This is a genomic window from Paenibacillus sp. Y301, assembly GCF_059445505.1.
This window is the reverse complement of sequence record NZ_JCAIUL010000002.1, coordinates 288,357-346,027: the sequence shown is the minus strand read 5'-3', so window position 1 is coordinate 346,027 and position 57,671 is coordinate 288,357. Positions and strand designations below refer to the sequence as shown.

52 protein-coding genes, 2 tRNA genes and 1 pseudogene (2 of these 55 cut by a window edge) are annotated in these 57,671 nt (G+C 40.3%); 14 read left to right on the top strand and 41 right to left on the bottom strand.

Annotation, left to right across the window (positions count from 1 at the left end; all coding sequences use genetic code 11):
• From pheT to leuB, 17 genes and pseudogenes are all read right to left on the bottom strand, one after another.
• Nucleotides 1–1,556 carry the 5' portion of a phenylalanine--tRNA ligase subunit beta gene (gene pheT, locus AC1D69_RS05105; RefSeq protein WP_495455061.1) on the bottom strand. Its footprint begins 895 nt before the window's first position, so only the first 1,556 of its 2,451 coding nucleotides appear in the window; it begins with the start codon at nucleotides 1,554–1,556; its stop codon lies off the left edge, out of view.
• A 26-nt stretch (nucleotides 1,557–1,582) separates the two neighbouring features.
• Entirely contained in the window at nucleotides 1,583–2,617 is a 1,035-nt protein-coding gene (gene pheS / locus AC1D69_RS05100; protein WP_495455060.1) for a phenylalanine--tRNA ligase subunit alpha, read from the bottom strand.
• Nucleotides 2,618–3,088: 471 nt separating this feature from the next.
• Nucleotides 3,089–4,945 (bottom strand): ribosomal protection-like ABC-F family protein, encoded by a 1,857-nt coding sequence (abc-f, locus tag AC1D69_RS05095; protein WP_495455059.1) that lies wholly within the window; start codon nucleotides 4,943–4,945, stop codon nucleotides 3,089–3,091.
• Between the two features lie 494 nt (nucleotides 4,946–5,439).
• Nucleotides 5,440–5,700 (bottom strand): annotated as a pseudogene (locus AC1D69_RS05090) (holin); the annotation flags it as partial.
• 186 nt (nucleotides 5,701–5,886) lie between these two features.
• Nucleotides 5,887–5,960, bottom strand: a tRNA-Gly gene (locus AC1D69_RS05085).
• Nucleotides 5,961–5,970: 10 nt separating this feature from the next.
• A tRNA-Pro gene (locus AC1D69_RS05080) sits at nucleotides 5,971–6,044 on the bottom strand.
• Nucleotides 6,045–6,196: 152 nt separating this feature from the next.
• Entirely contained in the window at nucleotides 6,197–7,159 is a 963-nt protein-coding gene (locus tag AC1D69_RS05075) for an aldolase catalytic domain-containing protein (protein WP_495455058.1), read from the bottom strand.
• 121 nt (nucleotides 7,160–7,280) lie between these two features.
• Nucleotides 7,281–7,433: a FeoB-associated Cys-rich membrane protein gene (locus AC1D69_RS05070; RefSeq protein ID WP_495455057.1), complete on the bottom strand. Its 153-nt coding sequence runs from the start codon at nucleotides 7,431–7,433 to the stop codon at nucleotides 7,281–7,283.
• A 48-nt stretch (nucleotides 7,434–7,481) separates the two neighbouring features.
• Nucleotides 7,482–9,524: a ferrous iron transport protein B gene (gene feoB, locus AC1D69_RS05065; RefSeq protein ID WP_495455056.1), complete on the bottom strand. Its 2,043-nt coding sequence runs from the start codon at nucleotides 9,522–9,524 to the stop codon at nucleotides 7,482–7,484.
• An 80-nt stretch (nucleotides 9,525–9,604) separates the two neighbouring features.
• The gene (locus tag AC1D69_RS05060) at nucleotides 9,605–9,841 is read right to left on the bottom strand and encodes a FeoA family protein (protein ID WP_495455055.1); all 237 of its coding nucleotides are present in this window, start codon (nucleotides 9,839–9,841) and stop codon (nucleotides 9,605–9,607) included.
• A 20-nt stretch (nucleotides 9,842–9,861) separates the two neighbouring features.
• The gene (locus AC1D69_RS05055; protein ID WP_495455054.1) at nucleotides 9,862–10,077 is read right to left on the bottom strand and encodes a FeoA family protein; all 216 of its coding nucleotides are present in this window, start codon (nucleotides 10,075–10,077) and stop codon (nucleotides 9,862–9,864) included.
• Nucleotides 10,078–10,333: 256 nt separating this feature from the next.
• Nucleotides 10,334–11,641: a DUF4129 domain-containing protein gene (locus AC1D69_RS05050; RefSeq protein ID WP_495455053.1), complete on the bottom strand. Its 1,308-nt coding sequence runs from the start codon at nucleotides 11,639–11,641 to the stop codon at nucleotides 10,334–10,336.
• A complete protein-coding gene (locus AC1D69_RS05045; RefSeq protein WP_495455052.1) occupies nucleotides 11,638–12,171 on the bottom strand; it encodes a hypothetical protein in 534 nt (177 codons plus the stop codon). The genes AC1D69_RS05050 and AC1D69_RS05045 overlap by 4 nt, the downstream gene beginning before the upstream one ends.
• 808 nt (nucleotides 12,172–12,979) lie before the next feature.
• On the bottom strand, nucleotides 12,980–13,948 hold the full coding sequence (locus AC1D69_RS05040) for an AAA family ATPase (RefSeq protein ID WP_495455051.1): 969 nt from the start codon (nucleotides 13,946–13,948) through the stop codon (nucleotides 12,980–12,982).
• Between the two features lie 189 nt (nucleotides 13,949–14,137).
• Nucleotides 14,138–15,238 (bottom strand): ATP-binding protein, encoded by a 1,101-nt coding sequence (locus AC1D69_RS05035; protein ID WP_495455050.1) that lies wholly within the window; start codon nucleotides 15,236–15,238, stop codon nucleotides 14,138–14,140.
• Between the two features lie 239 nt (nucleotides 15,239–15,477).
• Nucleotides 15,478–15,885: a hypothetical protein gene (locus tag AC1D69_RS05030; RefSeq protein WP_495455049.1), complete on the bottom strand. Its 408-nt coding sequence runs from the start codon at nucleotides 15,883–15,885 to the stop codon at nucleotides 15,478–15,480.
• Nucleotides 15,886–16,221: 336 nt separating this feature from the next.
• Nucleotides 16,222–17,301, bottom strand: a complete 1,080-nt coding sequence (gene leuB, locus AC1D69_RS05025) for a 3-isopropylmalate dehydrogenase (protein WP_495455048.1) — start codon at nucleotides 17,299–17,301, stop codon at nucleotides 16,222–16,224.
• 217 nt (nucleotides 17,302–17,518) lie between these two features.
• On the opposite strand from leuB, the gene AC1D69_RS05020 reads away from it, so the two are divergent.
• Entirely contained in the window at nucleotides 17,519–18,499 is a 981-nt protein-coding gene (locus tag AC1D69_RS05020) for an aldo/keto reductase (RefSeq protein WP_495455047.1), read from the top strand.
• Between the two features lie 111 nt (nucleotides 18,500–18,610).
• Here the strand turns inward: AC1D69_RS05020 and AC1D69_RS05015 are convergent, their stop codons facing one another.
• The 4 genes from AC1D69_RS05015 to ilvB all read right to left on the bottom strand — a co-directional run bounded on the left by AC1D69_RS05015 (nucleotide 18,611) and on the right by ilvB (nucleotide 23,751).
• Complete coding sequence (locus AC1D69_RS05015) at nucleotides 18,611–20,149, bottom strand: 2-isopropylmalate synthase (RefSeq protein WP_495455046.1); 1,539 nt, start codon at nucleotides 20,147–20,149, stop codon at nucleotides 18,611–18,613.
• Between the two features lie 178 nt (nucleotides 20,150–20,327).
• Nucleotides 20,328–21,320, bottom strand: coding sequence for a ketol-acid reductoisomerase (gene ilvC / locus AC1D69_RS05010; protein ID WP_495455045.1), 993 nt, complete (start codon nucleotides 21,318–21,320; stop codon nucleotides 20,328–20,330).
• Nucleotides 21,321–21,515: 195 nt separating this feature from the next.
• Nucleotides 21,516–22,007 (bottom strand): acetolactate synthase small subunit, encoded by a 492-nt coding sequence (gene ilvN / locus AC1D69_RS05005; RefSeq protein ID WP_495455044.1) that lies wholly within the window; start codon nucleotides 22,005–22,007, stop codon nucleotides 21,516–21,518.
• Nucleotide 22,008: 1 nt separating this feature from the next.
• The gene (ilvB, locus tag AC1D69_RS05000) at nucleotides 22,009–23,751 is read right to left on the bottom strand and encodes a biosynthetic-type acetolactate synthase large subunit (protein ID WP_495455043.1); all 1,743 of its coding nucleotides are present in this window, start codon (nucleotides 23,749–23,751) and stop codon (nucleotides 22,009–22,011) included.
• Nucleotides 23,752–24,302: 551 nt separating this feature from the next.
• Between ilvB and AC1D69_RS04995 the strand changes: the two genes are divergently transcribed.
• A complete protein-coding gene (locus AC1D69_RS04995; RefSeq protein ID WP_495455042.1) occupies nucleotides 24,303–24,755 on the top strand; it encodes a GNAT family N-acetyltransferase in 453 nt (150 codons plus the stop codon).
• Here the strand turns inward: AC1D69_RS04995 and AC1D69_RS04990 are convergent, their stop codons facing one another.
• From AC1D69_RS04990 to AC1D69_RS04950, 9 genes are all read right to left on the bottom strand, one after another.
• Entirely contained in the window at nucleotides 24,756–25,106 is a 351-nt protein-coding gene (locus AC1D69_RS04990; protein WP_495455296.1) for a hypothetical protein, read from the bottom strand.
• Nucleotides 25,107–25,247: 141 nt separating this feature from the next.
• Nucleotides 25,248–26,210 (bottom strand): ABC transporter permease, encoded by a 963-nt coding sequence (locus AC1D69_RS04985; RefSeq protein WP_495455041.1) that lies wholly within the window; start codon nucleotides 26,208–26,210, stop codon nucleotides 25,248–25,250.
• Nucleotides 26,211–27,290 (bottom strand): ABC transporter permease, encoded by a 1,080-nt coding sequence (locus AC1D69_RS04980; protein ID WP_495455040.1) that lies wholly within the window; start codon nucleotides 27,288–27,290, stop codon nucleotides 26,211–26,213.
• A complete protein-coding gene (locus AC1D69_RS04975) occupies nucleotides 27,283–28,821 on the bottom strand; it encodes an ABC transporter ATP-binding protein (protein ID WP_495455039.1) in 1,539 nt (512 codons plus the stop codon). The genes AC1D69_RS04980 and AC1D69_RS04975 overlap by 8 nt, the downstream gene beginning before the upstream one ends.
• A 135-nt stretch (nucleotides 28,822–28,956) precedes the next feature.
• Complete coding sequence (locus AC1D69_RS04970) at nucleotides 28,957–29,982, bottom strand: BMP family lipoprotein (protein ID WP_495455038.1); 1,026 nt, start codon at nucleotides 29,980–29,982, stop codon at nucleotides 28,957–28,959.
• A 359-nt stretch (nucleotides 29,983–30,341) separates the two neighbouring features.
• Nucleotides 30,342–30,701 (bottom strand): 50S ribosomal protein L20, encoded by a 360-nt coding sequence (gene rplT, locus AC1D69_RS04965; RefSeq protein ID WP_495455037.1) that lies wholly within the window; start codon nucleotides 30,699–30,701, stop codon nucleotides 30,342–30,344.
• Between the two features lie 30 nt (nucleotides 30,702–30,731).
• Nucleotides 30,732–30,932, bottom strand: coding sequence for a 50S ribosomal protein L35 (gene rpmI / locus AC1D69_RS04960; protein ID WP_068527635.1), 201 nt, complete (start codon nucleotides 30,930–30,932; stop codon nucleotides 30,732–30,734).
• Nucleotides 30,933–30,950: 18 nt separating this feature from the next.
• The gene (gene infC, locus AC1D69_RS04955; protein WP_068582645.1) at nucleotides 30,951–31,448 is read right to left on the bottom strand and encodes a translation initiation factor IF-3; all 498 of its coding nucleotides are present in this window, start codon (nucleotides 31,446–31,448) and stop codon (nucleotides 30,951–30,953) included.
• A 263-nt stretch (nucleotides 31,449–31,711) separates the two neighbouring features.
• Nucleotides 31,712–32,953 carry a glycosyltransferase family 2 protein gene (locus AC1D69_RS04950; RefSeq protein ID WP_495455036.1) on the bottom strand — a complete coding sequence of 414 codons (1,242 nt, stop codon included), beginning with the start codon at nucleotides 32,951–32,953 and terminating at the stop codon, nucleotides 31,712–31,714.
• 598 nt (nucleotides 32,954–33,551) lie between these two features.
• Here AC1D69_RS04950 and AC1D69_RS04945 point away from each other — a divergent pair.
• Nucleotides 33,552–34,079 (top strand): phosphatase PAP2 family protein, encoded by a 528-nt coding sequence (locus tag AC1D69_RS04945; RefSeq protein WP_495455295.1) that lies wholly within the window; start codon nucleotides 33,552–33,554, stop codon nucleotides 34,077–34,079.
• Nucleotides 34,080–34,131: 52 nt separating this feature from the next.
• Complete coding sequence (locus AC1D69_RS04940) at nucleotides 34,132–35,265, top strand: MGDG synthase family glycosyltransferase (RefSeq protein WP_495455294.1); 1,134 nt, start codon at nucleotides 34,132–34,134, stop codon at nucleotides 35,263–35,265.
• 24 nt (nucleotides 35,266–35,289) lie between these two features.
• On the opposite strand, the gene trmB is transcribed toward AC1D69_RS04940, so the two are convergent.
• Complete coding sequence (gene trmB / locus AC1D69_RS04935; protein WP_495455035.1) at nucleotides 35,290–36,039, bottom strand: tRNA (guanosine(46)-N7)-methyltransferase TrmB; 750 nt, start codon at nucleotides 36,037–36,039, stop codon at nucleotides 35,290–35,292.
• 229 nt (nucleotides 36,040–36,268) lie between these two features.
• Nucleotides 36,269–36,457 (bottom strand): hypothetical protein, encoded by a 189-nt coding sequence (locus tag AC1D69_RS04930; protein WP_495455034.1) that lies wholly within the window; start codon nucleotides 36,455–36,457, stop codon nucleotides 36,269–36,271.
• A 241-nt stretch (nucleotides 36,458–36,698) separates the two neighbouring features.
• On the opposite strand from AC1D69_RS04930, the gene mnmL reads away from it, so the two are divergent.
• The 4 genes from mnmL (at nucleotide 36,699) to AC1D69_RS04910 (ending at nucleotide 40,296) form a co-directional block, all read left to right on the top strand.
• A complete protein-coding gene (mnmL, locus tag AC1D69_RS04925) occupies nucleotides 36,699–37,652 on the top strand; it encodes a tRNA modification radical SAM protein MnmL/YtqA (protein ID WP_495455033.1) in 954 nt (317 codons plus the stop codon).
• A 1-nt stretch (nucleotide 37,653) separates the two neighbouring features.
• Entirely contained in the window at nucleotides 37,654–38,235 is a 582-nt protein-coding gene (mnmM, locus tag AC1D69_RS04920) for a tRNA 5-(aminomethyl)-2-thiouridylate-methyltransferase MnmM (RefSeq protein WP_495455032.1), read from the top strand.
• Nucleotides 38,236–38,353: 118 nt separating this feature from the next.
• Nucleotides 38,354–39,322, top strand: coding sequence for a type I phosphomannose isomerase catalytic subunit (locus tag AC1D69_RS04915; RefSeq protein ID WP_495455031.1), 969 nt, complete (start codon nucleotides 38,354–38,356; stop codon nucleotides 39,320–39,322).
• A gap of 50 nt (nucleotides 39,323–39,372) precedes the next feature.
• Nucleotides 39,373–40,296 (top strand): alpha/beta fold hydrolase, encoded by a 924-nt coding sequence (locus tag AC1D69_RS04910; protein WP_495455030.1) that lies wholly within the window; start codon nucleotides 39,373–39,375, stop codon nucleotides 40,294–40,296.
• Nucleotides 40,297–40,380: 84 nt separating this feature from the next.
• On the opposite strand, the gene AC1D69_RS04905 is transcribed toward AC1D69_RS04910, so the two are convergent.
• Both AC1D69_RS04905 and recQ read right to left on the bottom strand, forming a co-directional pair.
• On the bottom strand, nucleotides 40,381–42,159 hold the full coding sequence (locus tag AC1D69_RS04905) for a B12-binding domain-containing radical SAM protein (protein ID WP_495455293.1): 1,779 nt from the start codon (nucleotides 42,157–42,159) through the stop codon (nucleotides 40,381–40,383).
• A gap of 18 nt (nucleotides 42,160–42,177) precedes the next feature.
• Nucleotides 42,178–44,043 carry a DNA helicase RecQ gene (recQ, locus tag AC1D69_RS04900; RefSeq protein WP_495455292.1) on the bottom strand — a complete coding sequence of 622 codons (1,866 nt, stop codon included), beginning with the start codon at nucleotides 44,041–44,043 and terminating at the stop codon, nucleotides 42,178–42,180.
• Between the two features lie 192 nt (nucleotides 44,044–44,235).
• Here recQ and AC1D69_RS04895 point away from each other — a divergent pair, with 192 nt between their 5' ends.
• The 3 genes from AC1D69_RS04895 (at nucleotide 44,236) to AC1D69_RS04885 (ending at nucleotide 45,996) form a co-directional block, all read left to right on the top strand.
• Nucleotides 44,236–45,210, top strand: coding sequence for an RluA family pseudouridine synthase (locus AC1D69_RS04895; RefSeq protein WP_495455029.1), 975 nt, complete (start codon nucleotides 44,236–44,238; stop codon nucleotides 45,208–45,210).
• A gap of 178 nt (nucleotides 45,211–45,388) precedes the next feature.
• Nucleotides 45,389–45,733, top strand: a complete 345-nt coding sequence (locus AC1D69_RS04890; RefSeq protein ID WP_495455028.1) for a hypothetical protein — start codon at nucleotides 45,389–45,391, stop codon at nucleotides 45,731–45,733.
• A 95-nt stretch (nucleotides 45,734–45,828) separates the two neighbouring features.
• Complete coding sequence (locus AC1D69_RS04885) at nucleotides 45,829–45,996, top strand: hypothetical protein (RefSeq protein WP_495455027.1); 168 nt, start codon at nucleotides 45,829–45,831, stop codon at nucleotides 45,994–45,996.
• A 140-nt stretch (nucleotides 45,997–46,136) separates the two neighbouring features.
• On the opposite strand, the gene AC1D69_RS04880 is transcribed toward AC1D69_RS04885, so the two are convergent.
• The 3 genes from AC1D69_RS04880 to AC1D69_RS04870 all read right to left on the bottom strand — a co-directional run bounded on the left by AC1D69_RS04880 (nucleotide 46,137) and on the right by AC1D69_RS04870 (nucleotide 50,791).
• Entirely contained in the window at nucleotides 46,137–46,454 is a 318-nt protein-coding gene (locus AC1D69_RS04880; RefSeq protein WP_495455026.1) for a rhodanese-like domain-containing protein, read from the bottom strand.
• 126 nt (nucleotides 46,455–46,580) lie between these two features.
• Complete coding sequence (gene odhB / locus AC1D69_RS04875) at nucleotides 46,581–47,900, bottom strand: 2-oxoglutarate dehydrogenase complex dihydrolipoyllysine-residue succinyltransferase (RefSeq protein ID WP_495455025.1); 1,320 nt, start codon at nucleotides 47,898–47,900, stop codon at nucleotides 46,581–46,583.
• 38 nt (nucleotides 47,901–47,938) lie between these two features.
• Nucleotides 47,939–50,791: a 2-oxoglutarate dehydrogenase E1 component gene (locus AC1D69_RS04870; RefSeq protein WP_495455024.1), complete on the bottom strand. Its 2,853-nt coding sequence runs from the start codon at nucleotides 50,789–50,791 to the stop codon at nucleotides 47,939–47,941.
• Between the two features lie 344 nt (nucleotides 50,792–51,135).
• Between AC1D69_RS04870 and AC1D69_RS04865 the strand changes: the two genes are divergently transcribed.
• Nucleotides 51,136–51,906, top strand: a complete 771-nt coding sequence (locus AC1D69_RS04865; RefSeq protein ID WP_495455023.1) for a YwaF family protein — start codon at nucleotides 51,136–51,138, stop codon at nucleotides 51,904–51,906.
• 112 nt (nucleotides 51,907–52,018) lie between these two features.
• Entirely contained in the window at nucleotides 52,019–52,954 is a 936-nt protein-coding gene (locus tag AC1D69_RS04860; RefSeq protein WP_495455022.1) for an ArsR/SmtB family transcription factor, read from the top strand.
• 81 nt (nucleotides 52,955–53,035) lie between these two features.
• Here AC1D69_RS04860 and AC1D69_RS04855 read toward each other — a convergent pair whose 3' ends face one another.
• The 3 genes from AC1D69_RS04855 to AC1D69_RS04845 form a co-directional block, all read right to left on the bottom strand.
• Complete coding sequence (locus tag AC1D69_RS04855; RefSeq protein ID WP_495455021.1) at nucleotides 53,036–54,616, bottom strand: copper amine oxidase N-terminal domain-containing protein; 1,581 nt, start codon at nucleotides 54,614–54,616, stop codon at nucleotides 53,036–53,038.
• 86 nt (nucleotides 54,617–54,702) lie between these two features.
• A complete protein-coding gene (locus AC1D69_RS04850; RefSeq protein WP_495455020.1) occupies nucleotides 54,703–55,206 on the bottom strand; it encodes a GNAT family N-acetyltransferase in 504 nt (167 codons plus the stop codon).
• A 28-nt stretch (nucleotides 55,207–55,234) separates the two neighbouring features.
• A complete protein-coding gene (locus AC1D69_RS04845) occupies nucleotides 55,235–56,074 on the bottom strand; it encodes an SDR family oxidoreductase (RefSeq protein ID WP_495455019.1) in 840 nt (279 codons plus the stop codon).
• Between the two features lie 160 nt (nucleotides 56,075–56,234).
• Between AC1D69_RS04845 and AC1D69_RS04840 the strand changes: the two genes are divergently transcribed.
• Nucleotides 56,235–57,323 carry a M24 family metallopeptidase gene (locus AC1D69_RS04840; protein ID WP_495455018.1) on the top strand — a complete coding sequence of 363 codons (1,089 nt, stop codon included), beginning with the start codon at nucleotides 56,235–56,237 and terminating at the stop codon, nucleotides 57,321–57,323.
• A gap of 215 nt (nucleotides 57,324–57,538) precedes the next feature.
• Here AC1D69_RS04840 and AC1D69_RS04835 read toward each other — a convergent pair whose 3' ends face one another.
• Nucleotides 57,539–57,671, bottom strand: partial view of a queuosine precursor transporter gene (locus tag AC1D69_RS04835; RefSeq protein ID WP_495455017.1) — the 3' portion only. Its footprint extends 554 nt past the window's final position; 133 of the gene's 687 nt are visible here — the last part of the coding sequence; its start codon lies beyond the right edge, outside the window; the stop codon is at nucleotides 57,539–57,541.

Below are 57,671 nucleotides of genomic sequence, written 5' to 3'. Positions count from 1 at the left end.
TGCCATCCTCCGTGAGTAAGCAATCTCCGTAATTCACGACGTAACGCTTGTGGCTTCGTATAAGCCCCTGGGGTCGTCGGTCCTTCAATAGGAGTCGTTGGAATGTTGTCATATCCGTATAACCGAGCGATTTCCTCCATAAGATCTACGTCACTTGTAATATCTCCTCGACGAGTAGGAACTCTTACATCAATCATACCTGAAGCCGTATCCGCACATGCGAAGTGAAGACGGTTAAATATCGTTTTTACTTCAAGCATGGATAGTTCAGTACCTAAGACGCGATTAAGTTTCTCAAGGCGTAACGCAATCGTTACTTCTTGTGCCGGTTCAATGACAGATTCAACGATACCTTGATGGATGGTACCCGTTGCATGACTAGCCATAAGAGATGCTGCTCTGTTCAATGCAGTAACAACGATACCCCGATCGACTTCCTTCTCAAATCTTAGACTTGCTTCGGAACGAAGGCCCAATTGGCGAGAGGTTTTACGTACAATAGCTCCATCAAAATGAGCTGATTCCAACAAAATATTCACCGTCTGCTCAGTCACCTCAGAATTGGCTCCACCCATAACACCAGCAAGCGCTATAGGCTTCACTCCGTCTGTAACAAGTAACATATGAGGTTCTAACTTACGTTCTTGACCATCCAATGTAATTAACGTTTCTCCTGCTTGAGCAAGGCGAACATCTATAGCGCAATTGTTCAACTTATCCGCATCAAAAGCATGAAGTGGTTGACCGTATTCTAACATCACATAGTTTGTGATATCTACGATATTGTTAATGGGGCGTATACCCGCAGCCATTAAGCGATTCTGCATCCATTGTGGTGATGATGTGATCGTAATACCAGAAATATAACGAGCAGCATAGTGACTACAATATTCAGGTGTACTAATATGAACTGAAATATGATCTGCTGCAGCATCACTTACTTCAATAAGGTGGTCTAGTGGATCGGGAATATTTACTTCACGACCTAAGATAGCACCCACTTCATATGCAGCACCACGCATACTGAGACAATCAGAGCGATTCGGCGTCAGGTCGAAATCAAGCACTTCATCATTCAATCCAAGCACATGACTAATCGGAGTCCCAATCTCTACGGATTCTGGTAGAACAAGTATTCCTTCCGTTTGAGCTTTAGGAAGTAATTTCTCATTCAATCCCAATTCTTTCGCTGAACAGATCATTCCTTGAGATACGACGCCACGAAGCTTCGCCTTCTTGATCTGCATACCGTCAGGCATGGTAGCACCGATAAGAGCGACAGGGACTTTCTGTCCTGCATCTACATTCTTCGCACCACAAACGATTTGTAATTCCTCTTCCTGTCCAGCATTTACGATACAGACATTCAATTTGTCAGCATCCGGATGTTTCTCCTTACTTACCACATACCCAACAACGATCTTATCTACACCTTTATTGCGATTCTCAACCTCATCTATTTCTATACCTGCACGTGTAATTTGTTCAGCTAAATCTTCAGCTGTTACGTCCTCTATAGTAACGTAATCCTTCAGCCATTCTGTTGATATCTTCATGACAATCCCCTTCCTTTTTTTGCGAATTAAATCCGTGAGAACTGCTTCAAGAAAGCCATATCACTATTATAAAAATGACGAATATCGTCAATACCATATTTCAAAATGGCAATACGTTCTACACCCATACCAAATGCGAAGCCACTGTATTTCTCTGGGTCATATCCACCCATTTCCAATACCTTCGGATGTACCATTCCGCATCCTAGAATCTCTAACCAGCCTGTTTGTTTACACATACGGCATCCATTTCCGCCACACTTCACACACGTTACATCAACTTCCGCACTAGGCTCAGTGAACGGGAAGAAACTTGGACGAAGACGAATCTGAGTGTTTGGACCGAACATTTCTTGAACGAACTGTTGTAAAGTCCCTTTAAGATCGCTCATACGGATATTCTCACCGATCACAAGCCCCTCGATCTGATTAAACTGGAAGGAGTGTGTCGCATCATCATCATCCCGACGGTACACTTTACCTGGGCAAATGATTTTGACAGGAGATTCACCATTCATGCTCTGCATCGTACGCATTTGCACCGGAGAAGTCTGCGTACGCATCAACAATTCTTCTGTAATATAGAAGGTATCCTGCATATCGCGAGCGGGATGATCCTTAGGTAGGTTAAGTGCTTCAAAGTTAAAATAATCCGTTTCAACTTCAGGACCTTCCGCAATACTGTAGCCCATTCCGATAAATATTTCTTCAATATCTTGAATGACCTTGTTCAAAGGATGAATAGCCCCTTGTGGCATAGCACGCCCAGGTAACGTAACATCAACTTTCTCAGCTTGAAGTCGTTTCTCTGTCTCTTCTTTTTGAAAAGCATGCTGTTTAGCTTCGATCACGTTCTCGATTGCTCCGCGCACGTCATTTCCGACTTGCCCGATTAATGGTCTTTCTTCTGCACTTAAAGAGCCCATTCCACGCAATATCTCAGTTAGTGCACCCTTTTTTCCCAGGTACTTCACACGTAGATCATTTAGCTTCTCAGGGCTATCTACCACTTGCAACTGAGCTAGTGCCTCATTCTTCAATGCTTCTAATCTTTCCTTCATAGCCATTCAAGCCCCCTTAATCCATCCATATATATTAGATTTTAAACAAAAAAGGCCCTTCCTCCCGATAAAGGGACGAAAAGACCGTGGTACCACCCTTGTTAGAAATCATGTCACTTACTCTCCAGCAACTTATCATCACTGCTGAGCAAGACATACAATTCTCACTTTAAACGATGTAACGGATCGTGAACCGGTATCCCCTACTTATCATCGCTGTAGATCCTAATTACACAGGACACGACAAGTTCAAGGAACTGCTCCGGAGGGAACTTCAGCAGCCTATTTCTGTAGAAACGCTCTCAATCAAACGACGTTTCCTCCCTGTAAAGAGGCACTGCTTACTTTACTCCATCATGGCATTTCATTCATAACACTCTATTCACTAATTATAGCATATTTGTGTCCACTGGCAAGAAAAATGGGTACACCGTCCCATAAGGAAGGGTATCTGTGTCTTCTCATCCCTTATTAGAGACTTTTCAGTTGTTGCTGAAGCATCCGAATGGCAAGAAGACGTTCCATTTCCTCTAAGTCTGTTCCACCCTCGTCACTAAGCAATTTTGCAAGTGCCCATTCTAACTCAATTCTTGCATTATCTTGAGATGAATCGCCACTTATTCCTACTCCACGCCTCATGATCTGCAATTCTTCTTCCTCTACAGATCCTTCAAATAACTGAGGTTTCTGGGTCTCAGATAAGGTTAATATGCGATTCGCCAACTTACGTACTAACATGCGATCATGGGACACAACGACAAAGGCACCTGAATAAGACTGAAGTGCATCTTCAATGACTTCCCGTGTAGCGATATCCAGATAATTGGTGGGTTCATCCAGCACAAGTAGATTAGCCCCACTAAAATAGAGCTGTACAAAGGCTGCTCTACATCTTTCCCCCATGCTGAGATCCCCTATTCTTTTGAAGACATTGTCGCGAGAAAATAGAAAACATCCCAGAATGGTTCGTGCATTTGTCTCCGTCATCTCAGGCAAATAAAGGAGGCTATCTAACAGTGTTTGATCCATGTTCAGTCCTTCTAACTCCTGTGAGAAATACCCTACCTTCAATTTGGGATGCTGTCGCACCTCACCGGCTAGAGGAGTAAGCTTACTCATCATCAATTGTAACAACGTTGATTTCCCCGTACCATTAGGTCCACGAACCACAAGGCGATCTCCCCGTGATAGAACAAGATCAAACTGATCTAATAAAGGCTTATGCTCATTGAATCCAAATGTGACTTGGTTCAATTGGAGCATATGACGCGCAGCAAACCCTTCTGCTTCTAACTGCATTTTGACACTTGGAGCATTACGTGGCTTCTGTACACTTTCCGCATCTAGCCTTTCCATTTCCTTTTGCTTCGCATGATAACGAGAAATATTCTTCTTTGCCTTCGATTTATAGAAACTGGTGGCACTTGGCATCTCTTGCTTCGAAGCCGATTGATCCGCTTTATTGAACCATTCCTGGTATCTACGAATCGATTCCTCCAGCGCTTTCCTAGCTAACTGTTGTTGTCGATACAACGATTCTTGTTCACGGATTTCCCGATCTTTCTCACGGGAATAATCACTGTATCCACCTTTGTATTTCTTCAAGCCCTGACTCGTCAGCTCACATACACCCGTAGCTACACGATCCAGAAAAGTTCGATCATGAGAAACGAATAATACAGTCCCCTCATAGTGCACCAACCAATTCTCCAACCATAATATACTCGACTCATCCAAATGGTTCGTTGGCTCATCTAGGATAAGAAATCGAGGACAATGCACAAGTAATGAAGCAAGACGAACTCTCGTTTTTTGTCCACCACTTAATTGACAGAATGGCATACCCCATAATTCATCACCAATGTGAAGCACATTCAGCATTTTCTCCACATCTACTTCCCATTTGAATCCATCCTGTTGCTCATAGCGTTCCAACCAGCCTCCATATTCATCTAACAAAGACTCATGTGAAATAGGATTGGCATCGGGATCCTGACCAAGTTCTTCTTCTATTCGCTTCATATTCGACTTCAGCTGATATAATTCGGTACTATCATACTGAGCCGCTTCTAGTGTAGTCATGGCCAGCAAAGCCTCAGAATTTTGTTTCATAAAGCCCCACTGAGACAACGGAAGTCCTCGTTCAATGGTACCTTCAGTAGGATCTTCCTCCCCAGCTAATAATTCAAGTAATGATGTTTTACCAACACCGTTGCTTCCGAATAGTGCTAGTCGTTCTCCTTCATATATGTCAATGTCCACCTGTTCAAAGCAGACCCTTCCCTGCCATTCCTTAACCAAATTTCTACCACGTACGATATTCATCATGACATCATCACCCTTTCTAAGTGTACAAAAAAACCGCAGGCATAAGCCTACGGTGAAAGGTTATAGATAAGATGACTTAAACAGAGAGAAACCGTCAAAGAGGCCATTTAAGCCCATTCGTAACGATACGCCCGAATTTAGACACACCTATCCTCACCTCTACCTACCGTAGAGACTGCCTGTTTCAGTTACATGCAGTTTATTGAGAAATAGATGATTTACTTCATGGGCGTCGTGGTTACCTCGTTTTTCGTATTTGTTAATTGCTGGGTTCATTATATCAGAAAAGATATCGGATTGGAACTAGGGCTATGAAGGATGATGATACACACAAAACGCAAAAAGGCCCTTGCCATTACATCATAACAAGGTTCTTTAACAATGCGAAGTTATCACACCAATTATTTTTTATCGTTATTGATATTGTTGTTTTTGGCGTTATTGTTATTGGCGTTGTTGTCCTTACGATGATCTGGATTATCTATCGTATTACCACCACGTTTATTAAAAGCTAGTTCAAACAATCCTGTTGCTGAAAGTCCTGCCAGTCCTCCACCCCATAACCTTTCTACTGTCTGTAAATCGGTGAAAGGGTAAAATGCTAACCCTAACAGTAGTCCAATGAGTACCCCAACTAGAGGTATAATATTCTTTGGTAAATTTATTGTATTCTTAACAAGTTGCACAACTGCCATCACAAATACAGCTAGTACCGAAGCAAATGCCAGAACATCATTTAAATTCTGATTCACCATACATGATCACTGCTCCTTTTCAAGGGTATACAAGATTCACTGCATGTCTTTCACAAATTTATAGATAACGGCTACGATCGCTGGTCAAGATCCCTTTGAGAATAAATATGTTGCTATGGTGAAAATAGTACTAAAAAAGACAAATAAAAAAGCCCTTGATGATCAAGGGCTTCGAAGTTATATAATTGGAGCGGGTGATGGGAATCGAACCCACGCTATCAGCTTGGAAGGCTGAAGTTCTACCATTGAACTACACCCGCAAAGGTCGTATCGGGACGACACGATTTGAACATGCGACCCCCTGGTCCCAAACCAGGTACTCTACCAAGCTGAGCTACGTCCCGTTATCTATCTATATTCAACTTCATTCCGTAATAGTACGAGAAAAAATATACCACGAAATCACATCTTTTGCAACCATTCATGAATTAACTTACTCGTCAAAAATAAAAAGACATATCCAATGATATGCTCATTGATATGCCTTTATGCACGCTTATTTTTTCTGATCAAATGTCACTTCAGGAGTCATTAATTTATCGTAGAATTCGGCTGATTTATCTTTCGCATCCGATGCTCTCAGAGCCATCGCAGAACGTGGATGTTCATCAAGCGATCCTGTAATCATATACGGAATAATATATCCCCACTCTTCCTTCTCACGCAAAGGAATCATTAGTTGTTCAATGACGTCTAGCACAGGACGAAGCTTGTACGGCGTGTTCTTTAACTGCGATACAAGTAATTCTGTAGGGCAATTACCAGCTGCACGACCCATTCCGTATACGGAAGCATCTAACATTTCAACACCTTTTTCAGAAGCAATCAAGGTATTAGAGAACGCCAGTTGCAGATTATTATGCGCATGAATACCAAGACGTTTGTTCGGTAAATGTGTCTGGAACTTGTCTACCAAGAAGATAATGTCTTTATGATCTAAGCTTCCGTAAGAATCTACAATGTAGACGACATCGACAACACTGTCTTTAATCATCTCGAACGCTTCAATGAGTTCATTCTCCATGACATTAGAAAGCGCCATAATGTTCAGTGTAGTCTCATATCCACGATCATGGAACGTCTGCACGAGTTGGAGAGCTTTATCTACGTCTTTGATATAACAAGCCACGCGAATAAGATCTAGCATGCTTTCTGAACGATCTAGAATATCATTCTCATCCACACGTCCAATATCCACTAGTGCAGAGAGTTTCGTATTTCCCTTTTGAGGAATGACCTTCCGAAGGAAGTTATCATCTAAGAATCTCCAAGGACCGGCGTCCTCTGCCCCTTTAAGTAATTTAGGTGAATTCTTATATCCAATTTCCATATAGTCGACACCAGCTTCATTTAACCCGGCGTATAATTTCTGGACAAATTCCACACTGAAATCCCAGTTATTAACTAGACCCCCATCACGAATGGTACAGTCTACAATTTTGCTTTGATTCAATTTCATTCCAAACTCTCCTTTCACCCTTTACAGTATTAATCCATCATACTAGAATAAAGAACTTGATGTAAAGGGCAATGACTACACCGAAACGAACTCACTGGTGTCAACATCATGTAATCCATTTCTAATGGGTGTCATGTGGACAAGAGCAATTAGACGTTTCTTGCAATGAACAACCAGAACAAGCCGATTCTCCTTTGTGGAGTTTCCGAACATTCTTCACAACAATAAGGAGAACTAGAGCAAAGATTAATCCACCAAGAATCCAATTAATCATGATGATCGCCTTCTTCCAGAAAAATATTTGTATGCCATTCCGTTCAGATTAACCTAGACCAAGCAACCTTCCACCCTGATAAACGATAAAAGCAACGATCCAAGCTGTAGCTGTCTGATATCCTACGGTAAATAACGTCCATTTCCAAGAATTCATTTCTCTCTTTATCGCTGCAAATGCTGCAATACAAGGCATGTATAGTAAGGTAAACGTCATGAAGGCGTACGCCTTCAGTGGAGTGAAATAAGTCTGAAGTGAGGCAATAAGTTGTACTGAATCTTCTCCAACTTCACCTAAATTGTTTAGAATCCCCATCGTTGCCACGACAGCTTCTTTTGCAACAAATCCAGTTAGTAAAGCGACAGATGATCTCCAATCTCCGAACCCAAGTGGAGCAAAGAATGGTGCTATAAATGTCCCTACTGCTCCAAAAATACTACTACTAACGTCTTCCACCATATGGAGTGATAAATCAAATGTCTGACCGAACCAAATAATAACGGATGCTGCAAAGATAACAGTCCCAGCTTTCTTAATAAACCCCTTCCCCCGATCCCACATATGAATCATTAACCCTTTAAATGTAGGAATGCGGTAAGGTGGAAGCTCCATTACGAATGGCTCTGCTTCACCCTTGAAGATTGTCTTTCTAAGTAATATGCCAGAAAGTATGGCAACAACCATCCCTAATAGATAGAGAGAGAATATAACTAAACTCTGAGCATTCGCAAAAAAGGCAGCTGCAAAAAGTGCATATACGGGAAGTCGAGCTCCACAGGACATGAAAGGAGTCAATATAATCGTGAGCCGTCTATCTTTTTCGTTCTCCAATGTTCTTGTAGCCATAATTGCAGGAACACTACATCCAATTCCCATAATCATCGGTATAAAAGACTTACCACTTAAGCCTATTTTTCTTAGCAATCGATCCATCATAAAGGCAGCTCTAGACATATAACCACTATCTTCTAAGATAGCTAGAAAGAAGAATAGAATCATAATCTGCGGGACGAACACTAGTATACTTCCCAGACCAGCAATGATCCCACCTACAATTAGAGAATCCAACCATGATGCCGCACCTGCACTTTGAAGCCATGTACTCACGCTATCTGCTAGGGTCACATTAATGAAATGATCGATATAATCGATGGTGAATGTTCCAATGAAACCAAAAGTAATGGTGAATACCAAATACATAATAAGTAAAAATAACGGAATGGCAAAAATCCGATGCGTTAAAATTTTGTCGATTTTATCTGAGACTGTTAGTCCACCAAGGCTTATTTTCTTTTTGACTGACTTACTTATGACTTTGGAAATAAACTGATACCGTTGGTCAGCAACAATGGTCTCCATATCATTATCATATTGCTCTTCTAAAGAAGTTCGTGTTGCACTCATTCTTTCAGTCAGTTCATTACTAGGATTAAGTTTGGCGATAACTGTCTCATCACCTTCGAGTAACTTTACCGCAACCCAACGTGTTGGGTATATCGGTTCAATCTTAGAAGTAATGACCTCTCCTAGCTCTTCCAAGCTGGATTCAATCCGTTCCTCAAAAATTCTAATAGGGTCTGTTTGAACTCCTGTTACTGCACTTTGAGCCACTTGAAGTGATTTTTCAATCAACTCCTTAGTCCCATGTGCTTTATTTGCTGATGTCGGGAGAACGGGAACTCCCAGGTGTTTCTCTAATTGAAGAATGTTAATCTGATCACCCTTGGATTCAAGAGCATCCATCATATTAAGGGCAACAACAACCGGGATCCCTAACTCAATCAATTGTGTTGTTAAATATAGATTACGCTCTATGTTGGTTGCATCGACAATATTAATGACAACATCAGGCTTTTCGTCTAATATATAATTTCTCGCTATGATTTCTTCTAATGAATAGGGTGATAACGAATAAATTCCAGGAAGGTCAATAATCTTTATATCTTCTTTGAATCTCCTTGCTTTACCCTCTTTCTTCTCAACCGTCACGCCTGGCCAGTTACCCACATGCTGTGTACTTCCTGTAACTTCATTGAACATCGTTGTTTTCCCACAGTTGGGGTTTCCTACAAGCGCGAATCTAAAAGACATTTCTCTTACCTCCTGCTCAAAATGTTGATAACCATTCTCATTTGATTGTATTTTTTAAAAGCTACCAACACTGCATAGCTTTAGCTCTCTAGCTTCTGAATAATAATATTGCCTGCTTCTGCTTTCCGAAAGGTAAGCTCATACCCACGAATATTTACCTCAATAGGGTCTCCCAAGGGTGCTACTTTCCGTACGAGCATCTCAGCACCTCGTGTAACTCCCATATCCATTAAGCGTCTCTTCACTGCGCCTTCTCCGCTAATACGAACTATAACTACTTTATCACCCGGTCTGCATTCCTTTAATGTTGCTTCCATTTCCAATCCCCCTTAAGCTACTACATCTGAACTAATAATTGTTGTGCAATCCCCTTGCTAAGTGCTAGTCTCGAATCCTTCACATTCACAATCAGATTTCCACCATGCTCTGAAACAACCGTAACAGAAGCACCCGGAACCATGCCCAATCCTTCTAGAAATTTTTTAGTCGATTCCTTTGCTCTGCAATCATGGATAATCGCCGCTATTCCTGTAGGTAACATCGTTAAAGGCATTTTCCAATCCTCCTCTCTACCATCTATATATCAAATTCCCATACCGGGATTTATAATGACTTAAGTCACCTGTTATTCACCAGTGAGATTGAGAACCACTATCACTGATGTCGCCTTTTAAATGTACTGGTTACTTCTAGAAGGAGATATGACAAAAGTCACACTTCTAAACTACATTATCCAAAAAAAGGAATGCAAAGCCACCTCTCCTTTGGCTTTGCATTCCTTCTATATTTACCCCATTAAAATATGATCTTTACTTATGATCTTTCAAACGGTCTATCGTGTGTTGCAATTGTTGCTCTTCTACCTCTTTTTCTCCATAACGTACATCATTATAGAATGAGGTCATTTCCTGCACAGCAGATATGGCGTGTACCGTGTCCCTTGATTTCCGCCCTTCCAAATGAACGGCAACTTCATTAGGTGTTTGTGAAGTCGAGTATGATAATCCCTGTTGGATCGCCCTTTGGACCATGCGCTTATAATAGTAACGAACTTTTCCATGAATATCTTCTGGAAGGTTATCTCTCTTACGTCTAAATGGACGAGGATGCCGTTTTGTTTCGATCTTCTCAATCTTATCTATATAAGAAGCTGTATCCTTCGATTGGTGGTTACGAGGTACTGACTCTTCGGACGTCAACATGGCTATGAGTCTCCCTAGTTGTCGGCTAATGAAACGCACGAATTGATATAGAAGATACATAACAACCACGGCCAGAATCAATCCGATCACCCAATATATCACTTCCATCCATATGGAGGTACCACTATCCTTAGTAGGCTCTCCATCCATCGGGAATAATTCAGGAGGGGTGATCTCCTGCTGGGGAGTCACCGAATCCGATGGCTGATTTATATGGCCTATCAAAACGTTTAGCCATTTCGCAAACTGAATCCATAACCAATACAATCCCTGACTTAATTGTGTCAATGCTCCAAAGGCTATCATAACGCCCATAACTACAATGCTCCATCTACGATTCACGCTTACAAACCCTTTTAGAGCAACTTGTTGATGGGGAATGTCACTCAACGTTTCCTTCTGAACCTGCGTGGAATTGAGTCGTAACAGCCATGAACATAGTGAAATTAACCCAGCCACATATAATGAACCTGCATCTAACGCTGTCAGAGATAATTTAAAAGAAAAAACAAATAGAATTAATGTACATCCAATACCTACTAATTGATGTTTAAGCGCAATGCTAGATTTCCATACATGTTCGTTAAGTATACTTCCTCTTAATGCTGTTGCCGTCACAACTAACCATGTCATCCATCCACGTATGCCAATATTAAACTGTCCTAACGTTGCAAAGATCAATCCCCCCACTAGCAATATGCAGAGCCAAGTCATCCAGCGACGTTTTCTTCCAACGAGAACAGAGATAACCATTCCACACACGCCACCAATCCACATGATACCAGCAATGTACAGAGATGGTTGTCTTATTAGATAGAGACTTATCAGAAGAATAATGGCATACCAAGCGGCTAATTCAAAAAATAATGCACTCGATAACGTTCTCATTCCGGCTAATCCCTTTTTCACATTCACGAAATTGCCTCCTTGCTGGTTCCCATTCCCTCATTCACAGGAAGAACCATGACACTATTGCCCCGAGAACGAAGTCGCCATATCTGCTCTTCCATTTGTTCTGATACATGACCTGAAATCATTAGATAATCCCATGTCTCTCCGTCAGATCTGATATCTAACTCATCTTTTAGAAACTGGTCAAAGGGTTGCAGGCACTTCATCTCTACTTGAGCCATTGCCTTCAAGATATCATCTAAATGGGCCTTTCCATACCCAGGAGATATACGGATCGCTTGTATGGATTGATTTCCATAGACTGCATTATGTCCAAATCCAACCTTCATTCCCTGTTGAATGAGATAGGAAGCAGCCGTTGCCGCATATGATAAAGCGCGTTCTACTATATCTGGATTACTTACCACATTCCACATCTGTGCATTAACCTGTACATTTACATATATAATGACTTCAGGGTCAGCGGTATAACCTTGTTTATACACTTGTAACTGCCCCACACGCGCACTAGCTTTCCAATGGATACGATTCATGGGGTCATTTCCTGAATACTCCCTTGTACCCAAGATAAGAAATGGATCCTCCACTACCCAACGTGACACTTCTAACTCTCCCTGCCAAGTTCGATAAGATGAGGGCATATTGTCTAGAGATAATAGTGTGGGGTAGACCCATAAANTCAGGGTCAGCGGTATAACCTTGTTTATACACTTGTAACTGCCCCACACGCGCACTAGCTTTCCAATGGATACGATTCATGGGGTCATTTCCTGAATACTCCCTTGTACCCAAGATAAGAAATGGATCCTCCACTACCCAACGTGACACTTCTAACTCTCCCTGCCAAGTTCGATAAGATGAGGGCATATTGTCTAGAGATAATAGTGTGGGGTAGACCCATAAAGATGCATTCACAGGTATTAATTTTGTGTTCGAGAATAATCCGAATAAGTCGCCGCCAGACATGGACAACGTTTCTAATACGTATACGCCTCTATTTTTAGCAATAAATGGATGATGTCTAGTAATTTTATTGTAAGGTTTCATTGTAAACACACTTCTATGATTCTGATAAATACTTCCTTTGCTGATCTGCATGACGTCATCCGAAAGGAACACAAAGGACGCAGGCAACATAGCTTCTAACCGCAACCAGATGATGGGGATTCTTTTCTCATTCAGAATCACTTCAACCATCTCTAGTGAGTCACCCGCATAACAATGATTTTTATTCAAATGACGAGAATAAGATATATTTCTTAATACGGGAACACCGAATACAACACCTTGAACAAGGACGACTATCATGCAAGCGAAACATAACCATACAAAGGTCATAGATCACTTCACACTGCTTTCGAATTGATCTTCACTTGGAACGGGAACATGATTTAGTATTTCCTGCAACAGCAGATCTGCTCTTCCTTCTTGTTGCTGAAGACGATTTCTAAACACTAAACGATGTGACAGTACAAAAGGAGTCATATGTTTGATATCATCTGGCAGAACATAATCTCTACCTTTCACTGCCGCAAAAGCCTGCACTGCACGAAGTAACGCTTGCGTCCCTCTTGGACTTACACCAAGAGACACATCCCCATGATTTCTGGTAGCTTCTGCAATCTCGATAATATACCGTAAGAGATCATCCTGAACCTTTACATTTCTATAGGAAGTCATCGCTTCAACGATTTCTTGCTGTGAAACGACAGGTTGTAGCTTCTGGGATACTTCGTAAGAAGCCGTTCGCTTCAAAATTTCAACTCCTTCGTCCAATGAAGGATATCCTAATTTCATCTTAAGCATGAATCGATCCATTTGCGCTTCTGGAAGAGGGAATGTCCCTTGATTATCTATGGGGTTCTGAGTAGCCAATACTATAAAAGGTTGTCCGAGAATATGAGTTTCTCCATCGACACTAATCTGACGTTCCTCCATACACTCCAACAAACTTGCCTGTGTACGCGGAGTAGCACGGTTAATTTCATCTGCTAGTACCATATTGGCAAATAAAGGCCCGGGCCGGAAGCTGAAATCCCCTTCTTTTTGATTATAGAAATGAATCCCTGTTAGATCTGATGGCAGTAAATCTGGGGTAAATTGAATCCGCTGGAATGAACTTTCCATAGAGGCAGATAATGATTTGGCCAATAACGTTTTTCCCGTTCCAGGTACATCTTCAAGCAGGACATGTCCCGATGCTATAATGGCTGTTAAAAGAAGTTCCACTGCTTCCTCTTTCCCAACAATAACGCGGCTAACATTCACCTTTAATCTATTAGCTATTTCCTGAATTTGTTGCACTTCCATCAAAATCATCTCCTCAGGAAACCGTTTTCAATTCGGTTTCTCATTTGTTCCTACCACGAGCAAGTAACCCTTTTATTATAGCATTCAGTAATCAAGGATTCATCTAGCAATTAGAAAATATGGATAGAGAAAATATCACAAAAAAGGTATCTCTTTAAATTACAAAGAGATACCTTTCAAAGGGTTTGTTCAAATATGTGGGAGCGATATCATAAACTGTGTTCCTTCCCCCATTTCGCTCTCCACGGATATATATCCTCCATGGTTTTTTATAATGCGATAACTCACGGAAAGACCTAGGCCTGTCCCACTTTCTTTCGTCGTAAAAAATGGGTCAAACAAGCGAGATAAGGTGTTATTATCCATACCTTTTCCATTATCAAAAATTCGAATTTGTACATCTTTGTGAACCTGTTCTACATGGATTTGGATCATTCCAGGATGTTCATGACCTAGGTCGTTAATAGCATCCATAGCGTTCTTGATAATATTTAATATGACTTGTTTAATTTGCTTAACATCAACTGATATATATAAAGGGAGTACCCTATCGTGCAAGATGATTTGACAGCCATTCATTAACGCTTCACTTTCGGTGAGAAGAACAACTTCCTTCAATAATGAAGCAACGTTAATAACGGATGTTTGAGGTGCCGATGGTTTAGAAGAATTCAAGAATTCACATATAATATCATTGGCTCGATCTATCTCCATCAAAATGATTCTCGCATATTCATCTTTACCCAAATGAAGTAAGTGTGGTCGCAATAATTGAATAAAACCACGTATTGCTGTTAATGGATTACGAATTTCATGTGCAATGGATGCCGAAATTTTACCTAACATAGCTAGCTTGTCATTCTGATAAGCTGTCTGCTCTATTTGTTTGTAATCCGAAACATCCTTCGCACTAACTAAGAAGTCTCCGTCCATTTGATCACCATAAGTTACGGTAAGAAGCCAATGGCGTCCTCGCTCATCACTAAATTCATGATGCTTTTTACGTTGAAAGATGGTTTCGCGATATATCCGTAGCAATTTCCTCTTGTTTGAGCGACTTAATTGCTGGTGATGTAATATCTCTATTAGTGTGCATCCAATGAGTGAAGAACGGGATATCTCGAGTAGCCTGGCCATTTGCACATTAACAAATGTGAGCATTCCATGACTGTCGAAAAGGATAATTCCACTGTCAAGATGCTCTAGAATATTCTCATATTTATCCTTTACCAGTTGTGTTGACTGAAAAGCCTGAAGTGACTTTAACAATGTTTCCTGGATTTCACTCAACTCGTCTTACCCCCTTTTTCTACCATAACAATGAATAACTAACCGACGACATCTTCAATAAATATTTCCAAATTCTTTCATATATTTATCATAGCTAGAGTGGAGGAGAAACGTCAATCAGAGATACTGTCGAAAAAGATAAGATAAAGGGATACACTCCAAACTAATGCCTTTTACAAAAAATAAAGAGCCTTCGCTATTGCGAAGACTCTGAAACAACATATAATTCTATGGCTGATTTAAGCCTTATTATGAAGGCGAATTCGTCGTTGACTCATAACAGCAAGTCTAGACTTAAGTTCTCTTTCCCACTTTTCATCTTGAAACTGTTTAGCTACTGCAAGTAAATCTAGAGCCATATCAATTTGATTCTGAATGATATTTTTTGGATCTTCGGTTTCGCGGTTAACTACGTTTTCAAAAATAGCCTCTTCATCTTCTGTTACGTAATCTTGGAAATCAACTTCAAACGCTCCATCCCCATGAGCATATTCGGCAAGGATCTCGTACTCATTCTCAACTTTATAATGAACCTCTACTCGCTGACATACCGGACAGATAAGTAGGGGAACATTATGCACTTGGGTGCGGTAATGCTTTAAGGTACCTTTCGTGCCAACCATACTCGCTCCACAGCAAAAACTCATTGTAGTTCACCCTCCTCAAATTTCATCATTCATGCTTTAAGTTATTCGATTCAACGCTCCACAATACCTCTTTTTGTCGGATATTTACTATATATATTCAATCATTTTGTTTATGTTTGAATCATTTTATCCATTAGATAAGAATTAGATAAAAATACCCTTTTAACTGCGAAATCATAGCAGTTAAGAGGGTATTCTTTATGATAAGCATATTAATCATTAGATTAAAAGGACTTATTGCAGATTCTTGTCACCAGGATTTCATTCATTGTACATAGTCGACTGGAGAACATAAATGTTATCATCCAGGGAAATCAAAGTCAAGATTTCAACATGTTATTTCTTCATAGCTGCAACAATTAAATCTCCCATTTGACTCGTTCCAATCGCCTTACTTTTATCTACGGCGATGTCACTAGTACGATGCCCTGCATTCAATACTTCAGCTACAGCAGTTTCAATAGCACTCGCAGCATCTTCATATCCAAACGTTAAGCGGAACATCAATGCAAGTGAGAGGATCGTTGCAATTGGATTAGCCAACTGTTGTCCAGCGATATCTGGTGCTGAACCATGTACCGGCTCGTACAATCCGTAGCTTCCTTCACCCATAGAAGCCGAGGATAACATTCCGATAGATCCTGTCAACATTGCCGCTTCGTCACTCAGAATATCTCCAAACATATTCTCTGTAACAATAACATCGAAGCTAGATGGACGACGTAGAAGTTGCATAGCACAGTTATCAACAAGGACGTGCTCCAATTCTACATCTGGATATTCCGGAGCTAAGCGATTTGCAACTTCACGCCATAGACGAGATGTTTCAAGCACATTCGCTTTATCAACCGAAGCAAGTTTCTTACGTCTCTTCTGAGCAATCTCAAATCCTTGGCGGATAATACGCTCTACCTCTGTTACATTATAGACACATGTATCAACGGCTTCTTCACCTTGTTCCCCTTGGCGTCTGAATTTCTCTCCGAAATAAATACCACCAGTTAGTTCGCGGACAACCATTAAGTCTGTGCCTTCAAGTACTTCCGGTTTCAACGTGGATGCATCTTTCAAACAATCGAACACGACAGCAGGACGTAAGTTTGAGAACAACCCTAATTCTTTCCGAATACCAAGAAGTCCTGTCTCTGGACGAAGTTCTTTAGGATTGTTATCCCATTGAGGCCCACCTACAGCTCCAAGAAGAACAGCATCTGCCTTTTTACATATGTCTAATGTCTCTTGTGGTAGTGGTGTACCTTTCTGGTCAATGGCAATTCCGCCAAATAACGCATGTTCAGTTTCGAAGAAATATCCGAAGAGTTCTTCCGTACGTTTCATTACTTTTTCTGCTTCTGCTACTACTTCTGGTCCAATGCCGTCTCCGGAAATGACGGCAATCTTCTTAACTTCTGACATCTTCATCGCTCCTCTATTTTAAAACTACACTGTTTCATTTCTTCTATATACTGTTGTATCATACTTTTCACTGATCTGACAAAGATATAGAATCTATGAGATTAATAGTTTTTACCTATAAGTGAACATCAAATTTCCATGATTTGTTGTACATACGTTTCTAAGATACAATGTTAAGGAATGGGATGATTGTACTATAAGTGAGGAGATGAACATAATGCAATATACTGCCCTTGGTAAATCAGGTATGCAAGTCAGTCGTTTATGCCTTGGGACCATGAATTTCGGTCCAGCCACCGATGAGAAAGAAGCTTTCCGGATTATGGATGCAGCATTGGATGCTGGAATCAATTTTTTTGATACCGCTAACAACTATGGCTGGGGCGAGAATTCAGGACTTACCGAAGAGATCATTGGACGTTGGTTCAAGCTCGGTGGAGGTCGTCGTGAAAAGGTCGTACTGGCTACCAAAGTTTATAGTTCCATGAGCGATGTTCTTGATGGTCCCAACAATGAGTCTGGATTGTCTGGATATAAAATTCGACGTCATCTAGAAGGTTCATTACGCCGACTTCAAACCGATCATATTGAATTATATCAGATGCACCATGAAGACCAACGTGTAACTTGGGATGAACTGTGGGGAGCTTTTGAAATTGCAGTCTCACAAGGAAAGATTGGGTATGTAGGTTCCAGTAATTTTGCCGGATGGGAAATTGCTGTAGCTCAAGGCGAAGCCTCTAAACGTCACTTCCTCGGACTTGTTGCCGAACAACATAAATACAGCTTAACTTGTCGTCTACCTGAACTTGAAGTACTTCCTGCAGCGAAAAACCTAGGTCTAGGTGTTATTCCTTGGAGTCCACTCGATGGAGGTCTGTTAGGTCGTAATGCATTGATGAAGATTGAAGGATCCCGTAGTGGCGGCATTGCTGGTCGTATTGACCAACATCGTTCTCAACTCGAAGCCTTCGCCGACCTATGTAATGAACTAGGTGAACCACAAGATAATGTTGCTCTAGCTTGGCTACTCCATAACCCTGCTGTTACAGCTCCAATCACTGGACCTCGTACGCTAGAACAACTTGAAAGTTCATTGTATAGTCTTGAGATTTCCCTTGATGAGTCTATCATGAAACGATTGGATGAAATCTTCCCAGGCCCTGGCGGAGCAGCTCCACAAGCTTACGCATGGTAAGATTTAAGAATTCGTTTTTTTGTAATTAATAAACAAAAAATGCAGATCCTACTCATGATAAACATGGTTGGTCTGCATTTTTTTATGAAGGCTCATATTCCTAGAACCATTCTACAATTTAACATTTTCACGATTGCTGAATGAAATTCTCTTTTCTAACAATCGATTCAATGCATCCACATAAGCACGTGCACTAGCTTCTAGTATATCCGTACTTAGTCCACGACCCTGTGCAGAGACACCATTCTGGTTGAGTATAACATGTACTTCACCAAGTGCATCTTTACCATGAGACACTGATTTAATTGAATAATCTGCAAGTGTCACTTCTTCTAACGTTGCTTTGTCAATCGCATTATATATGGCATCTACTGAACCATTACCTTCTGCTTCTTCGATAACCACCTGATCATCTTTCATAATTCGGACTTTAGCCGTTGGTACCGATTCATTTCCATAAGTTACATAGATCGTTTCGAGCTTAAATACTTCCTCCGTGTCTACAAGTTTCTCTTCAATGAGTGCAAGTAGATCATCATCGGATACTTCTTTCTTCTTATCAGCAAGATCTTTAAATTTAGCGAATGCATCATTCACTTGTTGATCTTCCAACTCATACCCTAAATCAATCAGCTTATCACGGAATGCATGTCGTCCTGAGTGTTTCCCTAGAACGAGCTTACTCTCCTTCAATCCAATCGACTCAGGCGTCATAATTTCATACGTAGTTTTCTCTTTCAACATTCCATCCTGATGGATCCCTGACTCATGTGCAAAGGCATTTGCCCCTACAATTGCCTTGTTTCCAGGAACAACCATTCCCGTTAACTTACTCACTAAGCGGCTAGTACGAGCAATTTCTGATAATTGAAGAGAAGTCGTAGCATTAAAGAATGATTGCCGTGTTGCCAAAGCCATCGCTACTTCCTCGATCGCTGTATTTCCAGCTCGTTCACCAATCCCATTGATCGTGCCTTCGATTTGGTCTGCACCATTCTGAATAGCTGCTAATGTATTGGCGGTAGCCATACCTAAATCGTTATGACAATGTGCACTCAATTGAATTTTCTCGACGTCAGGTACGTTCTCCTTAACGAATTTGAAAATGGCACCATACTCAGCTGGATTCAAATAGCCAACGGTATCTGGAATATTGACAACAGATGCTCCTTCTTTAATAGCCATGCCGACCATTTGAGCTATGAAATCATATTCCGTACGCCCTGCATCTTCCAACGAGAATTCTATTTTTGAGAAATACTTACGAGCATATCGAAGAGCAGATTGTGCTGTCTCCAATACTTGTTCCTTTTCCATCCGAAGTTTATGCTTGCGATGAATAGGTGACGTCGCTAGAAAAATATGAATACATGGATCTTGTGCGCCTTGTAGCGCTTCACGAACAGCATCAATATCTTGCTCACGAGACCGTGATAGTCCAATCACGGTCACATTCTTAACAGCTCTCGCGACAGCATTCACAGCTGCAAGATCTCCTGGAGATGCTGCTGGAAATCCTGCTTCCATACGGTCAATACCCAATTTTTCTAATTGATATGCAATTTCGACCTTCTCACGAGTATTCAAGTTCACACCTGGAGATTGTTCACCATCTCTTAACGTCGTGTCAAACACATAAATTTTTCGCATGACAGACACCTCCTTAACTAGTTGCAATCCTATTAAAATATCCAATGCGGCTCACGCAAGTTGTGCACGGCCGCATTGGAATACATCTTCACTTTACTCCTCCAACGCCTTAAAGCACAGGTATGTAAGAGAATATAAAGCGGATCTTCAGATCATTGCTATGATCTATAATATGATGTTACTTCTTGCTCCAATGCATCATTTCACGTAGTTGTGCACCAACAACTTCAATTGGATGGTTAGCTTCGTTACGACGAGTAGCGTTCATGAAAGCATTGTTAGATTGGTTCTCAAGAATAAAGTCGCGAGCAAATTTACCTTGTTGAATATCTGTCAATACAGCCTTCATAGCTTTCTTCGTTTCGTCAGTGATAACACGTGGACCTGTAACGTAGTCACCATATTCAGCTGTATTCGAGATAGAATCACGCATACTTGCCATTCCACCTTCATAAATCATATCCACGATCAATTTCATTTCGTGTAAACATTCGAAGTAAGCCATTTCAGGAGCATATCCAGCTTCAGTCAGTGTTTCGAATCCTGCTTTAATTAATGCAGTAACTCCACCACATAGAACCGCTTGTTCACCGAATAGATCTGTTTCTGTCTCTTCACGGAAAGAAGTTTCAATAACTCCTGCACGTGTACAACCGATTCCTTTTGCATAAGCTAATCCGATTTCTTTTGCTTTACCTGTAGCATCTTGCTCGATAGCAATCAATCCAGGAACGCCAAATCCTTCTTCATAAGTACGACGAACCATATGACCAGGTGATTTAGGTGCTACTAGAAGTACGTCATTTCCTGCTGGAGCCACAATTTGTCCAAAATGAACGTTAAATCCGTGAGAGAACATCAATGTTGCATCTGATTTAAGATTGGGTGCGATTTCATTGTTGTATACAGAAGCTTGTGTTTCATCAGGCATAAGGATTTGAATAACATCGGCACGACGCGTTGCATCAGCTACGGAAAGAACTTCAAAACCATCATTTTTTGCTTTGTTAAAAGATTTACCTTCACGAAGACCGATAACTACATTCACTCCGCTATCACGCAAGTTTTGTGCTTGTGCATGTCCTTGGCTACCATAACCAATTACCGCTACCGTTTTTCCTTTCAACACGTTCAAATCTGCATCTTTTTCATAATAAGTTGTAACTGCCATTTTATAAGTCCTCCTTTAATTTTAAAAGAACCCTCCATGATCAATTCTGTTTAGAATTTATCTACAATTGAATTCAAGAGCGGGTGTTTCAAAGATCCATTAGGCTATCCTCATGTGAATCTCTCAAACGCCCGCTCTTTATAGTCATGAGAGGGCATTTAATCATTTAATCATTATCTTTACTCTGTTGTATGATTACTTTGTGTCATTTCCACGTGTCATTGCCGTAACCCCGGTCCGAGATAACTCGCGAATACCGTATGGTTTAAGTAACTCAATCATAGCATCAATCTTGGTTGTGTCTCCAACGACTTGAACCATCATGCTATGCGAACCAATATCAACAACGGATGCCCGGAAGGTCTCAACTACACCCATAATTTCTGGACGTTCGTTCGTTTCCGATTTCACCTTAATGAGAGCTAATTCACGAGCTACCATTGGCTTGGATCCCAAATTAACAACCTTGATAACATCAATCAATTTATATAATTGTTTCTCAATCTGCTCTAGTGTCTTATCGTCGCCGTTTGTAACAACAACCATTCGAGATAATCCAACTTCTTCCGATTGTCCTACTGTAATACTCTCAATATTAAATCCACGTCTACCAAAAAGTCCAGAAACTCTTTGAAGGACACCCGGTTGGTCATTAACAAGTATAGAAATCGTATGTTTCATACTCATATTACTCATCCCCCATCAACATTTGATCAATGGTCGAACCCTGAGTAACCATCGGATATACATTTTCATCCTTATTAACAACGAAATCCAAAAGAACTGGACCTGGAGTATCAAGTGCTTCTTGCCAAGCAAGCCGCGCTTCTTCTTTCGTTGTAGCTCGAAGGCCCTTAACGCCATAAGCCTCTGCTAATTTCACAAAATCAGGGCTACCTGCAAGATCAATATGACTATACCGATTATTATAAATAAGCTCTTGCCATTGTCTTACCATCCCAAGGACCTGATTGTTGATTATAACGATCTTAACAGGAATGTTATTAATAGCACAAATGGCTAATTCCTGCGAACACATCTGAATACCTCCATCTCCGTTTATGGAGATAACCAGACGTTCTGGTTGTGCCATCTGGGCACCAATTGCGGACGGTAAACCATATCCCATTGTTCCAAGTCCACCCGAAGTGATCCATGATCTTGGTTGATTAAATTTATAGTATTGTGCTGCCCACATTTGATGTTGCCCTACATCCGTTGTAACAATGGCTTCACCTTTGGTCGTTTCATTCAACATCTCGATAACCCACTGAGGTTTCAATACATCTTCTGAATCTGTATATCTGAATGGATATTCGTGCTTCCATTCCTGAAGTTGAGTTCTCCATGCATCCGCTTTTTTCGTATGACTCACCATAGGATTGAGCATCTCGAGAACCGTTTTTATATCCCCAACAATTGGGATGTCTACCGTCACGTTCTTCCCGATTTCAGCAGGATCAATGTCAATGTGTACAATCTTAGCATGAGGAGCGAAACCATTTAATTTCCCCGTTACCCGATCATCAAAGCGAGCTCCAATATTGATAAGTAGATCACATTGTTGAATCGCATTGTTCGATGTATACGTACCATGCATTCCCGGCATTCCCGTCCATAACTCATGACCACTTGGAAATCCACCAAGACCAAGGAGTGTCGTCGTAATTGGGATTCCAGTCCGAGTAGCAAATTCGAACATTTCATCGTGAGCACCTGAGTAGATAACTCCTCCACCTGCAATTATGAACGGACGTTCAGCTTCGCTAATGGCTTGTGCTAATTTATCTAATTGCAATTTGTTAGGTACAGTACAAGGATTATAACCCCGAATGTTAATCTCACTACTCGGTGTAAACAGTGTCATCGCCGCGGATACATCTTTTGGTATATCAATGAGAACTGGACCTTTACGACCTGTATTGGCTATATGAAAAGCTTCATGAATCACCCTAGGTAAGTCTTCTACATCTCTTACCAAATAGCTGTGTTTCGTGATTGGCATAGTAATACCTGTAATATCCGCTTCTTGAAAAGCATCCGTTCCAATTAAAGTTGTAGCTACATTTCCCGTAATAACAACCATAGGTACCGAGTCCATGTATGCTGTAGCAATTCCTGTGACTAAATTTGTTGCCCCAGGGCCAGATGTTGCAATACAGACACCCACCTTACCACTTGCTCGTGCATATCCATCAGCTGCATGAATGGCTCCTTGTTCATGGCGAGTCAATAAATGCTTGAAGTCGTCAAATCCATACATTGCATCATAGATATACAAAACTGCTCCACCAGGATAACCAAAAACACATTCAACGCCTTCTAGAAGAAGGCTACGTAGCAATACCTCCGAGCCAGTAATGACTTCCGGTTTCATCCATTTTTCTCGTAATTGCTCAGTTGACGTCAGTTCAGGAATTTGCTTAGTCATTAGTCATCCCCCTCTCAAAATTGCACCCATCACTACTTTTTTTGGAACAAAAAAACCCTTCATCCTTCACAACAGACTTATCTCTCTGTGTGAGGGACGAAAGGTTATAACTTCCGTGGTACCACCCAAGTTTGCTTTAAGTTTCACAACAAAAAGCCTTATCAAGTATAATCTCTTATACCTGTGGTCTATAACGTGGACCAATCGATTTTCCCTAATAAACAATAACGTTTTTCAGGAAAACAGCTCCGAGGTGAGCTCGTATAAAAGGGATTTTGGTGGAGGTTGCAGCAATTCCTCTCACTCTCTGAACAATAGAGCCCTTAAAACTTCGTCCTCTTCATTGCCGATTACATATACTCGTTAAAATGTTACATGTATTATATGATTCATCCACCATAATAGTCAATACCCATATTTTTATTGTTATTATTAATTCTTTTTTCAAGTGTCTTTTTCTTTCAGTTTTCTAGCACAAAGTCTCCCCTATAGCACATATGATGAGATAAACTTACTCAGCAATGAGCCCATGTGAGGGGAGGATTACATGAATGATCCGTTATAGAAGACCTAAACAAGATGACTCCATCATTATGAAATTAATTGAAACAGAACTTGTCCCATTATCTAGTATGAATGATAAACAAATTCTTGAAATAAAGAATGAATTACCCAAGCGCTTAACTAATGGAGTCACACTTGTAGCTTCACCTTATTATGAGGCGGATGCTGTAGGCTTTGTTCATTTCATGTTACACGGTCACTTATTATATATTGATATGTTAGCCGTGGCACCCGCTGCACAGCGCAAGCGCTGGGGTAACCTATTAATGGTTCAGGCAGAACGCTTTGCGCAGTCTCGCGGATGCACACGATCCAAAGTTATGGTAGATACCATCAATAAAAATGGGCTATCCTTTTATAAAAAATTAGGCTATATTCCAATACGTTCGCATCCATCTCAAAAAATCTATGAACTGGAAAAACAATTTCATGTATTCTGATTAGAAAAAGTTGTTGTATTGCTGCGGATAACCGCCCTGATATCCGTTGCCATAGTTACCATAACCATTGGGCACGGTATTAGGCGCCTGATATGGCGCTCCGTATGGGTTACCTCCATAACCATATGCCCCAGTAACATACGGAGCTGTGCCAATTGCCAACAAATCAAATAATACGAGTGGAATAATTGCCTTAGTGTGTACCCTTTTGGCTGAGTTTCTTTGTATGATGAGCTTGTTTCCAGATATTTTTAATAGCTTTCCGGTAACAAAAGTTCCATCTTTTTTCGTGGCAACAATACTTTTTCCTATCCACCTACGCACTTGAGCCTTCGTAACCGAATGCTTCATCATTTTCCCCTCCTTATCGTTTCAAATATAGTGTATTCTGGGGACTGACCTAATGCTTGTTCGTTAGCCCTATAAGATGCCTAAATACAAAAAAACCAGACCCTGTTAGGGTCTGGTTTAAGTCTTTTATCCATGTAAGATTTAGCGTTTACCAGGATCATAAGGTTCACCTAAGGCTGAAGGTGCAGAGGATCGTCCAACTGCAGCTACAAGCACGATAACCGTTAATACATAAGGAAGCATGTAAATGAATTCTTGAGGTACGTTTTGTGACCACTCAAACAACTGAACATAACTTCCGAAAGCTTGAGATAGACCAAATAATATCGCTGCTCCAAAAGCCCCAATTGGATTCCATTTTCCAAAAATCATCGCAGCAATGGCGATAAATCCTTGACCAGAAATCGTATTATGAGCGAACATACTAGTAGTCGTCAATGTAATGGTTGCACCACCTAAAGCTGCTAAAGCACCACTCATCATAACTCCTGTATACCGCATCCGTTTAACTTTAACACCTACAGTATCTGCAGCACTAGGATGTTCACCTACTGCACGTAGACGCATACCAAATGGTGTTTTGAACAGAACATAATACGCTACAAAAACTAATATAATTGCTAAATATGTCGTTGGATAATGATGAAACAATACATTTCCGATGAACGGAATGTCAGATAATCCGAAAAAGTTAGTCTTCTGAAATACCTCTTGAAGAAGTGGCGTTTCACCTTGTCCATCAAACAAAAGTCTAACTAAATACAACGTACTTCCTGCAGCTAAAAAGTTAATAACTATACCACTAATCGTTTGATCTGCTTTAAAAGTTATTGATGCTACAGCATGAATCAATGAAGTGATAATACCTAACACAACCGCTGCCAACAAACCAATATACGGTGAAGCAGCACCCATTCCTGCATCTTCAGCATAATACGTTGCTATAGCAGCAGCAAAAGCACCAAAGACCATGAACCCTTCAATACCAATATTTATTACGCCAGATCGTTCCGAGAAGATACCTCCCAAAGAAGCAAAGATAAGCGCTGTAGAAAATACTAGCGTTGTGTTGATGAGTTGGCCTATCGTTGTAATCCAGTCCATTTACAACACCTTCTCTTTCTTACGTTTGAGATATAGAGGCTTAAGCACCCAGCGTACAATTCCTTGTGCAGCAATAAAGAAGATAATTGAACCTATTACAATTCGAATAATTTCTGGAGGAACTCCGGCACCAAAGCTCATACCTGATGATCCGTATGTCAATGTTCCAAACAAAGCAGCTCCTAGAACCGTACCGAATGGATGATTCATTCCAATCAAGGCTACGGCAATTCCGTCAAAACCAACTCCTGGTGATCCCGTAAATATCGCTTGGTAATGAAAGACACCAAGAACCTGGAAAGCACCACCGAGGCCTGCAAAGATACCACTGACAAACATAGCCTTAACGATATTACGGCTTACACTCATCCCTGCATATTCTGCAGCATTTGGATTATGACCTACAGCTCTAAGCTCATAACCTTGTTTGCTCTTCCACATATACACATAAAAGAATACAGCCGCTACAATAGCTATCAAGGTACCCCAGTGCATACGCGCATTACCCATATATTGCGAAAGCGAATCCAGGGAAATAAACGCCGTAGATTGGATGTCCTCTGATTTCTGTTGACCTTTAAGAAGCAAGAAATTTCTCACAATGTAGTTACTGAAATACAAGGCTGTCCAGTTCAACATGATAGATACGATAACTTCATTCACACCACGTTTTGCCTTTAGATAACCAACAATTCCAGCCCATAGACCACCACACAGACCTCCTGCAATAATGGCAAGTGGAGCATGGATAATTGCTGGAAGACCTGTTACTTTAATCCCTACAATCGATGCAGCTGTCATCCCAATAATATACTGACCTTCAGCACCAATATTGAATAGACCCGCACGGAATGCAAAAGCAACAGCAAGACCTGTCATGATCAGGGGCGTTATTTCTCGAATCGCTTCACCAAAACCGTATACATCACCAAACACAGATGAAAATAGTGAGCTATAGGCAAGGATTGGGTCATACCCTCCTGCAAGCATAATCACTGCACCCACGATAAGTCCAAAAACAACAGCGACTACAGGAATAATTAGACTATCAACCGACAATATTTTCATCAATTTATTCATGTTGCTTACCTCCTGAAGTGCTACCAGACATCATTAAACCTAACTCCTGATCATTCGTCTCTTCAGGCAGAACCTCACCAACAATTCGACCTTCATAGATCACGACAATTCTGTCTGCCACATTCATAATTTCATCCAATTCGAAAGAAATAAGCAATACAGCTTTGCCTTGATCTCTTTGAGAGACCAATTGTTCTTGAACAAACTCAATTGCACCTACATCTAACCCACGAGTTGGTTGTGCTGCAATCAGAAGTTCAGGATTCTTATCTATTTCCCGGGCTATAATCGCCTTTTGTTGATTACCACCAGATAGCGATCTAGCTTTAGTATCTATACTAGGCGTTCGTACATCGAATTGCTTAATTAACTTCGTTGCTTGCTTGTCAATTTCCAGTTGATTCAGGAAACCACCTTTATTAAACGGTGCTTTGTAATACGTTTCTAGAATCATATTCTCACTCATCGTGAAATCTAGTACTAAACCATGTTTATGGCGGTCTTCCGGAATATGAGAAACGCCTTGTTCTGTCACATATCGCGGATTACGATTTGTCAGCTGTACATCTTTCATGGTCACTGAGCCACTATCCACTTTACGTAATCCCGTTATAGCTTCAATTAGCTCACTTTGTCCATTTCCATCAACACCAGCTACACCTAGAATTTCACCCGCTTTCACTTCCAAAGACAAGCCATTAAGAACAGGTACACCTTCTTTGTTCTTCAACTTCAAATCACGAACCTGTAGAATTGCCTCTCCTGGAGTAGCAGGTTTTTTATCAATTTTAAAAGAAACATTCCGCCCAACCATTTTTTCTGCGAGCGTATTCGGATCTGTTTCTGATGTCTTCAATGTATCCACAACTTTACCACGACGTATAATCGTTACCGCATCGGAAATATGCATAATTTCTTTAAGCTTATGTGTGATTAGAATAATGGATTTACCCTCTGCTACCAAGCGTCTCATAATAGACATTAGTTCCGTAATTTCCTGTGGAGTTAGAACTGCTGTCGGCTCATCAAATATAAGAATATCTGCACCACGATAAAGTGTTTTCAGAATTTCAACTCTCTGTTGCATCCCTACCGATATGTCAGAAATTTTAGAGTTAGGGTTTACCTTCAGACCATATTGATCAGATAGTTCTTTAATTTTTGCTGTTGCCGTCTTGTAATCAACATGAAATCCTAATTTCTTAGGTTCCATGCCTAGAATAATATTCTCTGTTACAGTAAAGGGTTGTACGAGTTTAAAATGCTGATGTACCATACCAATTCCCAGATCAATTGCCATATTCGGATTATCAATATGGACAGGTTTACCTTTTATTTCAATACTTCCCTCATCCGGTTGGTACAATCCAAATAAGATGTTCATTAATGTGGATTTCCCCGCACCATTCTCACCTAGAAGCGCAAGTATTTCTCCCTTATGCAACTTCAGACTGATCGAATCGTTGGCAACAATGCCGGAAAATCGCTTAGTAATTCCCTTAAGCTCTACGACTGGGTTTGTAGCATCCATGTTATCACCCTTATTCCATATTTAAAACCTTGTCTAAATGAAAGGTTCACACGTAAGAACAAGGCCAGTCATAATAACTAGCCTTGTCATTTGCAATCTTAATTTATCTATTCCTAGCCTCAAGAGAAATAGAGACTATTCTTGTGGAACTTTGATTTCTCCGCTAATAATTTTAGCTTTGTAATCTTCTACTAGAGCTAGAACATCAGCTGGTACATTCTTCTCAGATGTTTTAGCGATACCTACGCCATCATCTTTAAGACCAAGTTCAACTTGTCCACCCTTGAAAGTTCCATCAATAACTTCTTTAGTTACTTTTTGAACAGCAGCATCAACACCCTTAACCATGGATGTTAGAGTAACTTCATCTCCAAATTCCAACGATTGGTCTTTATCAACACCGATTACCCATACCTTCTCACCGTTTTTAACACGTGCAGTTCCTTCGTTAAATACGCCTGTTCCTGTTGCTCCTGAAGCATGGAAAACAATGTCTATTCCGTCGTTATACATTGTTGATGCAATTACTTTACCTTGGTCTGGCTTATCAAATGCACCAGCATAAACATTTTGAACTTTAATATCAGGATTTACAGCAGCTACACCAGCATTAAATCCAGCTTCGAAACGTTTAATAACTGGAATTTCAGCTCCACCTACAAAGCCAATTTTACCCGTTTTTGACATCTTGGCCGCAACAACCCCAACTAAGAACGACCCTTCATGCTCAGAGAATGTAACAGATTGTACATTTGGTGAATCTACAACAGCATCAATAATAGCGAGCTTAGCATCAGGATTCTGATCAGCTACCTTTTTGACATCATCACCAAGATCAAATCCGATTCCCCAAGTAAGAGCGTATCCACCTTTAACATACTTGTTAAGATTTGGTGTATATTCTGTTTTGTCCTTACTCTGTAGGTACGTTACTTCTGCTCCTGTATCTTTCTTAACAGTAGATAGTGCTTCCCAAGCAGATTGGTTAAACGACTTATCATTAACACCACCCACATCGGTTACCATACCAATCTTCATATCTGATTTAGTTCCAGTGGTTGCGCCTTCATTTGCTGCCTTCTCTTCATTCTTGCCACAACCTGCTAATACTACAGATAATGATAATGCCAACACGAGTGATGCGTTAAGTATTTTCTTCATTGTCTACTTTCCCCCTATAAGAATGTATCCTCATATTTGCCGTTCTACACTTAACAAGCCAATGAAAATCTTGCCAAAAATTGAAGAAACAGCGAAAGGACCTTCAATGATCAAATTATACAATCTAACCGTCATAAAATCCAGTAAAATACGCATCCATGTCAACTAAATTAATAAATCTGCAGATGAAAGCGCTTTAACGAATTAACTCAAAAAAGTAATGTTACAGTTATGTAAAGGAATATGACGCATGTTTATCACTTTAATTAATTTCTTCAATTATATGACTTCGCTAGCTCTTGTATCCCAAAAAAAAAACCGCCATATGCTAGCGGTTTTTTTATTAGTACAATACTTTTTTAAGCATTAATTTTTTCTTTTGCAACAGATGCAATAGAATTAAATGCAGTGATATCATGTACAGCCAAATCAGCAAGCATCTTACGGTTAATATCAACGCCAGCTAATTTCAAGCCGTGCATCAATTTGTTGTAAGACAATCCGTTCATACGTGCAGCAGCATTAATACGAACAATCCATAATCTACGGAAGTTACGTTTAGTCTGACGACGGTCACGGTATGCATAAACTAGTGATTTCATCACTTGTTCGTTTGCAGTTTTAAAAATGCGGTGTTTAGATCCAAAATAACCTTTAGCGAGTTTCAATACTTTCTTATGTCTACGACGAACGACAAATCCGCCTTTTACTCTTGCCATATTAGTAAACCTCCCAATAAATGTTGTTAATTACTTCAAGTTAGATAGACCTTGCTTCAAACGCTTAACGTCCCCTGGTGCCATTGTAGGGTTTGTGCCAAGCACACGTTTTTGACGTTTGGATTTATGAGACAAAAGATGGTTTTTGAACGCTTTATAGCGCATTACTTTACCTGTTCCGGTAATTTTAAAGCGGCCTTTAAGACTGCTATGTGTTTTCATTTTAGGCATTATAGTTCCTCCTCGGGATTATTGAGCTTTAGGAGCCAATATCATAATCATACTGCGACCTTCAAGCTTCGGAAAACGCTCAACACTGGAGTGCTCAGCTACTTCTTCTTTCACACGTTCCAGAATCTTCTGTCCAATGCTTGCATGTGCAATTTCACGTCCACGGAAACGCACAGAGCATTTAACTTTGTCGCCTTCTTTTAGGAATTTAACAACATTACGAAGTTTAGTCTGGTAATCATGTTCGTCAATGTTAGCTCTGAACCATACTTCTTTGGTATCCACGATCTTCTGGTTCTTACGAGCTTCTTTGTCTTTCTTCTGCTGTTCATAGCGGAACTTGCCGTAATCCATGATGCGGCACACCGGCGGTTTCGCCTGAGGCGCTACATTTACCAAATCGAGATTAAGATCCGTTGCCATCTGCAGCGCCTCACGAATCGGAGTAATCCCGATTTGCTCTCCTTCTGCACCCACCAACCGGACCTCTTTGGCCCGAATTTCGTCATTGATCATATGTTCCTTACTGATAACCGTCCACCTCCAAATTGATTCATTTCTCAATCTTTCCAACAAATAAAGGGATGCTGGCTCAATCTACCAGCATCCCTATTGATCAATTAATCATGAAGTCTTCATTCACAAATCAATTGGATCAATACCAGCCAATAATCTTGCATTGGTCAGGTGAGAAGCCGGTGCTTCTGCTTAAATCCAAATATTCTTTTAACATACTAGAAGAGTATATCATGTGACTGCTAGCAATGTCAATCAATTTCTTATACTTGTTTGCTCTGTACGACCTCTTCCATTCGAACCACTCGTGTATGTTCTGTATGGCTCCACTGTTTATTGTTCTGTGTAAAGAACGCGTAGAACGTTATTGGGTACCAAGACAATAGATAGATCGGAAACAAAATAATATATTGATATACTTTTTTATAGGTTATCTTCTCTAATACCATAGCTATAATAAAAGTAAGGATATTAGCTGCTACGGCAACAAAACTTAACCAGAATGGTAAATACCCATAAATATTAACAATGTTCGGTCCACCGAAGAAAGCAATATCTACCCACATTGTAGCTGTCATCAGGAACGTAAGGAGTACGATGTATACGTTCGCTCCATACAAAGCTAAGTCAAATTTAACAAGGCTTCTTTCCTTAATACTTTGCCATAGTAGTGGGAAAAAGTATCTACGTGCCACTGTAAAGTGACCTTGCATCCAACGAAGACGCTGTCTTGATGAAGCTTTGAAAGTAAGTGGTTTCTCATCAAAGACTTTGGCATCGTAATTAAATTTAGGATATACGCCGTTTTTGACGCTGCGCATTGTAAACTCAAGATCCTCAACCAAACTTGTAGCTCCCCAACCCATTTCTTTCAACAGCTTTGTTTCAAAACACATTCCTGTGCCACCTAAAAAGTTAGCCATATTCATGTTGTGCCGAGATAACTGCCACAGACGATTAATGTACCAATACGAAATTCCGTATGCCGCAGTAATCCATGAATCTTCTGGATTCTTCGTATCAATATAACCTTGAATAACACGTGCTCCACCAGATAAGTCATCGTTCATTTCACTAAGGAAGTTAGGTGCTGCCAAATTATCCGCATCAAACATAACAACAGCATCATATTGACGAGGCATATTCCAAAGTTCCTTCAACATCCATTCAATAGCGTAGCCTTTGCCCCGAAGATTCGGGTTTGTGCGTACACAAGCATGCATGCCATGCTCACGAACGATATCTGCAGTGCGATCCGTACAGTTATCGCAAATCACAAAGACATCATACAGTTCTTCCGGATAATCAAGTTGTTTCAAATTCTCCATCAGAGCCCCAACGACCTGCTCTTCATTATGTGCTGCAACTAAGACAGCGAATGATTTGGTTGTTGGAAAATGCTCTTTTTTCTTTTTCCTATACAAACCAAATAAAGAGAACACGAATTGGTACACAGCGACCACAGCCAATACGATCTGCATCGCGACGAAAATAACGTCTATCATGTTTCTCTCAAACCCCCTTTTTAACCCTACATTACTTAAAATTTGTTTCGTTCTTTCTTGCTTTGTTTCTCTAATTTTCTCTGTCTCTGTTTTTGACCTTAATGACCCTTTTTAAACAATTCGTTTGTAGTACCTTAACAATAATGTATGTTTTTGAATCCTTTGTCAAAATGACTAAAGAGGTTCCTGATTCAAAAACAAGATAAGAACCGTTATTTAGCGATGCTATGTGGTTTCTATCTCATCCTCTTGAGGGATTAGTTCTTATTTTCATCCATTTGCTAAAAATTTATTTCTCTATCCCCCTTTTTCATAATTTTAGCATTCGTGTGAAACAGTTGTTCCTATATAAACAGACGTAGTAAGTAATGGAAAAGTTGACATACTTTATTGATAATTTATAAACAGTTCGTTTGTATCTGAATCATTGTACGTTGTAAATAGGATCAAGTCAAAAGACTAAGGTCCTATTACAGCTTTCCCTTGAAAATAAAAGAAATTAAAAATATGATAACATGAATATGATAGACACAAAAAAATGATACTAAAAGCTAACAGCGAATACCTTAAGACGTTAAGGTCATAGGAGAGGATTATGATGAAACAACTTATCTCTAAGTTTCAAATATTGGATCATCGGTTATTTCATTGGATCAACGGTCAACTTCATAATCGTTTCTTGAATTTTTGGCTATATTATCTAACATTCCTAGGAGGAGCAACATTCACTATTAGTATCAGCATATTAACTTGGGCATTTGCTTCACTTCCCTGGAGTATCGCTGGTGCACAAGCCGCTATCGCACTCGCGGTTAGTCATATTCCCGTCGCTATCGCGAAGAAACGATATCCGCGAATTAGACCTTATCTTGCTTTTCCAGAGACAAACACATTCCGTAATCCACTTAGTGATCATTCATTTCCATCAGGTCATACAACAGCATCATTCGCTGTAGCGATCCCTTTTATATTTGCAGTTCCAGCTCTATTCACGCTATTTCTCAGCATTAGTCTTATTGTTGGTTTCTCTAGAATATATCTTGGACTTCATTACCCTTCAGATGTATTAGCAGGCGCTGTTATTGGTACATCCGTTGCCTCGGTGACTGTTGCAATATGGGCTTAAAGTAGATATGGTTATTTATATGGAAAACCCTGCAGGAATAGGTGATAGTAAATTGATTAAAAAAAGAGTTTTATTATTGTCAGAAGGCTTTGGTGCAGGGCATACTCAAGCTGCGTATGCACTCTCCAGCAGTTTGCGCAAACTGTCACCAAATATTCAGACGAAAGTTCTCGAACTGGGCAGCTTTTTAAATCCTAGAGTTGCTCCTTTAATTATAACAGCATACAAAAAAACGATTGTTTCACAACCCCGCTTAGTGGGCATGATGTATAGACATCAATATAAAAAGTCACTCAATCGTCTTACGACTTTAGCCCTACACCGTATTTTTTATACACATACGAAAAATGTCGTAAATCAGCTCCGCCCAGACGTTATTGTATGTACACACCCTATTCCAAATGCCGTCATTTCTCGACTTAAGCGACTTGGGGTAGACGTCCCCTTATGTACGGTCATCACAGATTATGATGCTCACGGCACATGGATCAGCTCAGAAGTCGATCGTTTCCTTGTCTCCACACCTGAAGTGAAATACAAGTTAATCGAACGTGGTGTGCCATTGTCTAAAATTCAAGTTACTGGAATCCCTATACACCCTAACTTCTGGGAGCATCCTAGCAAAGCTACTATTAGAGAAAGATTTCATATAAAAGATATGCCTACTGTATTAGTCATGGCGGGAGGATGGGGGATCATAAACGATGAGATCGTAAATGACTATCTTGTGCAGTGGAGCGATCATATTCAAATTATATTTTGTCTAGGTAGCAATGATAAAGTCCGTCTCAAAATGGAGTATAGTTCTAAATATAACCATCCCAACATTCATGTACTTGGCTTTATAAAAGAGATTGATCAACTCATGGAAATATCCGATGTACTGGTTACGAAACCCGGGGGCATGACTTGCTCTGAAGGATTATCTAAGGGTATTCCGATGCTCTTCCATCACCCTTTACCGGGTCAAGAGGAAGAGAATTGCCAATACTTCACTTCACAGGGATTGGGTGAGCCTATTACTTCTACCGTCGTCCTCGAGAAGTGGATGAATAAGTTGATACATAACTACGATGATATCATCCAACAAAGAGAGAAACATCTGATGGACATTGCCCAGTACCACCCGATGCAAAGTGCCCAAAGCATTATAGAGATGTTTGAACTAAATAAGGTGTCCTCCTAGGAGGACACCTTATTTAATATTTGATTAGATACCCTCTACCACGGTGGATGGTTTATTCTCTTGAAGACGGTATTTCTTTAGACGTTCTGCATTATACCGCTGTAATGATTGTTCTCCAACCATGACTTCACAACGATTGATATGCATACCTCGATCTACGAACTTGGATTCATACTCCGTCATAACATTCCATTCCTGAATGCCTTCACGATGGAGATCAAGAGATATATTATTCATCTGCAAGCCATAATCAGCAAAAGAGTTCAGTGAGAACTCAAACAATGTCTGCGAATCTGTCTTAAGATGAATCTCCCCATTAGAATTTAGAAGAGATACATACTTCTCAAGGAACCGTGGATGTGTCAGGCGACGTCTTGCATGTTTCGCTTTTGGCCATGGATCACTGAAATTTAGGTATACACGTTCTAATTCATCTACTTCAAATACTTCATCCGCATATTCCACGTTTGCAAATGCCAATCGTAGATTTGGTGGAAGATCAACTTGCTGTTCAGACCACACATTCAGTGCTTTCTCACTTGCGCGTCGAATTAACTCATCGTACATATCAATCCCAATGAAGTTAATGTCTGGGTTGTTAAAACTCATTTGGCTAATAAATTGTCCTTTGCCCATTCCAAACTCAACATGGATAGGATGATCATTACCAAATAAGGATGACCATTTCCCTTTATAATCCTTAGGATTCAGAATAACTAGCTCCTTCTGCTCCTCTAGACTTTCTCTTATGCCTTTTCTACCACGTAAACGCATGCTAAAACCCTCCGCTTTCATTTCTATATGGACTCATATCAAGAGATCATTCCCGAAAATCATCACTATTGCAATATTGTGCCGAAGTTCTTAACAAATGTAAAGAGCCTTTCGTGTATCTTCTTATGATTATGCAAAGAAAAAAGAATTCTGTTCCCCATATTATAGAGGTATAGCACAGAATTCCTTAACTTATATATTTAGAATTAGAGTCCAACAAATTTACGATTTAGGAGTCTGTCGAATGATCTTTTTGAATGTCGAACCTTTTCTCAAAAGCGTTACGAATTTTTCTTCTAGCTGCTGCCTTTACTTCATGATTGCCGTTAAATTCTACCCCTGTTAATGCAAGCGCTTCATCAGGAGTCAAGTCTACTGCAATCATGTTCTCTTCATTAAGATGAGCCGTTGAATTCATGCAAATCACCTCACGGTATTAGTATGTTCCATGACGCCTTAAAATATGAATTCTAATATGAAATATCCTCTCAAATCGAGTCTGACGCACAAGATAATATTAACATATTATGTAAGATATTTCAATGATATTATTGTCTTATTTCAGCCTGTTTTCAATGCCCTCACATTACTTTTACCCGTCTTTTTGTTATAATAGTTGCTGTATGTCTTATCCAAGGATTATATAAAAGGAGCACTTCATGAATCAATCAAATTTGACTACCCCCATGCTTTGGGGAGATAAAAGATTTCATACATGGAATTACGAAATGCATCATCACTTTAATGATAAAGTATTCAAAGTTATGCTCGATGCTGGGTTCACTTGTCCCAACCGCGATGGTTCGATCGCAAAAGGAGGTTGTACTTTCTGTAGCGCCAGAGGTTCAGGGGATTTTGCAGGAAGTAGACGTCTTGATCTTGTTACACAATTCAATACGATTCGGGATAAGCAACATCTGAAATGGCCTAACGCCAAATATATTGGTTACTTTCAAGCTTATACGAATACGTATGCGCCTGTTGAGGAGTTAAGAGAATACTTTGAAGTTATTTTAGAACAGCCTGGCGTTGTAGGATTATCGATTGCAACTCGGCCAGACTGTCTGCCGGATGACGTCATTGAATATCTAGCTGAATTAAATGAGCGTACTTATCTGTGGGTAGAAATGGGCTTACAGACGATCCATGACTCTACCTCTGAACTCATCAATAGAGCACATGATACAGCATGTTATGAAGAAGCTGTGGCTAAGCTACGAAAACACAATATACGAGTATGTACACACATTATCTACGGCCTCCCACAAGAGACTCACGAAATGATGCTAGAAACGGGTAGGGCCGTTGCGAATATGGATGTCCAAGGTATTAAGATCCACTTATTGCATCTGATGCGTAAGACACCCATGGTGAAACAATACGAGGCAGGTCTACTCCGTTTCTTAGAGAAAGATGAATATGTCAATCTCATCGTTGACACCTTAGAAATGCTACCTCCTGAGATGATCGTTCATCGACTTACAGGGGATGCTCCAAGAGATCTATTAATTGGTCCTACGTGGAGCCTTAAGAAGTGGGAAGTATTGAATGCCTTCGATGCTGAGCTTAAGGCACGCGATACTTGGCAAGGCAAATATTGGAGGGGGAAATAACATGGGTTTTCTCTCGGTTCTCAGCTTTGCTCACAAGTTAGTCTCCGAACGGGTGCAGCTTGGAGATGTTGCCATTGATGCGACAATAGGAACAGGTACAGACACGCTATTCTTAGCCAAGGTAACAGGTCCTAAGGGACATGTATACGGGTTCGACATTCAAGAAGAAGCTATTCATCTTACTCAAACAAGAATAGATCAACATGTGCTGCCAGCTATCTCACCCGTTACGCTCCTGCTTCAGAGTCATGCTTTGATGAAGGATGCTATTTCGTCGAATCATCATGGTAAAGTAGCCGCCATCATGTTCAATCTTGGATACTTACCGTCAAGCGCTTCTAATAAAGAGATTATTACGATGACCGATAGTACTATAGATGCACTTCAGCGTGGCCTTGAACTTCTCCGCCCTGGTGGCATTATAACCATCGTGTTATACCCTGGTCATCCAGGTGGGGATACAGAATCGGTAGCTGTTAAGGAATGGGCTTCACAAATCCCACAATCCTTGGCACAGTCCATTATCTATCAGCAACTACAGCGCTCCGATGCGCCTTTTACTATTGCTTTAGAAAAGAAATAGTACACAAGTATATGATACTAACGAAAGATAACTCCAACTGGTACTTTTTTAATAGAAGTATTAATATGGAAACAAGTTAGTTCAAATCATATAGTTTAACTCGAGAGGATGGCTGATTATGATAAAACCTTATCCATTGCAATTTCAACCTGAATTTAAAGAACGTGTGTGGGGTGGGCGAGCTCTAGAAGAATTCGGATTAGATATTCCCGAAGGGCATATTGGAGAAGGTTGGATGATTGCTGATCATCCGAATGGCACTACCACTGTGATGAACGGTGAACTTGCTGGCCTTGGACTGGATCAAATTCGCGAGCAATTAGGTAAGGATTGGTTTGGAAGTAAGGGATTCTCTGAGGTTAATGGACGTTTCCCACTACTTATTAAACTTCTTGATTGTAATGATGACTTATCTGTACAAGTTCACCCTAAAGATGATTATAACGGGTTACCAGAGGGTGAATTGGGTAAAACTGAAATGTGGTACGTGCTTGATGCTAAACCTGGTTCCAAAATTATATATGGTTTGAATGATGGCGTGACACGTGAAAGTCTACAACAAGCTCTAACTAGCGGAAACATTACAGATTGTTTACGAGAAGTACCTGTTGAAGCAGGAGATACGTTCTATATTCCATCGGGTACAGTTCATGCTTTATGCGCAGGTGTCGTTGTAGCTGAGATCCAACAGAATTCGGACACGACCTACCGTCTGTATGACTATAACCGTCCAGGATTGGATGGCAAACCACGTGATTTACATATTGAAGATTCATTGAATGTTATTGCTTATGAGGGTTCTGGTGCCTCTACCATGAAGACCAATCATGCAACGCCAGGAGAATGGTTGGAACTAGCTAAGTCTCCCTACTTTATCGTTGAGAAAGGTATAGTTTCGGGTAACTGGTCACTAAGCACGACACCTGCAAGCTTTACTATTCTTGTCATTTGCGAAGGCCAAGGGATCCTGAAATGGGACGGCGGAGCGATAGACTATAAAGCGGGACAATGCTTCCTATTACCTGCTAATCTACTTGATTATGAACTTGAAGGAAGTGCTACTGTTTTACGCTCTTATCTTCCATAGTTTTATAGCTTGGGTTACGTTTTGATAGACACTGTAAGGGGTGACGTTTGTTGAAAAAGCGTTCATTTACGTTATTAAACCAGCAAGGGATGTCTCTTTATATATATGAATGGCTTCCCGAGGATTCGATTCCTTTAAGAGGCGTCATTCAGATTGTTCATGGGATGGCTGAAACTGCAGACCGCTATACGCGGGTAGCTTCAGCTTTGTGTGAATCAGGCTATGTCGTGTATGCCCATGACCAACGAGGACATGGAAAGACAGCCAAGAGCATGAAAGACCTCGGAGACCCTGGCGAAGATGCTTTTAACGGAATGGCAAATGACATCTTAGAACTTCACACCTTACTTAAAGAAAAGTATTCTGAATTAAAGCATTATCTACTCGGCCATAGTATGGGTTCATTCCTCACTCAGCAAATACTAGAGCAACACGGTGATGAGTATTCAGGTTATATTTTATCTGGCACAAATGGCTTCCGTTCGAACCTTCGAATAGCCAAGACCATAGCTCAAATTCAATTAAGCCTCCAAGGAGCACCTCATCATAGTCTGATGTTGAATGCACTGATATTTGGTAGATATAATCATGGTATATCACCTGTAAATACTCCATTTGACTGGTTATCTAGAGATGAAGATGAAGTGAAGCGATATGTCGAGGACCCGTATTGTGGTGAGATCTGCACAGCTGGATTCTTTCGTGATTTCTTCGCATTGTTACATGACATCCAGAAACCAAGTAATTATCATAAAATTCCGAAGGATAAACCTATCTATTTATTCTCAGGATCTCAGGACCCTGTTGGTTCTTATGGAAAAGGCGTCACGCGTCTATATCAAAAGTACCTCGATTTGGGGATATCCGACGTAGAGTGTCAACTGTATTCTGGTGGAAGACATGAAATGTTGAATGAAATTAACCGTGATGAAGTTACAGCTGATCTGCTGAATTGGTTGGAGCGACACACATAAATGACAACATGCAACAAGGCTACCTAGTCCATCGTGGACTAGGTAGCCTTGTTCGTTATCCATTGTTATTTCAGTTGTGCGTACCTAAACTGATGTTGATGGTTCTAACTTTAACGTATACCAATAAGGACGCTGACTCTCATCTTGTTGATACAGAACAATCAATAGCGTCTGTTGATCGCTTTGATCTGATACCGTACCTTCTTCATTCGAATCCAATAACTGATCCAGATCGAATGGGAGCACATCCATTACAGCATGTTTCTGCAATGCGCGTTCGTCTAACTGAAGTGCTTCAAACTCAGGAGATACAAGCTCTGGGTGCTCTACGAGCGATTTCAAATATATCGACCACTTATCTTTCGTTAATCGTTCATCCCACCAGATGGTGCGTGGTTTATATTTATGATTCAAGAAATAATCAAGTTTCATCAAACCTAATATAACGTCCATCCGTCGTACACCTCGGAACTCAAGGAACTTATGAAGACGTAGGAACAGATCCTCTAGTTGATGACCTATCTTCTGCCAGCCTTGTCCTTCCCAATAATCGCCGAAGTCTTGGAAGAAATCAAATGGAGAGTCAAATTCATTTTTCATAAGATACTTCAAAGTATGATCCATACGATGAGAATTCCAGAACTTCTCAAGTACATCCTCAAGTCGCTTCAAATGAATAATGTCAGCAAATGAGAGTTTATTACTGCTTAATATTTCATAAGGTGCGTATTCCATATACTTATACTCATATTTGTCAGCGTCATTGCGTAGTCCAGTTCCTCGCAACATTTTGAGAAATCCAAGTTGCAGTTCTTCGGGTTCCATCGCGAATACATCATTAAACGTCGTACGGAATGTATCATAATCCTCATCAGGCAATCCAGCAATAAGGTCAAGATGCTGATCAATGTTACCGCTGGCTTTGATTGTATTAACGGTACGAGATAGCTTCGTGAAATTCTGACGACGCTTAACAAGTTCATTCGTAATATCATTCGTAGATTGTACGCCAATCTCGAAACGGAATATACCTGGAGGTGCATTCTCAGCTAAATACATTAATACCTCAGGTCGCATAATATCAGCGGTAATCTCGAATTGAAACACGCAACCACGATGATTCTCAATAATAAATTCAAACATTTCCATTGCATAGTTACGATTAATATTAAATGTTCGATCTAAGAATTTGATAATCTTCGCACCATGCTCGATTAAGTAAAGAATATCTGACTTCACCCGTTCAATATCGAAATAACGTACACCTACTTCAATACTGGATAGACAAAATTGACAGTTAAATGGACAACCTCTACTTGTCTCAAAATATACGATACGTTTGCTCAAATCTGGAATATCCTCGGCAAATCGATACGGTGTTGGTAGCGTATCTAGATCTGTCTTCGGACGTCCGGGATTGATAATAATCTCGTCGCCTTTGCGATAAGTTGCGCCATACACGAAATGGAACTTTCGATCCCCCTCGATGGTTTGCAAGAGGTGATGAAATGTCTCTTCTCCGTCACCCATGACGATATGATCCACATTCTGAATGCGCTCCATCCAATGCTGTACATCATAGGACACTTCAGGTCCGCCCATCACAATCGTTACCTCTGGCATAACTTGTTTAACAATATCGATGACTTTAATCGTCTCTTCAATATTCCAAATGTAACAGGAGAATCCAATGACATCAGGTTTCTTCTGAAATAGATCCGATACGATATTCATCACAGGGTCTTTGATGGTATATTCAGCAAGTTCAATATCGAATTCCTTCTCGCTATATGCCTTTAATAACCGAATCGCAAGCGACGTATGAATATATTTAGCATTTAAGGTAGACAGTACAACTTTCATCATTCACACAACTTTCTTCTATTCATAATCATCTATAATTCCATCTTGAGTCTGGTTCTGAAAGAAATCCAGGAATGGCTTACCATATTTACGGAATTTCACTTCCCCGACACCTTTAATCTTCAGTATTTCTGCTTCTGTTTGTGGGCATACCACGCTCATCTCACGCAATGTTGCATCATTGAAAATAATGTAAGACGGCACACGTTCCTTACCTGCAAGCTCGCGCCGAACAAGCCGCAATTGTTCAAATACCGTCTCGTTAACTGCAGAGGGAGAATGATCCCGATCCCTTGTTCTGCTATAGCCACCTGTGCCTGTCCCGCTAGTTCGAGTTGGACGCGCGACACGTTGCATCACCTGTCGTTGTCCTTTTAGAACATCTGCAGCCAAAGGTTGAAGTTTCAATACGGGATATTGCCCTTCAGAAAGCGCCAAATACCCATCTGAAGCCATCACATTGATCACTTCTGAGATTTCCTTTTCTGTCCGATTCGACATAGCTCCATACGTGGACAGACTTTCAAACCCATACTGTAATACTTTCTTGTTACGAGATCCTTTGAGCACGGACGCCACCATCGACACACCGAACCTCTCACGCATCCGATGAATGCAAGAAAATATTTTTTGGGCATCAATGGTCATATCCACAAGTTCCCTCTCATCCGTACAGGAACTACAAGTACCACATGGATGACCTTCATGAGCCTCCCCAAAATAATCTAACATCGCATTCCGCAAGCAACGATTCGTATAACTGTAATCCAACATCTGTTGTAACTTTCGGTAATCATTATGTTTCCGTTCATCATCTTGCTGGTTCTGCTCAATTAGGAACTTCTGAGTCATGATATCCTGCCCACTAAACAGTAGGATACATTGACTTGGTTCACCATCTCGCCCTGCACGACCGGCTTCCTGTACGTATGCCTCCATATTCTTCGGCATACTGTAGTGGATGACATAACGGACATTCGATTTATCGATTCCCATCCCGAATGCATTGGTCGCTACGATCACGTGGATATCATCATACAGAAACCCTTCTTGGCTTGTTGCTCGTTCTGCATCACTCATCCCTGCGTGATAACGCCCCGCAGCAATACCCGAACTTTGGAGTCTCTCGTATAGTTGATCTACGTCTTTCCTTGTCGCGCAATAGATAATACCTGTCTCATGAGCATGTTCTCTTGTATACGTCATAACGAACTCTCGCTTGTTCTCACCACGTAGCACGGACATAGCTAGATTATCTCGACCTAATCCTGTAACAAACACCTGTGGATCTTCAAGACGTAATAACTTCACAATATCGTCCATCACTTCTGGTGTAGCCGTTGCAGTGAATGCCGCTATAATAGGACGTTCTGAGAGAGTTTTAACGAATGGAGCCACTGAAAGATAACTTGTCCGAAAATCATGCCCCCATTGCGAGACACAGTGCGCTTCATCTACAGCAACACAGGAAATGGGGAGTTGAGCCATTTGTTCACGGAACCAATCCAACTCTAAGCGTTCGGGAGCTACATAGAGTAACTTTAGATCACCCTGTGCAGCAGCTCGTATTCGTTCATTCACTTCTTTTCCACTAAGTGTACTATTAATGAAAGCGGCAGCGATTCCCGCTGTCGTAAGCGCATCTACCTGATCCTTCATTAAAGAGATCAATGGTGAAACAACAAGTGTAAGTCCTGGAAGCATCAACGCCGGTATCTGATAACAGATGGACTTCCCTCCACCTGTCGGCATGATTCCAAGTGTATCTCTACTATTCAGCACACTAGATACAATATTTTTTTGACCTTCCCGGAAATCGGAATAACCATAATATTTCTGCAGATAACTCTGCGCTCGATCCAATGTCATAGGTTCCATTATCATCATTAATAACTCCTTACTAACTACTTCGTCCTTCGAGACTGTTAAATAACAAATCTTCTATTATATAAGTTTACTGGGCTTTGGTTGATTCAGCAACCCAAGTTGAATGCTGGGCTTTCACTTTCATAGCATTGCACCATGACTCATGGTATTATTGGACAGTAAATCACATGAGGATGGAGAATTCATGAAATGAAGAATAAACAACGTTCAGGGCAAGGTAAGCATCAATCTTATAATAAAAACAAAACTAAATCGAACTTAACACATCGTGATAATGCTTCTAATAGTAAACAATATACAGTTAAAGAGAACTCAGAGCTGCTGGTATTTTTATTAAGCACATTAGGCAATGTTGGGCGGAACTCTGTGAAATCCATGCTAGCGCGCGGACAAATATCGGTCAATGGCCAAGCGGTAACTGCATATAATTTTCCACTTCAAGTAGGGAACACGGTAACTGTCTCTAAAGATAAAATCGTAGAAGAAGTTCCCCTTATTGGGCTTCGTATCATGCACGAAGATGACGATATTATTGTGGTATATAAGGAAGCTGGGCTATTATCCGTCGCTGCTGCCCAAGAAGATGAGCTAACCGCTTATCGTCAGTTAACAGCACATGTGAGAGAAAAGAACCCACAAAACCGCATATTTGTCGTGCATCGTCTTGATCGTGATACATCGGGAGTTATGATGTTCGCAAAGAATGAGGAAGTGAAAAAGACACTCCAGAACTCATGGCAGGATATGGTCAAGGAGCGTACCTATATCGCATTGGTTGAAGGGAAAATAAAGAAAACCGAAGGAACAATTAAATCGTGGCTTAAGGAAAGTAGCACATTAAAGATGTATTCCAGTTCCCACGTCAATGACGGTCAACTCGCGATTACACACTATAAAACAGTACAAACTAGTAGCTACTTCTCGCTGCTTGAAGTTAATCTTGAAACCGGACGGAAGAATCAGATTCGGGTTCATATGGAGGATATTGGTCACCCGATCGCGGGTGACAAGAAATATGGAGCGAAAACAAGAAACCTTGGGCGACTTGGTCTTCACGCACAAATTCTAGCTTTTGAACACCCCACTACAGGGGAGATCATGACCTTTAAAACAGACATTCCAAAGACATTCCTTCATCCTTTCAAAGAGGTTCCCACTCAATAAAGGATAGCTAATACATTCAATATCAGTAAACAAGTACCCAATCTATCCTTATCCTGTTGGATAGGGTTAGATTGGGTACTTTAACATTGAATGAATCAAAAAAATGACATGTCACTTGATTTACTGATTAAACCTAGTATAATACTTGGTATAACTTACATAAAGGAGATTAGTAATCATGAAAATAACTCCAAACATACATACTTCGTCGCAGACAGATGATTATCTGGATCTTCTGAATTACGCTAAGCAAATCGGAGATCTATCCTGGCAGGAAGAGATTATCGCAGAACTCACATGTAATAAGAAGGACACTATCCAATCTTTTATTCTACATGACGAAGAAAACGAATTACGAGAAAAATTCAATGCCATCAATGCTGAACTTCTTGAACTGTTCGAAAGAATTGAACTATCTAAGGATAACAAGGAACAATTACGTTTAACCGAGAAAGTATGGGATCTACAACTTCAAAGAGTTAATATTCATCACAAAATCCGTGCATTAGATACTTTAAAATAAATGCTAATTACATTTTATTTGAGAAACGTTATCAATTAGAATAAAAATATGATACAATAATGTTCGAATCCACTTGGACAAAAGGAGTCGAACATATGAACACTGTAACGGCACATCATGCCTCTTTGCAAATTGATGACTATTTGGACCTGTTAAACTTTGCAATCAAAGTAAAAGATCACAAATGGCAAAAAGAAATTATACGTAAACTTGAAAGAATGAACGCATCAACTACATCCTTCACTTTACCTTTATCCATCTAATCATACTAACCACTGTAAGCACCCAACTAAGCTATAGTTATGTGCACCAAAATATAAAGAAGGGGCTACCCAATGAGGGTAGTCCCTTTTGATGTCTCTTCTGGCTTATGAGACACGCTATTTCTTATCATTCATCATCATTACTTACCTTCAGATACTGGACCTTCCCAATCAAGCATACCGCCTGCCATATTTACCACTTCATAACCCAGTCCAGTGAGGAATTGACAAGCTCTAGCACTGCGAGCACCACTCCGGCATACCATAACGGTTACTTGGTTGGGATCAAGTTCTTGATAACGTTCAGATAACGTTCCGAGAGGAATATGTCTTGCTTCTGCGATATGTCCTGACTCCCACTCATCATCTTCACGAACATCAATAATCTCAATTTTTTCACCATTAGCTATCTTCTCTTGAACTTCTTCAACATCCCATTCTTTAACAGTTGTATCCATATATGACACTCCTTATAGTCCAATATTAACACTTCATGGTTTCTCTACTCATCGTAACACAAGTAGTTCACATTATAAAACAAGCAGACCAAGGATGGCCTGCTTGTAATGTACCCTTGAAATAAATTACCCTTCAAGTAATAACTTTTCTGGATCTTCTAGCATTTCTTTTACAGCGACTAAGAAACGAACAGCTTCACTACCATCAACGATACGATGATCATAAGAGAGTGCGATATACATCATCGGACGATTCTCCATTCTCTCCTGATCAATGGCGATTGGACGCAGCTGAATTTTGTGCATACCTAGAATACCTACCTGAGGGGTGTTAAGAATCGGTGTAGACAATAAAGATCCAAATACTCCCCCATTAGTTATGGTAAAAGTACCCCCTTGTAGTTCCGAGATAGTCAATGAATTATTCCGTGCTTTTCCTGCTAAATCACCGATTTGTCTTTCAATCTCTGCAAACCCTAACCGATCAGCATCACGGACAACCGGAACAACCAATCCTTCTTTCGCTGACACGGCTATTCCAATGTCATAGTACTTCTTAACAAGAATATCTTCTCCATCAATCTCAGCATTAAGTAGAGGATATTCCTTCAATGCACCTACAACTGCCTTTGTAAAGAATGACATGAACCCTAGACCCACATCATGTTTCTCTTGAAAAGCTTGCTTACGTCTCTTCCGAATATCAAGAATCGCTGTCATATCTACTTCATTAAATGTTGTTAACATCGCAGCCGTTCTTTGAGCTTCAACTAGACGTTTCGCAATGGTTGCACGACGTCGTGACATTCGTTCGCGTACTGTCGGCTTAGCGGGATTATCAACCACATTCTGTTTGATGGTCGCCGCTGGAGCAGACTGTGCAGGAGCACTTACCTTACTAGCTATATCTTGTCTATCAGAGGAAGACTTCGCTTGTTCTTGGGGTGCATCTGAATGATTACGTACATTTTCTTGATAAATCCGACCCTTCGTGTCTCGATCTTGTACTTGTTCTAGATCAATTCCACGTTCACGAGCTAATTTACGTGCTGAAGGTGAAGCGGCTAGGAAGGATGCACTTTCAGATGCTGAAGGTTGCTCATCTCGTGTAGCCGTTGCCACTGCAGCAGACTTCTGTTGAGCAGCTGGCTGCTTATGATCGTCCACGTTCGCCTCCTTAGCAGGATTACCTCCAACATTCACAGCTTTTCCACCGGATTGAATTACACCGATAACCTCTCCAATCTGAACTGTATCGCCTTCTTGCCTGAGCACTTTATCTAACATCCCGTCCAGTTCGGCACTAATCTCTAGGTTCACTTTATCCGTCTCCAGTTCAAGAAGAACATCCCCGAGGTTAACGGAGTCCCCTTCCTTCACATGCCATTTATAAATCGTTCCTTCGGTAATGGATTCCCCCATTGCGGGTACTGTAATATTATTCAAGTCTCCTACCTCCTCATGGAAATACTAAATTAGTTAACCTATTTATTTGAATCTTCTAAACGAAGTGCCACTGAAATAATCTGTTGTTGTTCAAAAGTATGCACTTTCTGGTAGCCACTAGCCGTACTTGAACGTTCAGGACGACCGTTATACGTTACGGATACGCCAGCCGGTGCAACAGCACGAATATGTGGATCAATATAACGCCATGCTCCCATATTTTTAGGTTCTTCCTGAACCCAGAAGATTTCTTTAAGATTCGTTAGTCGACCTAATATCTCCTTTAATTCGCTCTCAGGGAAAGGATACAGCTGTTCTACACGTGCAATGTGCAACCATTCCGGACGCTTATCTTCTTCATTATCTAACGCTTCTTCTAGTTCAACTGCAATTTTCCCAGTACATAATAATAATCGTTCTACTTTGTCAGGATTCTCTCCTAAACCAACCTGTTCCATGATTCGTCTGAATGATCCTTCACTGAATTCAGTTCTAGAAGAAGCGACTCTTGGATTACGTATTAAACTCTTTGGAGACATGATAACGAGTGGTCTCGCTTCTTCTGTCTCTGTCAGAGCAGCCTGACGACGCAACAAGTGGAAATACTGTGATGCACTAGTTAGATTAGCAACCGTCCAGTTGTCATCTCCAGCCAATTGTAGAAAACGTTCTAATCGAGCACTAGAGTGTTCTGGTCCTTGCCCTTCATAGCCATGGGGAAGCAACATAATTAAGCTTGAATTCTGTGTCCATTTAGAACGCCCAGCCGAGATGAACTGATCCATAATCACTTGTGCACAGTTAGAGAAATCACCATATTGTGCTTCCCAGATCACAAGCGTCTCAGGTGAAAATACGTTATATCCATACTCAAATCCTAATACCGAAGCTTCCGACAAGGGACTATTATGAATAGCAAACGATGCCTTCGCTTGCGGTAATTCATGCAATGGACAATACGTAGCACCTGACTCAGAATCATGCAGAACTAGATTGCGATGCGCAAACGTTGCCCGCTCTACGTCCTGCCCACTAATTCGAATCGGTTTACCATCACTTAATATCGTTGCGAAGGCTAACGTCTCTGCAAGTCCCCAATCGACTTTCTCTCCTGCATTTAAGGCACCTTGCCGGCGTTCAAGGATACGCTGTAATTTGGGATACACGTTGAATCCTTTAGGACGTTTCAGAAGATTCACATTAATCTCTTGCAATTTATCTAATGATACTGACGTGGATACTGGTTGTGCCGCTTCAGGGACCATGACAGCAATACTCTGCTGGGCCGCATTCTGTACATCATTTCGTTTCATTAAATCATAAGCATCCTTCAAGCGGTTCATTACACCTTGCTTGAGTTGTTCAGACTGTTGCTCTGTAATCCAACCTTCTTTGGAGAGCTTGGCAGCGTATATATTACTTACACGTGCATGAGCTCTAACTTTCTGATATATCAACGGTTGAGTGGTGTCTGGATCATCCGTTTCATTGTGACCGTATCTGCGATAGCCTACAAGGTCAATGAGGAAGTCTTTCTTGAAGCGATTACGATATTCACTCGCCATACGTATAGCCGCAATACAAGCTTCAGGATCATCTGCATTCACGTGAACAATAGGAATCTCGTACCCTTTTGCTAAATCACTTGCATAATGGGTAGAGCGTGAGTCTTTGCTCTCTGTTGTGAAACCTAGATTGTTATTCACAATGATATGAATGGTTCCACCATTCTGATAACCTGGCAACTTGGTGAAGTTCAACGTTTCTGCAACAATTCCTTCTCCAGGGAACGCAGCATCCCCATGGATGAGGACCGTTGCAGCTTTATTTACATCCTGTAGTGGATACCCGGGTTGTCCCCGATCTTCCTGAGCCGCACGAGCATATCCTTCTACAACTGGATTTACAAATTCTAAATGGCTCGGATTGTTAGCTAATGTAATTCTAGCTTCGAGTTTATTACCTTCTTTTAATAAACGTTTGGCACCTAAGTGGTATTTAACGTCACCCGTCCAACCATAGTTAATGCCAGTCGAACCTTCAGAAGGAATTAGCTTTTTGTTAGGTGAATGATGAAATTCGGAAAAAATATTCTGATATGGCTTACCTAGCACATGCGCTAAGACATTCAATCTTCCTCGATGCGCCATTCCCATCAATATATGTTCCGCACCACTATCCATCATATAGCTCAGCATTTCATCTAGCATCGGAACAAGAACATCATTCCCCTCAATGGAGAAGCGTTTCTGTCCTACAAATGTACGATGAAGAAACTCTTCGAATTGTTCTACTTGATGTAGTCTTTCTAGCAGTGTTGTACGTTCATCTAAGGTTAATCCACTGGATGGAGATTCCGCTTGGTGATTAAGCCAAATCCGTTCTTCCTCTTCATGGACGTGGCTAAATTCATAAGCTATCGTGCCTGTATATAATTCACGTAGTCGTAAAATAGCGTCCCACCCTGTAGAAACATTCTCAGGAGCGCTGTTCCAAATTAAGGAAGATGGAAACGCTTTTAAATCTTCTTTTGTCAAATTGTACCGCTCCGGTTGAAGCAGTGTTGTATCGGAAGCAGGACGTATGCCAAGTGGATCGATATCCGCCTCTAAATGACCATAAGCACGAATATTCCACACAAGTTTCCCGGCATCTACGCCTTTCTTCAAGAGATTTCTATCCCAAGAAATCCGTTCCGTTGGAGCTTTAGGAGTTGTCTCTTCATCCGCTTCCATAGGTGGTGCTCCCCATAAGCTAAATAAATGTTGGAAAGTCTGATCTACCGATGTAGGATTGCTTAGATACCGTTCATATTGTTCCTGCACATAACCAAGATTGGGACCATAGTAAGTTTGCCACGGATCGCTAGTGTGTTGCTTATTGGTTATCATTGTCGGATATACCTCCGTCTTGATTTATAATAATTGCTCTTAGCCGAAATTGTTAAATATTATCTCTGATCTCCTCTATTATAATCCTTTACATACAATAGCTGAAATAACCATTTCATATAATTATGATCTAATAAACAGATCAATCACAACATTATCCATTCATACCCTAAATAGGGCCACTCGATTCCTATTCGAGTGACCCTAGGAGCGGTAATGAGGATATTTTCTCCGGTGAGAAGATCACATCCATCGCCTATATCCCCCTCATCTATTCAAAATAGTGGTAATATATTAATAAAAGTCTATTCATCTTATTTCCGATTTTCAGGAAGGAGCAATCCATGTTATCTTCTTTTTTCGACTCAAATAGCACAGAATCATTTCATGCCTACTCCATAGCTCATTTCGTACAAATAGGCATCTTATTGGTCTTAGCCCTACTGATGTTCTTGTTTAGATTCTCTATCAGAAGAACCACTTCAGCTAAAAAGGTGATTCGTTACTTACTAATTTCGATCTTGATTGTGTCAGAGCTTACTCTACATATCTGGTATATCTCTCAAGGAAAGTGGAGCATTCGAACCTCATTGCCGTTGGAATTATGTAGTGTTACTTTATTACTAGCAATTGTAATGCTGTTTACCAAAAGCCGTTTATTATATTCAATCGTTTTTTTTGCTGGATTTACAGGAGCCCTTCAAGCTGTACTCACCCCAAGCTTAGACTATACATATCCACATTTTCGCTTTCTACAGTTTTTCATTGCACATATCGCCATTATTCTCTCAGCGTTATATATGACATGGATTGAAAATTATAAACCAACCTGGAAATCAATCGGAGTTGCATTACTTTTCTTAAACGTCCTTGCCATCGTGGTAGGAATCATCAATTATACAATTGGGTCAAATTATATGTTTCTCATGCGTAAACCACTCACCCCATCCATTCTTGATGTATTGGGTCCACATCCCTATTATTTATTATCTGAACAAGGCATTGCTCTACTATTCTTCACTTTGCTACATCTGATATTCTTTGTCATACCTGATAGATGGAAGCGACGTTCACATCAAGAAATCTCGAAGTCCAAATCCTATCTTGAACGGTGATAATTATACGTATATCTAAATCGTTTAAGAATATACTTAAATTATACAAGCGGTCTCAATCCAAATTTTCATGTGTATCGTCCAACTTAAGCACAGGAAAGGATACAGATAAATGATTTATATTAAAAATCTAATGTCTGGAATTAATATTTTTAAAGCGTTAAGTTCAGAAATTCGTATACAAATACTAGAATTGTTAGCTAACAACCCAAGCCTGAACCTTAACGAAATCGCTAGTAAACTCAATCTAAGCAATGGTGCCATCACTATGCATATTAAGAAGCTTGAAGATAGTGGACTTATCGAAATTAATACAGCGGTCGGCAAACATGGACTCCAGAAAATTTGCTATCTGAACAAAGATAAACTGATGGTAGATTTAAAGAGTAAAGAAGTGGCTAATCTATATGAAGTAGAGATCAAGATCGGACACTATAGTAATTATCATGCCGTTCCAACCTGTGGTCTTGCTACAAAAGATAGTATCATTGGAGACTTTGATGAACCTAGATATTTCGCTGATCCCAAGCGTGTCGATTCAGAAATCATATGGTTATCTGAAGGTTTTTTAGAATATCGCATTCCTAACTATCTGAAACCGAATCAATCATTCAGTGAAATTCAGTTCTCCATGGAACTAAGTTCAGAGGCTCCAGGGTATTGCAACAATTATCCTTCTGATATTCACTTTTATGTGAATGATATTGAAATTGGGTATTGGACCAGCCCCGGTGACTTTGGCGATATTCGCGGAACATTTAATCCGGATTGGTGGCCCCCTCACCTCAATCAATATGGTCTGCTTAAATTGATACGGATCAATAATGATGGTAGCTATATTGATGGATGCCGAATCTCCAATATAACGCTCAGAGACATTGGACTAGACTATAAAAGTAATATTCATTTACGTATTTCCGTTACGGACAATCCTTCGAACAAACGAGGACTAACCATCTACGGTAAGTCTTTTGGAAATTATGGTCAAGACCTTCTTTCACGGGTACTTTATACCGTTCATGAGGATGATAACACCATTACGAACTAGTCATTACCGTAATAAATCAAAAATGGTTGAGCAGGATGTACCCTGCTCAACCATTTTGTGTTCAACTATTTTTGATATTTACTATTGACGTTCAATCAAGATAGCTTTACTTTCACCATCCCATTGTACTGTAGATCCTAATGCACTAGCTATGAAACGTAGTGGTACATAATAAGTTCCTTCAATATTCATTACAGGCTCAGCAAGCTTCACCTTTACTCCATCAACTAAAGCCTGATTGGAACCATTCTTTAGTACAATTGTAGAACCTGTTATATCATCAATAACGGTAATTTGTTTCAATACACCGTCCCACTTCAATTGAGCATCAAGCTCTTCAGCAACATAACGAAGGGGTACCATTTTTGTTTTGTTTACATCAATTGGAAGATCATAATCATAGTACCACTCGTATTCTTCATCCATGATCGTGCTCATGTAAATATACTTCTGACTAATTTCCATGTCTTCTTTCATGAAGCGATATACATCGGATTGATGATCAAAATTACGCAATACTGCTCCTGGTGTAACTTCATCTGCATTGATCAAATCGATTAGAAAAGATCCTTTAGAAGTATCCACTTTATTTGCAGTAACTGCCTTGTTAACATTCCATACTTCACTTGTAGAATGTACTTTAACTTGCTTAACCGGAACTTCTAAAGATGCAGGAATCTGAACCGTAAGTTCTATGTTTTGTTTACGGACCTTTAATTGATTGTCTAACAAGAAGTCCATAGCCAACACTGTATCTTTACCCAACAATTCATTCATTTCAGGTGAATCAGTAAACATTGCATCTACGTTCTTATCATAATCTACGAGCAATTTATTCAATTCTTTTTGCAGTTGATTCGTTACGTAAATGACCGTTGCCTCTTTATCCTCAATAATGCTGGATAATGAACCGAAACCGATTGACTCAAATTCATCATATTCATCGCTATACGTATCTATTTCGGATTTGAACATAGGATAGTATACATCATATATTGTACTGATTAATTCTTTGACTCCTTCTTTATCCTTAGAAACACTAGTCAAGAAGGATTTAACAAGCCCTCTCAATTCGTCTCCACGAATCTCTAAATGAAGCTTCTGTAAATTCAACGTTTCACCGTACACCGTGTCTGTCACTGAAGTGACGGATATAGCAGCAGGGTTAGATGCATTTTTAAATAAGAATGTTCCTACATCCTTAACTAATTTAAGAGATTGATCTGTTTGTGATTGTAGATCAGCCATATCTAAACCTGATTCGGAATATAGTGTATCGAGAGATACTGAGATTGGTAGTTTAGCACCTTGTACCCAAAAAATAAGATTGCTCTTATCTATGGATAGATGGAACGGAATGCTTTTACCATCAAATTTTAAAGATCCTTCCATTGAAGCTGTTGACGCATCTTGTACCTTGGCATGGTCAATTGAAAATGAGAATGAGTTAATAAGATCAATCATTTCCTTGTCTTCATCCGTTAGCTGTGCATCAGAAGGAACCAATTCAATAGATAGCGCTTGTTTCGATTCTGAAGATGTAGCCGTTTGATGATCTATTAAAGCCTTACTAATATCCAATCCTCCGACAGATTGGCATCCTGCTAATATCATGAGCATAGATACTAATACAGCTGCCAACAATACTTTCATTCTTTTCATTACATACTCCCCTTTAAAAAATATTGGAACTTATTCCCTAAGTATGCCAGTGAGGCTTACATCTGTAAAGCTAAATATTGTAATTTCTATACCTTTAGACCTACAATAACTAAGTCACGTTCTACACCATCTAATACAGCAACACCTGGTAGGAAGCCCCATTGTTTAAACCCGTATTTAGATAGTAAACTCAGGCTCCCAACATTATGACCGAATACAAATCCTACCAAGCTAGTTACTCCAAGTCGTGGACATTCAGCTACAGCCTTCTCTATGAGGATGCTACCAACTCCAACTCCACGATATTCCTCAGAAACATAAATACTGATCTCTGCGGTTCCGTTGTAAGCTGCTCTTCCATAAAAGGACTGAAAGCTCATCCAAGCTACAACTTCACCTCCAGCTCTCATAACCCATAAAGGGCGTTGTTCGTCATTATGTTCCTGAAACCATGGTATTCGACTCTCTACGCTTATAGGCTCTAAATCTGCTGTAACCTCTCTTCCCGCCACTGTCGAGTTATAGATAGCTACAATCCTCTCTAAATCACTAGCTTGGGCACTTTCAATACAATATTCTTCTAATCTCATTTCTATTCCCCCACCTTGTCATTGTAATTTAAAGTTCAACTTGCTCTTCACTCCAACGCCACAGCCATTCCGCATCCTGAATATGGTTTGCTCGAGGTGAGAGAGTCTGAATTTTTTGACGGTAAAAGTATTCACCGCTCACACTAGAAAGTTCACGCGCAGTAGCCAGATAAATAGCCGATTGTGAACCTTGATCCGGTGACAAAAAGAAGGGTCTCAACAGCGAATACACCCTTTTACCGAATCCCGTCTGACGATCGACCCCTAAGTTCGTTACGACAGCTCCAGGATGTAGACAATTGGATGTCACACGGGTTCCCTTCAACTTAACTGCCAGCTGTTTGGTGAACAGAATATTTGCAAGTTTCGATTGGGCATAACCCTTAGCCACATTATAGTTCTTCTTAAGTGTTGGATCAGCCACATGTATTTTTCCAACCTTATATGCACCGGATGATACAGTCACTATTCTTCCTTGTTCCGCTAGCATAAGTTGATCTAACAAGAGATTCGTAAGTAGAAAATGCCCCAAATGATTAATTCCTAGATGCATTTCAAACCCATGTTGGGTTAATTGACGCTTTAAGGAGACTACTCCTGCATTGTTAACGAGTACATCTAACACCTTGAATCTCGCCTTATATTCATCGGTAAATCGTCGAATACTATTTAGGTCTCCTAAGTCACAGATCATAAGTTCAATCTTGTGTGAACCACTCTCTTTTATCGCTTCTTCAAGAGCAATTTCACCACGTTTCTCACTTCGACAGACCATGATCACATGAGCGCCTCTTCGTGCTAACTCTTTCGTTGTGGCAAGTCCCATTCCTGAATTTGCACCCGTTACCACCACTATTTTTTCAAGCATAATATTCATCTCCTCGAATTATAATTAACATATAAATCCATATGTAGATGGTAAGCCATTTAGCTTCCCTTTCTCATTTGCTAATAGAAGTTTATAATATAGGTTAGTTCAGATCTACACTATAACCATCATTGCAAATTGGAAAGGATTGAACTTGAACATGAATGAAAGAATAAAAAAATTAGACCAATTTATACAACCTATGGGTCTTGATGCCCTTATTATTACAGACCCTAAACACGTATATTATTTGACTGGTTTTGCAAGCAACCCTCACGAACGTTTCTTAGGTTTGGTCCTAATTACAGGTGAGGAACCTCTACTCATTGTACCTGCTCTTGACGCTGAAGCTGCCCATGCAGCATCCTCTGTTCAGAACATCGTAACGCACTCGGATACGGATAACCCATACGTTCTATTAAAAGATCACATCAAGGGAAGCATTGGTGCCCTGGGAGTTGAAAAAGATCAACTTACAGTCTCTCGGTTTGAGTTATTAAAAGAGTCATTACATGCTCAGTCATACCATGATATTGGCCCTGCTCTTCAAAGTTTGAGAGTACAGAAGACTCCCGAAGAGATTGTTCGAATGAAGCATGCTATTACGCTAATTGAAGAAGTACTTAGACAAGGTCTATCCCGAGTTCAAGTAGGTGTTACCGAAATCGAGTTAGTCGCTGAGTTAGAATATCTTATGAAGAAACTTGGTGCAGACGGTCCTTCTTTTGACACCATGGTCCTCTCGGGATCCAACACAGCACTCCCTCATGGTTGTCCAGGACAGCGAAAGATTCAGAATGGTGATTTGCTGATGTTCGATATGGGTGTCTTCGCAAATGGTTATGCTTCTGACATTACACGTACCTTTGCGGTTGGAGAACTCAACAGCGAACTCACTACCATCTACAATACGGTGCTCGAAGCTAATCTACAAGGTATTCAATCCATTCGACCTGGTGTGACGTTGGCATCGGTTGACCAAGCTGCTCGTAACGTTATTGATCTAGCAGGTTATGGTCCATATTTCGTACATCGTCTTGGACACGGGTTGGGCATGGATGTCCATGAATATCCGTCAATCCATGGTAACAACTCGGATCTTGTTCAAGCCGGTATGGTATTTACAGTAGAACCAGGAATCTACGTTCCTGGATTGGGTGGAGTACGTATAGAGGATGATATTGTCGTAACCGAAGATGGGGTTGAAGTGCTAACCACCTTCCCTAAAGAACTAACTTTCTTAGGTTAAAAATACCACTTAGGACGATACTATATCGCTAATTCACACAAGCATAAACGGCTTCGCCGTCCTTTAGCGGCGATGAAACGTTTAGCGTTGAAATATAATCCTATGTATAAGCAGAAATACTTATACATTCTTATATTTTAATAAAAAGGTTATCCTATGCCCAATTATTGGCATTAAGGATAACCTTTTTTTTTCAATGTATATGGTACGTTCACTTACTCGTCATCGGTAAATTTAAAAGTTCGCGCCTTATATAGAAATGGTGTTCCAACAGCTGTTAATACGAACTTAATAATATAAGTAGTTAATAATATCTCCACCCAGACACCCCAACCGTAACTTGGTATC

What these genes read in the sequence shown, in the direction of transcription:
- recQ (WP_495455292.1), bottom strand. Translation starts at nt 44,043, where the DNA reads ATGATAATGGAACCTATGACATTGGATCGAGCGCAGAGTTATCTGCAG.
- mnmL (WP_495455033.1), top strand. Translation starts at nt 36,699, where the DNA reads ATGAATCAATCAAATTTGACTACCCCCATGCTTTGGGGAGATAAAAGA.
- AC1D69_RS04950 (WP_495455036.1), bottom strand. Translation starts at nt 32,953, where the DNA reads ATGATAGACGTTATTTTCGTCGCGATGCAGATCGTATTGGCTGTGGTC.
- rplT (WP_495455037.1), bottom strand. Translation starts at nt 30,701, where the DNA reads ATGGCAAGAGTAAAAGGCGGATTTGTCGTTCGTCGTAGACATAAGAAA.
- AC1D69_RS04905 (WP_495455293.1), bottom strand. Translation starts at nt 42,159, where the DNA reads ATGAAAGTTGTACTGTCTACCTTAAATGCTAAATATATTCATACGTCG.
- AC1D69_RS04970 (WP_495455038.1), bottom strand. Translation starts at nt 29,982, where the DNA reads ATGAAGAAAATACTTAACGCATCACTCGTGTTGGCATTATCATTATCT.
- AC1D69_RS04860 (WP_495455022.1), top strand. Translation starts at nt 52,019, where the DNA reads ATGATTTATATTAAAAATCTAATGTCTGGAATTAATATTTTTAAAGCG.
- feoB (WP_495455056.1), bottom strand. Translation starts at nt 9,524, where the DNA reads ATGTCTTTTAGATTCGCGCTTGTAGGAAACCCCAACTGTGGGAAAACA.
- AC1D69_RS04975 (WP_495455039.1), bottom strand. Translation starts at nt 28,821, where the DNA reads ATGGATGCTACAAACCCAGTCGTAGAGCTTAAGGGAATTACTAAGCGA.
- AC1D69_RS05040 (WP_495455051.1), bottom strand. Translation starts at nt 13,948, where the DNA reads ATGGAAGTGCAACAAATTCAGGAAATAGCTAATAGATTAAAGGTGAAT.
- AC1D69_RS04980 (WP_495455040.1), bottom strand. Translation starts at nt 27,290, where the DNA reads ATGAATAAATTGATGAAAATATTGTCGGTTGATAGTCTAATTATTCCT.
- AC1D69_RS04985 (WP_495455041.1), bottom strand. Translation starts at nt 26,210, where the DNA reads ATGGACTGGATTACAACGATAGGCCAACTCATCAACACAACGCTAGTA.
- rpmI (WP_068527635.1), bottom strand. Translation starts at nt 30,932, where the DNA reads ATGCCTAAAATGAAAACACATAGCAGTCTTAAAGGCCGCTTTAAAATT.
- infC (WP_068582645.1), bottom strand. Translation starts at nt 31,448, where the DNA reads ATGATCAATGACGAAATTCGGGCCAAAGAGGTCCGGTTGGTGGGTGCA.
- AC1D69_RS05060 (WP_495455055.1), bottom strand. Translation starts at nt 9,841, where the DNA reads ATGGAAGCAACATTAAAGGAATGCAGACCGGGTGATAAAGTAGTTATA.
- AC1D69_RS04930 (WP_495455034.1), bottom strand. Translation starts at nt 36,457, where the DNA reads ATGAATTCAACGGCTCATCTTAATGAAGAGAACATGATTGCAGTAGAC.
- AC1D69_RS04945 (WP_495455295.1), top strand. Translation starts at nt 33,552, where the DNA reads ATGAAACAACTTATCTCTAAGTTTCAAATATTGGATCATCGGTTATTT.
- pheS (WP_495455060.1), bottom strand. Translation starts at nt 2,617, where the DNA reads ATGAAGGAAAGATTAGAAGCATTGAAGAATGAGGCACTAGCTCAGTTG.
- AC1D69_RS05015 (WP_495455046.1), bottom strand. Translation starts at nt 20,149, where the DNA reads ATGCGAAAAATTTATGTGTTTGACACGACGTTAAGAGATGGTGAACAA.
- AC1D69_RS04885 (WP_495455027.1), top strand. Translation starts at nt 45,829, where the DNA reads ATGAACACTGTAACGGCACATCATGCCTCTTTGCAAATTGATGACTAT.
- AC1D69_RS05075 (WP_495455058.1), bottom strand. Translation starts at nt 7,159, where the DNA reads ATGAAATTGAATCAAAGCAAAATTGTAGACTGTACCATTCGTGATGGG.
- AC1D69_RS04990 (WP_495455296.1), bottom strand. Translation starts at nt 25,106, where the DNA reads ATGAAGCATTCGGTTACGAAGGCTCAAGTGCGTAGGTGGATAGGAAAA.
- abc-f (WP_495455059.1), bottom strand. Translation starts at nt 4,945, where the DNA reads ATGATGAATATCGTACGTGGTAGAAATTTGGTTAAGGAATGGCAGGGA.
- AC1D69_RS04845 (WP_495455019.1), bottom strand. Translation starts at nt 56,074, where the DNA reads ATGCTTGAAAAAATAGTGGTGGTAACGGGTGCAAATTCAGGAATGGGA.
- ilvN (WP_495455044.1), bottom strand. Translation starts at nt 22,007, where the DNA reads ATGAGTATGAAACATACGATTTCTATACTTGTTAATGACCAACCGGGT.
- AC1D69_RS05030 (WP_495455049.1), bottom strand. Translation starts at nt 15,885, where the DNA reads ATGAGTTTTTGCTGTGGAGCGAGTATGGTTGGCACGAAAGGTACCTTA.
- AC1D69_RS04895 (WP_495455029.1), top strand. Translation starts at nt 44,236, where the DNA reads ATGAAGAATAAACAACGTTCAGGGCAAGGTAAGCATCAATCTTATAAT.
- AC1D69_RS04850 (WP_495455020.1), bottom strand. Translation starts at nt 55,206, where the DNA reads ATGAGATTAGAAGAATATTGTATTGAAAGTGCCCAAGCTAGTGATTTA.
- trmB (WP_495455035.1), bottom strand. Translation starts at nt 36,039, where the DNA reads ATGCGTTTACGTGGTAGAAAAGGCATAAGAGAAAGTCTAGAGGAGCAG.
- AC1D69_RS04890 (WP_495455028.1), top strand. Translation starts at nt 45,389, where the DNA reads ATGAAAATAACTCCAAACATACATACTTCGTCGCAGACAGATGATTAT.
- AC1D69_RS04865 (WP_495455023.1), top strand. Translation starts at nt 51,136, where the DNA reads ATGTTATCTTCTTTTTTCGACTCAAATAGCACAGAATCATTTCATGCC.
- ilvB (WP_495455043.1), bottom strand. Translation starts at nt 23,751, where the DNA reads ATGACTAAGCAAATTCCTGAACTGACGTCAACTGAGCAATTACGAGAA.
- AC1D69_RS04855 (WP_495455021.1), bottom strand. Translation starts at nt 54,616, where the DNA reads ATGAAAAGAATGAAAGTATTGTTGGCAGCTGTATTAGTATCTATGCTC.
- AC1D69_RS04880 (WP_495455026.1), bottom strand. Translation starts at nt 46,454, where the DNA reads ATGGATACAACTGTTAAAGAATGGGATGTTGAAGAAGTTCAAGAGAAG.
- mnmM (WP_495455032.1), top strand. Translation starts at nt 37,654, where the DNA reads ATGGGTTTTCTCTCGGTTCTCAGCTTTGCTCACAAGTTAGTCTCCGAA.
- leuB (WP_495455048.1), bottom strand. Translation starts at nt 17,301, where the DNA reads ATGTCAGAAGTTAAGAAGATTGCCGTCATTTCCGGAGACGGCATTGGA.
- ilvC (WP_495455045.1), bottom strand. Translation starts at nt 21,320, where the DNA reads ATGGCAGTTACAACTTATTATGAAAAAGATGCAGATTTGAACGTGTTG.
- AC1D69_RS04840 (WP_495455018.1), top strand. Translation starts at nt 56,235, where the DNA reads ATGAATGAAAGAATAAAAAAATTAGACCAATTTATACAACCTATGGGT.
- AC1D69_RS04870 (WP_495455024.1), bottom strand. Translation starts at nt 50,791, where the DNA reads ATGATAACCAATAAGCAACACACTAGCGATCCGTGGCAAACTTACTAT.
- AC1D69_RS05020 (WP_495455047.1), top strand. Translation starts at nt 17,519, where the DNA reads ATGCAATATACTGCCCTTGGTAAATCAGGTATGCAAGTCAGTCGTTTA.
- AC1D69_RS04915 (WP_495455031.1), top strand. Translation starts at nt 38,354, where the DNA reads ATGATAAAACCTTATCCATTGCAATTTCAACCTGAATTTAAAGAACGT.
- AC1D69_RS05055 (WP_495455054.1), bottom strand. Translation starts at nt 10,077, where the DNA reads ATGCCTTTAACGATGTTACCTACAGGAATAGCGGCGATTATCCATGAT.
- AC1D69_RS05045 (WP_495455052.1), bottom strand. Translation starts at nt 12,171, where the DNA reads ATGAATCGTATCCATTGGAAAGCTAGTGCGCGTGTGGGGCAGTTACAA.
- AC1D69_RS04995 (WP_495455042.1), top strand. Translation starts at nt 24,303, where the DNA reads ATGATCCGTTATAGAAGACCTAAACAAGATGACTCCATCATTATGAAA.
- AC1D69_RS05070 (WP_495455057.1), bottom strand. Translation starts at nt 7,433, where the DNA reads ATGATTAATTGGATTCTTGGTGGATTAATCTTTGCTCTAGTTCTCCTT.